Source organism: Mycolicibacterium aubagnense, assembly GCF_010730955.1.
GTDB lineage: Bacteria > Actinomycetota > Actinomycetes > Mycobacteriales > Mycobacteriaceae > Mycobacterium > Mycobacterium aubagnense.
The window spans coordinates 1,542,146-1,598,783 of record NZ_AP022577.1; the positions used below are offsets into that span (position 1 = coordinate 1,542,146).

Genomic DNA, 56,638 nt, shown 5'->3' on the forward strand with positions numbered 1-56,638 from the left:
GTTGACATGCTCCGCTGAGGCGGTTGATCACCAGATCCTGGCTGCCGCTCAGACCCAGGCCACCGCCAAAGACATCGGCGCGAAAGACTGGGTTGAGGTGCTGCATGTCCGGCACCGGATCAGCCGGGAGGAAGCCCGCCGTCGGGTCCGGGATGCCGATTATTTGGGTCCGCGGTCGGCGATCACCGGCGAGGCGTTGGGCCCGGTGTGGGCGTTGGTGGCTCAGGCGCAGGCCGAGGGTGCGATCAACGTCGAGCACGTGCAGGTGATCACGGCGTTCTTCATCAAGGTGCCGCTGTGGGTGGACCCGGCCACGCTGCTGCAGTGCGAGCGTGATCTGGTGGCCGCGGCCCGGCATCAGACTCCCGAGGAGTTGCGGCGGGCGGCGGCGGACCTGTTGTACCGGCTCGATCAAGACGGCCCCGAACCCGATGACGACGAGCCCGACCCCAAGCGCTCGTTCGTGATGGGGAAACAGCAGCCCGACGGCCGCTGCGAGGTCACCGGGCAGCTCGATCCCGAGGCCCGCGCCTACTGGCAGGCGCTGTCGGAGAAGCTGGCCGCTCCGGGGATGTGCAACCCCGCCGACGAGGTGCCCTGTATCTCGGGAACTCCCACGCAGGAGCAGATCGCGGGCGACACCCGCACCCCGGCGCAGCGTCAGCATGACGCGTTCAAGGTGGTCTGCCGACTGATGCTGTCCTCCGGGATGCTGGGTGAGCACAACGGGCTGCCGGTGTCCGTGGTGGCGACCACCACGGTGCAGGAACTCGAACGCGGCGCCGGCGTCGCCGTCACCCATACGGGCAGCCGGTTACCCATCCCGGACCTGATCCGCATGGCCGGCCAAGGCGCCCACCACTACCTGGCGGTGTTCGACCAACACACCAACGTGCCCCTGTATCTGGGCCGGACGCGTCGTACCGCCTCACCCGGTCAGCGGATCATGCTGTTCGCCCGCGATCGGGGCTGCACCCGACCGGGCTGCACTGCCCCCGCCTCGCGCTGCCAGGCCCATCACGTCGATACCGACTGGTGTGACGGTGGACCCACCGACATCACCAACCTGGGCTTGGCGTGCGGCTGTGACAACTGTCTGGCCTATACCGGCGGCTGGAGCACCACCATGAACAACGGCCGCCCCCACTGGACCCCACCGCCACTGCTCGACATCGGCCAACCAAGGACGAACCACTACCACCACCCGACGCTGTATCCGACCGAGGGTGAGGATAGCGATGACGACGGTGAAAGTGACAGTCCCGCAAGATAACCCGGCGACACGACACTCGGCGACACGACACCAAGTCGGGCCGCGGATTATGCATGCCCGGACGTCAGCCGACCGCCAGTAGATCCCGGCACGGACTCGATGCAGCACGCCATCGCCGAATTCGTCACCGCTAACAGGCAATAACGGACTTTAGGTATGTCACGATTCCAACGCGCCGAGCACAGCTAACGAGCAGACGGGGTGCCGGTGTGTCAGCATAGACACGTGAGGCCAAGCAAAAGCAGAAGCCGAATCAGAAGCCTGACGACTGCCGCAATGCTGCTGGTACCGCCAGGATTACTGGCCGCGGCCCTACTGCCGGCGGCACACGCGGCCGACTGCCCCGACGCCCAGGTCATCTTCGCCCGCGGCACCGAAGAAGCACCCGGACCGGGCGGGGTCGGAACAGCGTTCATCAATGGGCTACGCACCGCCATCGGCCCGAAAACCCTTGACGTGTATGCCGTCGACTACCCCGCGACCACCGACTTCCCCACCGCCGTCGACGGAATTCGCGACGCGCGTAGGCAGATCGTGACAACCGCGGCGGCCTGTCCCCGCACCAAGATGGTGCTCGGCGGGTTCTCACAGGGCGCTGCCGTTGCGGGCTTCGTCACCGCGGGCACCATTCCCGAGGGGATCTCCGCCGCCGAGGTGCCGGCCCCCATGCCGCCGGATATCGCGGATCATGTTGCGGCCGTTGCCTTGTTCGGCAAGCCTTCGGCACGATTCATGCGGGCCATCGGCTCCCCCTCCGTAACCGTCGGCCCGGTGTACCAGCCCAAGACCACCGATCTGTGCGTTTCAAACGACCTGGTCTGTGACGCGCACGGGTCGAGCTTCGATGCCCACAACAGTTACATCGACAGCGGCTTGGTGACCCAGGGCGTCAACTTTGCGGCGGCCCAACTGCAGGCCGGATGGGCCGCCGATGCGCTGGCCGGGCCTGCGCCGTGGTCATCAACGGCGGTGCAGGCCGCCGACCAAGCAGGACGTGGTCAGCCCGCCCCGGCCGCGACTGTGCCGACCACCGCGGCGCCGGCCCACATGCCGGCAAGCGCGCCGTGGTTGCCGGGGCCGGAGCAGCCTGCACCGACCCCGGACACTGTTCCCCAGTAACCGCTACCGGAACTGCACGCCTCGGCGCCGCACCCACCAATCCGCGAACAGCGTCCCAGCGATCCACACGACCACCGCGATAGCAAGGTGCACAGCACTTTTGGTATCGCGGCCAAGGACGGGGCCGACGACACGGGCCACGGCGGTCGGGAGCGCCCGCCACAGCTCGCGGTGTTCGACCCCACCGATCGGGTCAGCGATGAAGTACAGCGCGTACGGCAACGTCAACGACGACAGCCACAGCGCGATCCGGCGCCGATCATGGCGCTGGCTCCACCGCTGCACCAACGGAACTTCGGCCACCGGCAGCAGCACCGACACCGCATTCCCCACTCCCAGCCAGGACAGGATCGGCACCGCGACATTCGGGATCGTCACACCGAGCCGGGCGGGGGTTTCCAACCAAACGGTCAGCACCGCGGCGGCCCCGAGTGTCGGAAGTCCGATGAGGATGAGCAATGCCAGGTTCTTGTGCAGCAGGATCCGCCACGGCGCGACCGACTCCGCCAGCCCTTGTTGGACCCGATCATGGTCGGCACCAAGCACATTGGTCGTCGTGGTGTCGGCGAGCACAAACGACGAGAAATAGGTGCCAACCAGAATCACCCAGTCATGGTGGTGACGGCCCCCGGAGGTCAACGGCTCCACGGCAAGCCACAGCAGGGCGAACACGACGTTGGCCGCCACACCCAGCAGCCAGCTGCGCGGCGGGGTGAACGCCCACCGCACTTCCGACCACACTGCGGGCCACATCATCAATCTCCACCGTCAACGCCCCGTCCGCCGCGGAGTGCGTGCGACGATACCGGCACAACCTTGCGGTACCTGTGAGCGCAGTGCCGCCGATACAGACCGATACAGATCTGAAACGGGACCGAATGGCGAAACCGCACAGCCCGCGGGGCTGGTCTCACCCAAAGGCAAAGGCCGGCTATTGCCTGCGATTTCGCAATGTGCCTGCAATATCCGGCCTTTCAGGGTCTGCGGTCTAGCCCTTCCCGTAGAACGTCGCCTTGACCACCGGGCTGGCCGAGGGGGTCAGCGGCGCAGTCGGCGGGACTGTGCTGGTCGTAGTCGCGCCATCGGTGCTCACCGGCTTGTTCGGCACGGGCTGCGCATCTGCCACGGAGGCGACAGCCATGGCCACAAGGGCACTGGCGCCGATTGCGGCCGCGATGCGACGGACGGTGGCGGCGTTCTTCAGACCTGAACGGGACATCAATTTCCTCAGTGTGTTGTTGCGTGCAATGGTCTGGTGCCGGCGGTCGCTGACCGCTCACGCACCGCCGATCCCCTCGTCCCGCAATCTCTCCAACGCAGATCAGGACCTGCAATGCCAAACAACGAGCAATCGGTGCCGCGAAATCTGCCGTGATGGCCGCGTCACGTCAATAGCCAGCGGAAATGTTGAGCAGACTGCTCAGAGTGTGACGCAGGACACTGTGACCTACGCATCATTTTGCCCGGTACCGCTTCGGTTGGGCCGCGCGTCATTCGGCCTGTGAGCCGGGCGTCCATCGAAACGGCGTCTGGAGCGCAATCACCTTCTCGGCTTTGTCGTACCAACCCTGCGGAGCGTGCTGGCTGGTGTGCAGGTAACACTGCACACGGACTTCCGCGCTGCCCGGGGTGAACGTCAACAACCGACTCAGCGGCAGGGTCGTGATCGGCATATGGTGCCGACTCAACGAGGCGACATTGAGGAACCATGTCCCCCAGCGCTGTTCGATATGACTCTTGCCGCCGAAATTGTCATCGGGATGGGTATGGGTGTGCCCTGCGATCCACAGCTGCACCCGGCCCGGATGCGCGGCCAGAAATTGTTCGAATGCGCCGGAGTCCGGCTGACTGTCCACCCAGTACAGGTATGACGCGCCCTGCGGTGTGCCTGCGGCGAACGGCCGGTGATAGTGCTCCACCAACTCGCCGTCGGCGTCGCGACGCACGCCTTCCCAGTCTCCGGAGGCGACCGTGGTGTCCTTGAGGACGTAGTGGTGCACCGTCACGATGATCGCGTCCGGATTGGCCAGCACCATGTGTTTCCACCATCGGAACGTCTCGCCGCTGACCACTCCCCCGGGGTTACCGCCCAACGTGCCCCGACCGACAGTCTGGGTTGGTTCATTGCGGTCACTCAACATGAGGAACAGCAGGTTCCCCACCCGGAACGAGTAGTGCTGCCACACCCCGTCGACCGGAAAGGGCCGACGGGCGTTGTCGACGCCGGAAGATGCGGTGTGCTGTCCGAGCGGGTCGATCCACTTCTGCCACCACCAGGCCTCGGGTTCGTCCAGGCCACTGCGGTCATGGTTGCCACAAACACTGTAGATGTCTTCACGCCGGTGGCGGCGCAGGCTGCCGAACTGCCGCTGCACCTCACGACCTTCGGCGTCGTCCGGCAGGTGATGGTGGGCGCCGGACATGTCGCCGACATCTAGTGCGATGTCCCAGTCGAACGCGGCGCCACCGTCGGACCCGCCGAGTTCCGATTGTGAGATCGCCTCAGCCAGACTGTCTCTGTCGAAGCGGCGGTCGGTGCCCACATGTGCGTCACCGAACGTCCAGAGCCGGAACAGATTCGCGTAGCCGGTCATTCGTTGTCACCGTCCACCAACCCCCAGTAGCGGCGAATCTGCCTGTCCACCAATCCGAATACCGAATCGACTACGACACCGATCACCAGCACGACGATCATGACGGCAATGGCCAACGGCATGTCACTCATGTTTTGCGCGTTCTCCAGCAGGACTCCGATGGATGCGGAGCCGGCGACCATCACCACCAGTTCACCGGCCATGAGGCTGCGCCATGCGAACGCCCAGGCCTGCCGCAACCCGCTGACGAACGTGGGCAGCGATGCCGGCAGGATCACGTGGCGATACAGCGCAAACCGCCTCAATCCCATGATTCTTGCCGCCCGCAACTGCAGCGGTGGGATGTGATCGGCACCCGCGATCACGCCGAGTGCCACCGACGGTGCCGCGCCGATGACGATCACGAACAGGATGGCCGACGTGTTCAGGCCGAAGAAGATGATCGCAAACGGAAACCAGGCGATCGCCGGCATAGTCTGCAGCCCGGCAATGATTGGTCCAAAGGTATTTCGCAGCAGCCTGTTTCGGGACAGCACACTGCCCACGGCGGCGCCAAGGAGCAGTGCCAGCCCAAATCCGATGAGGGCGCGCGCCATCGTCGTCGATACCGCCGTCCACAGCAGCGCGTCCTGCAACTGCCGCCACAGCGTGGCACCGACCGTCGCCGGGCCAGGCAGGACCACCGCCGATTTCCAGCCGCTCAGGTACACCAGCTGCCAAGCTCCCAACAGCATCAGCAATGCCAGCGTTTTCACGCGCACCGACGCAAGCACCGACTGCAGCCGTCCAGGCCGGTGCGGCGCTGACAGCCGGGATGTCGCCACCTCACTGTTGATCACGACGACCGTTGCCTTCCTCGTGCAACCGAGCGGTGATGTGTGCCGCCAGCTCGGCGACGTCCGCGGTATTGATCTGGCGGGGACGCGGTACCGGCACCCGGAACTCCTCCACGACGCGGCCCGGGCGTGCACCGAGCAGAATCACCCGGTCCGCCAACCGCACCGCCTCGCGCACATTGTGCGTCACGAATACCACTGTCAGTCCGCGTGATTCGACGATCCGCTCGAGCTCCTCGTGCAGCCGGTCCCGGGTCAGGGCATCCAGCGCCCCGAACGGTTCGTCCATCAACAGCACGTCGGCGTCCTGCGCGAGCGCTCGGGCCAGCGCAACCCGCTGCCGCATGCCGCCGGACAACTGATGTGGACGCTTGTCGGCGAAATCGCTCAGTCCGACCGTGGCCAACAATCGCGCCACCCGCTCGCGACGCACGTCCCGTGGCACCGCACGTGCCCTCAGCGCCAGGTCGACGTTGGCCGCCGCGGTCAGCCACGGGAACAACGCCGGCTCCTGGAACATCAGGGCAATCCGCCGGTCATAGGTGTCAACACTGCCGGTCGACGGGGCATCCAATCCGGCGATGATCGACAGCAGCGTGCTCTTGCCGCAGCCCGAACTGCCTACCAGACACACGAATTCGCCCTCGGAGACCGTCAAATCGATGGTGTCCAAGGCCGCTACCGCGGTGCGGCCTCTTCCGTAGAGCTTGGTGACCTCCACCAACTCCAACACCGGCTGCGGCACCGACGGCGGCATGGTCATGGCCACGACGCTCTCACCGGCTTGCGCGCAGCGGCTCACGCCGCGACCGCCGGTTTACCCGACGCCGCAAGCACCGCATTGAGCGGAGCCGGATCAAATAGGCCGTCGATGTTCAGCGGCTGCAACAAGCCGATGGCCACGGCCTTGCCCACCTGGTCGCGCAGCGAAGCGATCCCCGGATCGTTGGTGAACCTGGTCTCTTTGAACGACTCGGCCAGAACTTCCGGATCCAGACCCTTGCCAAGGGTTTTCGCGAGTGCGGCGTTGGCGGACTGCACCGCCGCCGTGGGATCGGCACCGATCTTGTCGTTGGCCTGGACCTGGCCGCGCAGCAGTCCGGCCACCGCATCAGGATGTGCGGCGAGGAAGTCCTGACGGACAACCAGCACGGTGATGGTGTTCGGGTCCGACCACAACCGCACGCCGCCGGCCTTGATCATCTGCACGTCGAAGGGCGCGGAATCCAGCGCACCGGCGATCTGCTTGCTCACGAACTGCTGGACAATCGCCGACTCAGGGTTTGTCGGCTTGACCGAAACATCCCCTCCGCCTTGGGTATCGGTCTTCAATCCGTTCTTCGAAAGCCAATCGCGGAGGCTGACGTCCTGGGTACCGCCGAGGGCAGGATCGGCCACCGTCTTGCCCCTGAGGTCCTGGGCGGACGTGATGCCGGGTTGGACGACCATCGAGGTACCGCCACTGGCGGCGCCCGAAATGATCTTGATGGCTTTGCCATTCGATTTCTGCCAGGCGTTGAAAGCCGGGTTGGGTCCCACGTATGCCGCGTCGAGATGGCCCGACAACAGCGCGGTGATCTCTTCGGTGCCGGTGCTGAACGGTTGCGCGGTAAAGGTGACCCCCGAGCCGAGCTGCTGGGCGAACAGTCCGTCATTGACGCCGATGAGCGCGGGTGCATGGGTGACACGGGTCAGATATCCCAGTCGCAGCGGCACAGGAGAAGACGATGCCGACTTGGTCGACGGGGAGCATCCCGCGACTGCGACGATCACGGTGACGGCGGCGCCCAGCGTAAGCAGCCTGGTGAAATGACGTTGTGAGAACACGGTTTTCCTTGATGTCGATCGAGCGGGGTGAGACGCGAGGTCAGGCCGACTCGGGACATCGCGCCTGGCCGCTCGAACGGGTGACGAACAGCGGGCTGGTCCACACCTGATGGCCATCGGACTGGGTGGCGCGCAGGTACGTGGCGCTGGTGCCATGCGGCAGGTCGAGGGCGAGGTCGCCGGTTACCGTGGTGGGCAGCGCGGAGAACTCGGCCACCCGTTCGGCACGCAACCGCAGATTGAGTCCGCCCACAGCGGTTTCGACGTGGCCATCACGAATCAACTCGGCGCCCGAGAACTCGTGGTCCACCCGCAGACCATCCTCGTGCAGCGACGCTTGGATTCGGAAGCCGGCCGCCGCAAGGTCCGCCAACCGCACCACGATGCCGATGTCGGAACCGTAGGTCGTGGTCCGCCAGTGCACCGTCTCGCCGGCGACGTCGAAGCTCTGTTCCGGATGCGCCGCGGCCCAAGGTGTTACGTCGAACATCTCGGTACCCGCCACCCGCAGCTCACCAGACCACGTAGCCCACCGGTACCGGTCGCGGTGCCGCGCTCCACCCCACCGGATGCGGACGAGCTCGTCAGACAGCCCCGTCTCGGCATGCAAGTTGCGCTGCCATACCCGTCCTGCGCTGTCGTAGATGGCAACTTCATCCCAGCCGGATGTACCGTAAAGCGCGTAGCCGACGCTCAATTCGGCATCTTCGGTGTCGATCTCGTCGCCCATCCAGGCTTCGCCGCTGCGTAACAGGGCGACGGCCCGCGCTCCGGTCGTCGCCCAGGTCCGGCGCGCGCGCAGCCCCCGGCCCACATCAGCTTTGGTGAGCTCCGGCGCGAGAACTCCGGTCAGGCCGCCGAATCCACCGAAGATGTTCGCTCCGGGTGCCCCACCGCCCGGGCGGCCACGGTGCTCGTCGCTGGCGGCGCTGGCACCCAGACGAAGGCCGCGGGCCAGCGCATCTTCCAGGAACCACGGGCTGCTTCCCCAGGACGAGTGCACTTCGATCAGCCGTTCCAGCTCGGGATGGTGCCAGTCCAGGATCGCGCGCCGGCCACCCACGTGTGGGATCAGCAAGTAGGAATCCGGGTCCTTTTCGTAAGCGGCGTAAAGCTCGGTGATGGGCCACGTTTGGGGTGTCGGTACGGTGCTGGCCATCCCCTGGCGCCACTCCAGCGAGCGTGCCAGCGTGGTGTCCTCCCCGAGAAAGACGACGTTGTGATCACCGCCGACACCTGCCGTGCCACACCATTCGACGCCGGGGTAGCAGACCAGGCTGCCGTCGCTCGAGATGGCCCGGCAGGCGGCGACCACGTCGACCCAGGCTTCGTCGGTGATCTGGAAGTCGTTGGCGGTGTAGCCGACAACGTCGAGCGCGCCGATATCGCGGGCATAGCGCAGGTTCCACCCGGTGTCCTGAGTGCCGACCGTGTCGTTGGAATGTACGTGCAGGTCGGTGAAGAACGCACGTGGGGCGGGCAAGTCGTCGATCACATCCAAGATAGCCTCGGCGGGCTGCACGTCCACATCGGGTTCCGCGAGGACCTGGATGTGCCCGGCGAGTGCCGGCACCACCAGCGCCACACTCGCCCAGCCGGTGGACGGGGTCTGCGCCTCGGCCACCGTGGTGCCATCGACGAGCGCGCGCAACGTGGCGGCAGTATCAGTGCAGGCGTTGCCCCACCGATCCTGCAGGTGAGCGCGGAGCGTGACAGCGGTGGTGTCGCTGCGGACGAGGCGCGGGCCGCGTACCACCACCCGCTCCGGCGGGCCGGGCACGATGGCCAGTCGATTGACGCCCGCCCGGGCCATCCGGGAGGTGCCCAACGGGTCGACGAACAGATGCACTTCGAACTCGTCCTCGACAAAGGTCTGGACGCGGGTCCCCGGGCCGCCGAATCGCTTGTCCCCGAGGCGGATTTCGATCACGTCGCCGGGGCGCAGGTAGCCGTCGACGGCGTGGATGAGCAGCGATTTCTGGAACGGCCGCTCCCCGCCTTTGACGTCATAACGGACGGCCAACCGCTGCACAGTGGCCGCGCCGGCTTCGGATGCACGCCCCACCAGCGATCGGCTGACCAACTGTGCGGTCGCGTAGTCGCGCCCGGCCGGATCAGCGGTCTGCAGGTCCCAATCCGAGTAGTAGCGGAAGCACAACTTCAGCCAGCCGCTGTCGGCGATACCCGACCGGCCGACGGTGTAGGTAAAGACGATCTCGTCCACCGTGCCGGCGACCACCGACGTGTGTGAGCAGCGCAGCTGGCCGAGGAACGGCACTGCGTCGAATTCCGCCGTGATGGCGTCCCGCACAGCAGTCACCGAGCAGTCATTGCTGTTCAACGGGCTCTGCGGACGGAGTGGAACGCGGGGCATCAATCCATCCTTTCCGCAATACACCTAGGAGTCCAGTTAATAGATATGATGCGATTCATCATTGAAAGTGAATAAAGATGAATCTGCAGCAACTGCGTTACACGGTCGCCCTGGCTGAGGCCAAGAGCTTCACCAAGGCAGCCGAAAGTTCCTTCGTCGTGCAATCCGCACTCAGCCAGCAGGTCCGGAGATTCGAGGAAGAGCTCGGCGTGGCCCTCTTCGAGCGCACGACTCGTTCGGTCTCGCTGACTCCGGCAGGCGAGGCGCTCATGCCGCTGCTGTACCAGGTGGTCGCCGGCATCGACCAGATCAAGGTCGATGCCCAGGCCCTCAGCGGCACCGTCACCGGACGCCTGACCGTCGGGATGATGGAGGTGCCCTCCGAAAGCCTCGACGCGGCAACGCTGATGGCGACGTTCCACTCCCGCTACCCCCAAGTGAGCGTGACCCTGCGCAGCGGCGGTAGCGACGTACTGCTGACCGCGACCCGCGACCGCAAACTGGACGCGGCCATCGTCGGCTCCAACGTCTCCCCGGCCAGCGACCAGTTGGATTTCACCCACTTGTTCACCGAGTCGTTGATCGCGGTGATGCCGTGCGATCACCCGCTGACCAGAGCGCGGGCAGTGTCGCTGACCGACCTGGCGGCGTTGCCGTTCATCGACTTTCCACCCGGGTACGGTCTTCGACACGAAACCGACCGCGGCTTCGCCGGTGTGCCACGGCGGGTCGCCTTCGAGGTCACACGTGTCGACGAGGTCGTGCATTTCGTCCGCCAGAATCTCGGCGTGGCACTGCTGCCGGAATCGGTGGCGCGGACCCGCGCCGACACCGACAGCACCTTGGCGCTGCGCCCGGTAACCGGCGTCGAGATGCAGCGTCAGGTGCACCTCGTGGCACCACGACCGCAGCTGCGTTCGGCCGCATGCCAGGCGTTCATCGCCTGCGTCCACGACCACCTGGCATCGCACTAAGTGAAGCCGGCGGGCGAAAAATACCCGCGCACAGCGGCTTCGAGCACGCGCACCGCGGTGGCCATGGTGTCGATACCATCCATCTTCCCTTGCAGACCTGCGTGACGGCCCGCAACGTAACACCGGCATCGACGGGATTCGGGGCGTCGACGGCGCCGCAGCGTCGTCACCGCTGCGGAAGGAACTCGCCCGAATCCGTTCCGACCTGCAGCAAGTCGGCAGCGCTTCCGCCGACGCGGAGCGTTTCAATCCTCCTGATCCGATGGTGTGAGCCCTGACCTTCTGGGCAGCGCCGTGAAGGGTCTAGTCAGTGAAGTCGATGCGCACAGATACGGGCGCGGTTCCGTAGGACGCGATTTTCGGTCCCGCCGCACCGGACAGCCGCACGCGCGCACGCACGTCGTCGTCCGGCACAAAGGACGCGATGCCAGCGCGCCATCGATTCCCTTGCTGGATGCGCACATTCGGATTGGCCTCGATGTTGGCACCCCAGCCGGACAACGTACCGTGACCGCAGATCACCCACGCGCCCGATTCATCAAAAATCGGCGACACCGGCACCCGTCGCAGCTGCCCGGTTTTGCGGCCAAGGGTTTCCAATTCGCTTACCTGCGTTGGGCGCACCGCCCCCAGCCGGGCAAGACCCCGCACCGTCGGGTTGAGCAGGTAACGCCCAACCGCGCGGAATACCCGGAACTGTCGGCGCGCCGCCCGAGTGTGACCTGTGTCCACGAATTTCCTCCTTGCCAGCCGTGGCCGAGCGATGGACCCGATATCGTGAATATACCGATCGGTCTACCCATCGGCAAGGTGTCATAGGGTCGGCATGAACTCAGCCACGGCAAGGATGGTGAGCACGACCAAGGCGAGTCCGATCAGCCCACCCGCAGGAATCATCGTGCTGCACACCACGATCCAAACGGCCAGCCTCGACCACTCGAACGATTGGTTGCCGACCACGCTCCCGAAGTGAGCCCGGAGCCCGTGGTAGGACGCCCACACCGCCGTGGCCGCCGCCGCCACAATGACGATCCGCAGCCCGACCGGCGTCGCCACCATCGCAATACCCGCCGCGACCACAGCGGCCGCTACCCGCCCCCACACCACTGCCCGAACTGCAGTTGCCGCGGTCCACGGTTGACTGCGATCGGGCTCACCGCGGTACCGGGGTAGCCGCCCATCAATACCCAAGAGCCGCCACATCCACCGCGTCCAGACCGTGCGCAGACCGAGGTCTTCGGCAACACGTCGGACGTCGGCGGCCGATTCTGCCAACATCTGCCGGGATCGAGCGCTGCGCCAGTAGGCGGCCTTGAAGGTGCGCCTCGGGATTCCGAACTGCCGGGCGAATGCACGCGGTGGTGCGATCATCTCGCCGATCAGCCACCGCAGATAGATCGGAAATGCCAAGGCGTACAACAGCCGCCGCAACCGTCCCACTGCCGCGATTCGGTGCGTCAGATAGTGGTCGGCGAATGAGATGTGGCGGGCTTCCTCCGCGAGATGAATGGAAGTGATCTTGTTCAGCAACGGCGGCACCGCCGCCGCGCCCCGATGCTGCAGCGTCTGTTGGAAGTGCAGCGGCTGTTCCCCGCACAGCACCCCGATGAACAGGAAGATATTGGCGTAGCCGCCGATGAATCCCAGAATCGGCCCGAAAAACCGTGACCCTCTGCGCATACCGGGAACGTCGGCGCCAGTGCGGTTCACGAACTCCTGGAACATCTGAATGTGGTGGCATTCATCGGTCAGCTCATGAAGCAAGTACTGAAACACCACCGAACCGTTGGGCAGGGTGCCGGCGTGGTGAATCACCCCGCGGATCAGCATCATCTCGAACTGCAACGTCACCTTGAGGATGTTCGCGGTGAGCCAGCGCCCCATCGCGATGCGCTGTTCAACGGGTTGCCGCGCATACCATTCAGTCGCCGCGAGCGGAGCGATGTCGGGGTCGAGCTGCCAACGCGGGTCATCCTGGTCCAGCGTGTTTTCGGCTGCATCCCAGTCGATGTCGATAAACGGATCGAAACGCCGACGGGTACTCGCCCGGCAGAGCGTTGCGGCGATGCCGGCATCGAGTTCGGCCGGCGTGCCGGCGCGCAGGTGTGATCTGGCCGATTCGGCGGGGGCGTGTGCGGTGAAGCCCACAGTCATGGCATGACCTCCGTTGGTATCGAAGGGGTCGGGATGCCGACGAGCGTGCTGCCAGGCATTTGCGTGACGGTGTCAGCCGCGTTGCGGCGACGGCTCTTCGCGTGGGAAGCGTTGTCCCAGTGTGGGATATGCGGATGACACTGAGGCGAAACGTCGCAGAAACAGCGCGGTTCCTATACTCGGCGATGGTCATCTCGGACAACCACCCGCCGCTGCACGGCCTGGGCCCGCGCACGCGTCTGGGCGGCTTGGATCGCGGTGCGTTGGGCGCCGCCGATGTTGCGGCACAGTCTGTTTCGGCCATGGCACCGTGCGGTGCCGCGGCCGCGATTCCCGTATTGGTTGCGGGGCAGGGTGGTCCGGTAGTGCTGAGCATGGCCGTCGCGTTCGTGCTCGCACTGATCGTGTCCTGGCTGGTCCGGGGATTCGCGCGGCGGGTACCTGCCGCCGGCTCGCTCTACACGTGCGCAGCCGTTGGGGTTGGGCCGATGTCGGGCTTCATCACAGCTGGTGCACTGTTGCTCGGCTACCTCGGCATCGGGATGTTCGCCGTCACTGAGACTTCGGCGTTCTGGCTCAGGTTGGCGTCCTCGGTCGGAATGACGGCGCACGGCTGGCTGGTCGCTGCCGCCGCACTCGGGTTCGCGGCACTCAGTGGGGTGGTACTGGTTCGCGGTATTCGGCTGTCGGCCCGGGTCTCGCTGGTGACCGAGACCGTCGCGGTACTGCTCGTGGTGGCAGTTTCGGTGTGGTTGCTCTGTCACGGCGACGAACGTCGATTGCACGACGCCGTGCTGGCACCCATCCCCGACCTCGGCCGTTTGGCCTCCAGTGTGGCCGTCGCGATGACAGCGTTCGTCGGCTTCGAGAGCGCCACGGTGCTGGCGGTCGAGACCCGAAACCCGCTGCGGACGGTGCCGGCGGCGGTCCGCGGCTCACTGCTGGTGGGCGGCGCGGTCGTGCTGCTCGCGACCCTGGCCCAAGCCGAGACCCTCAGCGGCACAACGACCACTTCGTGGTTCCAGGCACTGACCGCCGATCCGGGCGGGCGGGCGTTGGTTCCTGCCGTGTATCTGGCGGCGGCGCTGTCATTCTTTGCCTGCGCGCTGGCATCTACGACGGCAGCGGCCCGCGTCTTGCTGTCGCTGTCGCGCGAAGGCGTCCTGCCTGCGGCCCTTGGGCACACCGATCTGCGCAGTAAAGCACCCACCGTGGGGATCTGGTTGTGCACCGCGATCGTGTTCGGCGTGCCGTTCGCCGTGAGTGCATGCGGCGCCGACGCGGAAGCGGTATGTGGCTCGCTCGTGGCCGCCGCCGTGTGCGGTTTCCTGCTGGCGTACGCCGCGCTGGCCGGCGCGATGCCCGCGCTGCTGCGGCGGCTGGGCGAACCCAGCCGGGTGGCATGGGTGATAGGGCCGGCCTGCGCGCTGGCACTCACCGCGGTCCTGGCCGGGTTCTGGGGCCTGACCCTGGCCGGCCCGTTGTGGACCGGTGCGCTGACGTCCGCAGCCTGGATGCTGGCATGGACCCTCGTTGGTTTTCGGCTGCGCGGGCGCCGCCCTGACGCGTTCGCGTCGATGGGCGCACACGCCGGAACCGTCAGGTCGTCGGTGTGGCGCGGCTATCTGCGGAGCACGTCATGACCCGAGCGTTGCGCCCGGACGCCGGGTCGCGTTCGGCGCTCGCGGCCCTCGCCATCATCGAAGAGGTCGCCGCCGCCGGACCCGGCATCACGGCTCTGGACATCACCTATCGACTACGAATGTCGCGGTCCGCCGCGTACCGGTTGCTCGCCGTCTTGGTCGACAGCGAATACCTCGTCCGCACGCCCGATTTGGGCGGGTTCGCGCTCGGGCGCCGCATCGACCGATTGGTCGGTATCCCCTCCACTCCGGCGGACCGGTTACGCGAAGCCGTTGACGCTGTTCGGGCCGAAGCCCGGTTCGGGATACACCTGGTGCTGCACCGGCCCACCCGGTTGCCGGCGTTGGAACTGTTCGACATCGATCCAGATTTCCCGCTATCTGATCCGGCCCGGGTGATGGCCGAGCCGGACTGCTCGGCCATCGGACGCATGATTGCCGCGAACGCCCGCGGTGAACGTCCGGCCTTCTCCACGCAGCACGGGATCTTGTTGCCCGGCCACGGATGTCTCGCGCTCCCGATCCGCGGCGCCGATGACAGTCTGATTGCCGTACTCGCGGCCTCCGCGCCCGCACATCGAGTGACAGACCCGGATGCGTTGATGGCGTTTCTGACTCCCCACGCTCGGGCCGTGACAATCGCGTGCACAACCGACGGTTGACTCACGCGTTCGCGGCACTACGGTGCCGGCGTTGCGGCGATCGGCAGCAGGTTCTTCCGGGCGAATTGCGCAACCTGTTCGTAGGTCTCCAACGGCGCCAGCACCGCAGGCGTGAGGAGGATCGAATGGGTGATGCGGACAAGGATTTCGGCCCGGGCGAGTAGGTCGGGTTCAGGGACCGCCGCTACGTCCGGACCGCGGAGCACCTCGGCGGTCGCCGCGACGGCGCCGGCCAACAGCGGGCTGGCTTCGAGGGTCAGCCGCGGCAGCACTGTGTCGGGTTCGATTTCGAGAAGCCTGTTCCAGACGGCATTCGTGCGCACTGTCTCGATCGTCGTGGCAAAACTGTGGACCACTCGATCCGCGAAATTGTCGGTGCGCGCCGCGGCGGCGCGCACGGCTTCGAACAGCTTTTGGGATTCCCGGATGAGTACCGCGCTGACAATCTCGTTCTTCCCGCCGACGCGGCGATAGATCGTGACCCGGCCCAGCCCTGCACGCTGGGCAATTTCGTCGACGGTAGCCCGCCGTATGCCGATCTTGGCGAAGACATCGAGCGCGGCATCGAGGATCTCTTCGACACCCTCATCACGCGCGGTGTCAGGAGCGAAGAGATCGGTGTGCACGTACCTGACCATAGTCGACGCTGCAACATTGAAACAATTGTATGTATTATGTTTCACTGTAGCACGAAGGACTCAGAGCCGAGGAAGGCGTGTGATGGCGAGCAAACAACCGGGGCGCGTGGTGCGTGAATACAACGACGAGGCGTTGGCGATCAACGCTCGTCATGTCCACTTCGATTGGTCCGGCGTCCCGTTGGAGTACATCCCGGGCGAGGCCTACGCCACTCACTTCTGGAACGTGATGCACCTGGTCTTGCCGGAAGGCGAGCGGGCCATGGCCGACGTCTTCAGTCAGGCGCTGCCATACATCGATGACGAGCGTCTCAGAGAGGAAATCGTCGGATTCGTCGGACAGGAGGCAACGCACGCGGCTTCACACGAGGGCTTCCGCGACTACCTGCGGGCAAACGGCGTCGAGGTCGGCGTCGTGCTGCGTCGTATCGAGTTCGCGGTAGAGAAGATCTTCGGCGACCACGGCATTACCGGCCCTGCCCGCAAAGCGTGGTTGAGCGAGCGTCTGGGGGTCTACGCAGCGGCAGAGCATTTCACCGCTGTGATCGGTGAATGGCTGTTGGACAACGACGCTTTCGATCGCGCGGGTATCGACCCGACGATGCTCGACTTGCTGCGATGGCACGGCGCCGAGGAACTCGAACATCGCAATGTCGCGTTCGATGCCTACCAATACGTCGACGGGGGGTACGCCCGCCGCGCCCGAACGGCCGTCATCGCGTGTTCAGGTCTTGCGCTGCTTTGGTTTTCGACAGCGTCGTATCTCTACGATAACGACTCGACGGTGCAGCGGCGTCGTCCGTGGCCCTTCGAGTACCTCCGTGCGGCCCGTAACGGGTTGGTACCAGGCGTGTCGTTCTTGTTCTCACAGATGTACACCTACCTGCGCCCGGGCTTTCATCCGTCGACGATGGGCGATATCAGCAAGGCAGTGCGTTACCTGGCGCAATCGCCCGCGGCGCAGGCGGCGCACGCATGAGCCGGCTGCTCGGCCGGCCGGCAGCCGTCGACGACCCGACTCCTGCGCTCAAGGCGATGGGGCAGGTGGCCCGCGGCTATTCGCGGCTGTTCACCGAGAGCAGGATTGCGGACCGCTTGTCTCCGGCCCGCCCGGTACGCCGCGCGGGATACGACGCACGGCTCGAAGTTGTTGCGGTGGATCGCCTGGCGGCCGATGTGGTCGGCCTGACCCTGAGCCGGCCCGACCGTTCACCGCTCCCCCGGTGGACGCCGGGTGCGCACATCGATGTGTTCACCCCATCGGGGCGGCAACGGCATTACTCGCTGACCGGTGACCGATTCGATCCACTCCACTACCGGATCGCCGTGCGGCAGATACCCGACGGAGCGGGTTCGACCGAACTGCATCGCGTCCGTGTCGGCGACACGCTTCGCATCCGGGGTCCCCGCAACGCGTTCAGCCTTGCCCCGGCCGACGACTACGTATTCATCGCAGGCGGGATCGGCATCACGCCGATCTTGCCGATGGTGCGCGAGGTGGCATCCGGCACGTCTCCCTGGCGCCTGGTGTACACCGGACGGTCACGCGAGTCGATGCCCTTCATCGACGAGCTCACCGAGCTCGGGCACGGCCAGGTCCTGATCCGGCCCGACGACCAGTACGGCACACCGAATTTGGCCGAGTTGTGTGTGGCCGATTCACCCCGCGCGGCGTTCTATGTGTGTGGCCCTCCGGCCATGATCGAACGGGCTCGTAATGTCGCCACCGTCGCGGCCGGGGCAGGCACAACTGCGGAATTCCACAGTGAACGGTTCAGTGCCGCACCCATCGTCGATGGCAGGGCCTTCACCGTGACGCTCACCGAATCGAGGCTCACTGTCGACGTCGGCGCGGACGAGTCTGCTCTCGCCGCGATCCGCCGGGTCAAACCGGACGTGCAGTACTCGTGCCAGCAGGGTTTCTGCGGAGCCTGCCGCGTGCAGCTGGTGGACGGCGTTGTCGAGCACCGGGATCGGGTGCTGACTCCCGATCAGCACAGCGACTCGATGATGATCTGCGTTTCCCGTGCCCAGGGTGACTCGATCTCCGTTGCTCTCTAGTCATCCACCGGCACACAGCAAGGACACACCATGACCAAATCCGCCCCCACACACGTTCATACCGCGATCATCGGTGCCGGATTCGGCGGGATCGGCGCGGCAATGCGACTCAAGGATTCCGGCGACAGCGACTTTCTCGTGTTCGAGCGGGCCACCGACATCGGGGGCACATGGCAGGCGAACACGTACCCGGGAGCGCAGTGCGATATCCCGTCGGTGCTGTATTCCTACTCTTTTGCACCGAATCCGGAGTGGACCCGCCTCTATCCGCTGCAGCGAGAACTGAAGTCGTACATCGAAAAATGTGTCGATGGCAGCGGCATCCGGCCGCACATTCGACTCGGGCATGATGTCACCGACGCCTCATGGGACGACCTGGCGCAGGTGTGGCAGATCGTCGCAGGCGGTCAACGTTTCACCGCTACCGTTCTCGTGGTCGCCACCGGACCATTCAGCGAACCGTCGATCCCGGATCTCCCAGGGCTCGAAGACTTCTCGGGCCCGGCATTTCACTCAGCGCAATGGCGCCACGATGTCGACCTGCGGGGAAAGGCAGTCGGTGTCATCGGCACCGGCGCTTCGGCCGTGCAATTCATCCCGCAGATTCAGCCCGACGTCGCCAAACTGGTTGTGTTTCAACGGACACCAACGTGGATACTGCCCCACCCGGACCGCCCGGTCGGGCCCGCGGTGCGTTCGGCGTTCCGCACGGCCCCACTCGTCCAGCGCGTGGCACGCTCGGCGGTCAGCCTGGTTCAGGAGGCGATGGTGCCCGGTCTGGTCCATCTCCCGACGCTGCTGCAGCCGATGGCGGCCGTCGGGATGTGGCATCTCCGTCGACAGGTTCGCGACGAGGACCTCCGCGCAAAGCTGACACCGCAATACGCGTTCGGCTGCAAACGCCCGACGTTCTCCAACACGTACTACCCCGCGCTCGCAGCGGACAACACCGTCGTGGAAACCTCGGCGATCCGGCGCGTCACCGCGGACGGGATCGAGACTGCCGACGGCACCCACCATCGCCTCGACGCCATCGTGTTCGGAACCGGGTTCAAGCTGGCCCACAACGAGGGCTTCACCCGCATCCACGGTCGAGACGGCCGTAGCCTCGCGGAGGTATGGGCCGGCGGCGAGATGAAAGCGCACCTCGGCACCGTCATTCCAGGTTTTCCGAATCTGTTCATGATTCTCGGCCCGAACTCGGTGGTGTACACGTCGCAAATCGTGACGATCGAAGCGCAGCTCGACTTCGTTCTCGACGCCCTCGCGCAGATGCGCCACCGCCAGATCCGCAGTATCGAGGTGTCGGACGAGACCCTCGACAACTTTGTCGAGTACGTCGACCGCCGCCTCGCCGACTCCGTGTGGAACTCTGGCGGTTGTCAGAGCTACTACCTGAGCCCATCTGGCCGCAATTTCACCTTCTGGCCCGGCTTCGTCTTCACCTTCCGGCATCAGATGCGCCGAATTCGTCTCGGAGAGTTCGACATCCGCTATGCGACCGCACCACCCGCGGCTACCGATACCGAGTTGGTGGTCGGGCGATGACCGCACATCCAGCGATGAACCTCTCCGGCGCAGTGGTTTTCATCACCGGCGCGGCACAGGGAATCGGCTTCGAGGCGGCGACCCGGTTCGTCGCGGCCGGATCCCGAGTCGTCCTTGTCGACGTCGACGACGAGCAACTCGGGAAGGCCCAGGCGCTGCTGGGGAGCAACACCATCGGCGTCGTGGCTGATGTGCGTGATGCCGAGGCGTTGACCGCCGCGGTCGACCAAGCGGTCGGCACCTGGGGACGTATCGACGTGGTGGTCGCCAACGCCGGCGTCACACCACCGCCGGCGACCCTGCGCACGATTGAACCCGATGCGTTCCAACGGGTTATCGACATCAACTTGCTCGGTGCGGTGCACACCGTCCGCGCGGCGACCGAGCACATCATCTCCAGCCGCGGACACATTCAGCTCATCGGTTCGTGCGCAGCGTTCGCACCGGGGATGGGCGGTGCGGCGTACATGATCAGCAAGGCCGGGGTCGAGCAGCTCGGGCGTGCGTTGCGAATCGAGCTGGCAGCGCATCACGTAACGGTCGGAATCTCCTACTTCGGCATCGTCGACACCGCGCTGGCCCGCACGACACTCGATGACGATCCGGTGGGCCGGCGAATCGGCGAACTGCTGCCCTGGCCGTTGAACCAACGCATCGACGCGGACTACGCCGCCGCACGCATTGTCGATGCGGTCAGGCAACGCAAAGCAAGCAGCATCGCTCCGCGAGCATGGATTCCCTATGCCTGGCTTCGCGGTGTCATCAACGTGATCCTGGATCAGCAGCTCGCGGCCAACCCGACGGTCGCCAACATCATCCGGCAACTGGAGCGGTGACATGCTGGCTCTCGCCCGGAACCCCGAACACCAACCAGCCGAAAGAACCGCCTTCGAGAAATGAGATGAAACGATGGTCACCACCTCCGATGTGCACGGCCTGATCGGGACCGTCACCACATTCGCCCGGCGAGGCCTACGCATCGCGGGAAACGCCGGCCTCCCCATGCGGGGGGTGCCGTCGCAGGGGCACGCCGCCGCGCATTCGAACTCGCAATCGCGGCCCGCCGATGGTGCCGTTACGACACCGAATGACGTGCCCCAACTGAACGATGCGCTTCACACCAAGATGGCCGGGCTGTTGGATCGTTCGGTCGAACAGAGCACCTGCGAGACCCGGCTGGAGCTGTACACCCGTATCGTCGACCAGCTTGTCGCCGACGAGGCACGGATTCTCCGTGCGCTGTCAGACGGCACCGCCTCGCCGCTTGTCAACGTCTATTCGCAGTCTCGATGGTGGTCGTCGCCTCGGGCCGTCCTGACCAACACGTCTCTCATCGGCCGCACCGCAGGCGTCACATTGCCGACCATGGTGCCGACGTACGTCGCCAACCTGCTGCAACTCGGTTTGGTTGAAATCGGACCGCAGGCAGACCAATCGGAAGCCGGGTACGAGGTACTCATGGCAGAACCCAGCGTCACGCGTGCCATCGCCGACGCCGAGGCGGCGCGGCATTCAGCTCGGGTCGAGCAGCTCAGTCTGCGTCTGTCCGAACTCGGGCACGAGCTGTGGACGATATCAATGGGCAACGATTCCCCGTAGGGATCACGATTTCCCGAACTACCTGGGCCACAATGCATTCAGCCACAGGGCCGGCACCACGTCAGTAGCGGGATCGGGTTGGCCAGACGGTGCTCCGAAACGCGCGGGAGCACAACCGGTGACCGTCGCGGTGGTCAGAACACGGACCAGCGCCGGCAGGTCGGCCGAGATCGGTTGGGCGCCTTGGCATACTTCGGTGACCACAATCGCCACGATCCGGCGGGTGATGGCGTCCTCCACGTCAGCGACGATTTCGGCGATCTCAGGTTCATAGCCTGCCGATGCGCGACACGACGCCCACACCGGATCGTCGGCCGCCAGCGCGGCACGTATGCCGGTGATGACCCGCGCGATCAACGCTCGCGTCGATTCCCCGGGCATCCGCACCGCAAACGACCGATCGAGCATGGCGGCAGTGGTGCGGCCGTGCAACAGTTCGGCCAGCGCGGAGTACTTGGAATCGAAATAGAAGTAGAACGCGGTTCGAGTGACCCCCGCCTGCCGAGTGATCGCCTGCACCGAAGTCTCAGAGATCGGGTTCAGCTCCAGCAATGCGCGCAGCGCCGTCAAGATTGCCGCACGGGCGTGATCACCCCGGTTTGTGGTCATGGCGCGGTCCCCGGTGGTCCGCCTGGGGCTATCGGTAGCGGCCGCACTCACCGGACACGAAGCGCCGCCCGGTCGACGCTGAGTTGTCAACACGGCGCTCTTTCTGTCGGGCAAGGTATTTCACGCAGATCCGGGCAAATTGGATGGCGTGCGCGGTGCGGCCACTGCACAGCCTTGAAACAATCATACTCGATATGTTCTACTGTTTCAGAGCCAACGGTGGCGACCCTGCCGCCGTCGATACGCGGCGCACCGCAGCTGCGCCGCAAGCGGTCTGGATTACGCAGGAAAATCCCGAGGAAGGCAGTGATGAGCGAAAGCCTGTGCGCGCATTTCCAACGGCGCGTTGCCGAGCTCGGTGACACCGCAGCAATCTGCCACGCTGACGGCACAGTGGCATTGACGTGGTCGCAGTACGGCGCCGAGGTTCGACGCGTCGCCGCGGGATTGGCCGGGCTGGGTGTGCGCCGGGGTGACGTGGTTGCGATGATGCTGACCAATCGCAGCGAATTCCACGTTGTTGATGCCGCGGTCATGCACCTGGGCGCGGTCGGCTTCTCGGTGTACAACACCAGCGCCACGGCACAGATCAGCTACCTGTTCGAAAACGCCGAGCCGGTGGTCGTGGTCAGCGAGGCGCAGTATCTGGAGAAGGTGCTCGCCGCCGCATCGGGCACCGGTGTGCGCCATGTCGTCTCCGTCGATGAATCAAGCCACGGTGTACTCACCCTCGACGAGGTGACCGCTTGCGGTGCTGACGATTTCGACTTCGACGCGGCCTGGAAGGCCGTTCAGCGCGACGATATCTTGACCCTCATCTACACCAGCGGGACCACCGGGCACCCCAAGGGCGTAGAGCTGACACACGCCAACCTGCTGTACCAACTCGAGGTGATCCCCAGTGTGGTCGGCAACCTCGCCAGCGGCCGCGTGCTGTCCTACCTGCCGGATGCGCACCTGATCAATCGATGGATCGGCCAGTACGCGCCGATGTACTTCGGCATCACGGTCACCGACGTCGGCGACCCGAAGACCTTGGTCGACGTGCTGGGCCGGGTACACCCGACGTTCTTCGTCGCCGTACCGATGCTGTGGTACAAGATTCGGGCCCGAATCGAGGCGCTCATAGCGGAGCAAGCTGGACCGGCCGGGGCTTTGGCGCGCTGGGCGTTGACCGCCGGCAAGAAGAAGGCTGCAGCCACCCTGGCTGGAGGCCGGCTGGGACTGCTCGACGAAGCGGCCGCCGCCGCGGCAGATGTGTTGGTGTTGTCGAAGATTCGCTCGCGCCTGGGGCTGGACCAGCTGAGTGCTGCGGTGTCGGGCGCTGCACCCATCGATGTTTCCGTTCTCGAGTTCATGCTCGCGATCGGCGTACCGGTGCTGGAGGCCTGGGGCATGTCAGAGACCTCGGCGGTCACGACCGTGAACCCGAGAGACCGGATCAAACTGGGCACGGTCGGTAAACCGATCCCGGGCACTCAGATCAAACTCGATTCCGACGGCGAGATTCTGGTGCGCGGGTGCGGCGTGATGCGCGGATACCATCGCGATCCCGACCGCACCGCGGACATTCTGGATACCAACGGCTGGATCCACACCGGCGACATCGGCTCGCTCGATGCCGAGGGGTATCTGCGCATCGTCGACCGGAAGAAGGAGTTGATCATCAACTCCGGCGGAAAGAACATGTCGCCCAGCAACATCGAGGGCGCATTGAAGGCCGCGAGCTCCCTGATCGGCGCTGTCGCAGCCATCGGCGACAACCGGCCACACATCGCCGCGCTCATCACGCTCGACCCCGACGCGGCCGCGGAGTTCGCAGACCGGCACGGACTCCGCGACACCGCAATAGCTGAGCTCGTCGACAGCGAAGCCATCCAGCGCGCTGTTTCCGAGGCAGTGACGCTGGCGAACGCTCGCCTATCCCGGGTTGAACAGATACGCAGCTGGAAAGTCCTGCCGCAGTATTGGATTCCCGGCAGTGATGAGCTGACGCCCACGCTCAAGCTGCGCCGTGCGCCGATCGCCGAGAAGTACGCAGCGCAGATCGACGCGCTGTACGCGCGCCTGAGTTGAAAGGAACACGACAGTGACCCACGCATTGACGACCGAACTGGCGGACCTGTCCGGCTTGGCCCGGGACTTCTTCACCAAAGAAGTCGCCCCGCGCCACGAGGAGTTCGCCGCCGCCGGAGAGCCCGACCGGGCGTTGTATCGCCGTGCCGGCGACTTGGGCTTGCTGCTGATGTCCATACCTGAGGAATTCGGCGGCGGCGGAGCAACTTTCGCGCACGAGGCGGTACTGTTCCGGGAGCAGGCCTATGCGGGTGACCTCTCGATGCAGTTGGGGGTACACGCGGGCATCGTCCCGCATTACCTGAACACCTACTCCAGCCCCGAGCAGAAGCGGCGCTGGCTCCCCAAGCTCGCTTCCGGCGAATGGATCGGGGCGATCGCCATGACCGAGCCGGGCACCGGCTCCGATTTGCAGGCCATTTCGACCAGGGCGGTACGCGTCGGAGACGAGTACGTGATCTCCGGTGCGAAGACGTTCATCTCGAATGGTGCGACATGCGACCTGATCATCATTGCGGCCAAGACTGATCCAGGACAGGGTGCGGCCGGATTGTCGCTGCTTGCTGCCGAGGTCGGCGACGACACTCCCGGATTCCAGCGCGGGCGCAAATTGAAGAAGATCGGCCAGAAAGGACAGGACACCACCGAATTGTTCTTCGATGAACTCCGGGTACCGGCGGAAAACCTGCTCGGCGGCATCGAGGGGCGCGGCTTCGTCCAGCTGATGCAGCAGTTGCCGCAGGAACGACTCATCGTGGGCGTCGCCGCGTTGGGTGCGGTCGAAGCCGCATACGATCACACCGTGGCATACGTCAAGGAACGCCACGTGTTCGGGAAACCCCTTTTCGCCCTGCAGAATACGCGTTTCGAACTGGCCGACATCGCTACCGTCATCGATGTGATGCGCACGTTCGTCGACGACGCGATTCAGCGTCACGTCCGCGGCGAGCTCGACGTCAAGCGCGCCGCTCAGGTCAAACTCTGGTGCTCCGAACAACAGACAGAGATCGTTGACCGCTGCCTGCAACTACACGGCGGCTACGGGTACATGGAGGAGTACCCGATTTCCCGCTTGTTCGTCGACAGTCGAATCTCTCGGATCTACGCCGGCGCCAACGAAGTCATGAAGGACCTCATCGCCCGCCACCTCTGAGAGATTCACCGATCCATACCGGGTAGACCTAACCAGAGCTTCGCCCCAGCCCGAAGGTCCGCGGCCCGGGTTGGCAGCCCGTAACAGCCGTCAAACCATCGCCGTCAGCGAACCGGCCAGGCCTCGCGCGATACCGGCCAGGTAGTTCATCCCTGCATTCGGGCTGTAGTCCTGGTGTGACTGTTGCCGGTCGCCGCAGTAGAACGCGATGGCCATATTGATGGCGTTGATGACTGCCAAAACTTCGAATACACCATTGGCTATCAGCCCCTGCCCGAAAGCCCACAGGTCTTGTATTGCACCGTTCCACTGCGTCAGCACGAAGTCGAAGATGACCCTCATCACGTCGCCCGTCTTGTCGGTCGGGCAGCACGTGTAGATGTCCACGCCGGGCTTGCCGTCGTAGCTGGGTTGGTTGGGGCCGTGAGCGTAGTTGTGCCACCAGTCGGGTGAATTCGTCCAATTGTTGTTCGGACCGCCGATGCCTGCCCCGCCGGGGTCTCCGACCGAGCCGGGAGCACTGCCAGAGGGGTTCCAGTGGCCCGCCGCGCGGTACGGGTTGCCGAACGCGACGGCACCTTTGCAGTCGGTGATCCCTGCCGCCAGTTCGGCTTTGACAGCCAGCGTGCCGATGATCGCCCCTTCACTCCAACAGGACAGCAGGTAGGGCCCCGGGCACTGCAGCCGCAGCCGCTGGAATTCCGCCAGCCCCGACTGCACACCGACCGACAGCGGGAACGCGCCACAGTTGTAGCCGACAGGCTGCCAGTAGCCGAGGTTCAGGCCTTGATTTGACAGGTACCGCGCCACGTCCGCCTGCGGACCGGTCCACATGTCGCCTTGGTACCCGTTGATGCTGAAAACGGTCAAAGTCATTGTCGCCCTCCTAGATTGATCTCATTCCGATCGTCGGGGTGCTGCTTCATGGCGACGCCCTTCAAATCTGCTTCGCTTCAGCTCCATGTCTCCCCTACAGATAGCTACCGATTCCCGATCTACGACGGGCAGCGCTACCGGATGCGTGCAGCGAATATGGTCCCGACGCAGCGGGAAACCTAGGGGCAAAAGTCACATGATGCGTAGGTGTTCGGCAAACAAGCCGATGCCAGCACCGTCGCCCGGGGGCCGGCAGGAGTGGCGGTCAAAGGTGACCACGGCTACGTCAGCAACAGCGCCGAATCGGTGTCCGAACCGGAGCAGGCGAGGGACATCGCTGGCCATAGTGCTACTCGGGCAGAGGCGCTGACCACCGCAGGCGGGTGCCGCCGCCCGGCGGCTCCTCGATGGTGAGCGTTCCCCCAAGGGATTCGGCGCGCTGGCGTAGGTTCGTCAGGCCGCTGGTCGTGATGTTTTCAGGCATGCCTTGGCCGTCGTCGGTGATATCGACACACAGCAGATCTGCGACGTCGATGGTGACCGTGAGTGTGGTGGCATGCGCATGGCGTACCGCGTTGCTGGTCGCTTCTTTGACGACCGCTTCGGCGTGATCGGCGAGGGTCGCGTCGATGACCGAGAGGGGTCCGCTGTACCGCACGGTGGTGTTCAGTTCACCCGACATCTGTGCGATTGCCTCATCGAGTCGCTGGCGCAGCCGGGTGATGTCAGAGGATCCGCCGTGCAGCTGGAAAATCACCGTACGGATGTCTTGGATAACCCCCTGCAGATCATCGACCGCAGTAGCGAGACGCTGCTGCACATCGACGCCGCGTGTGCGAGGGATGGTGCCCTGCAATGTGATTCCGACGGCGAAGACTCGCTGGATAACGTGGTCGTGCAGGTCGCGGGCGATGCGGTCACGTTCGGCCAGCACGTCGGACTCGGCCCGCGCGGCAACCAACTCGGCCTGTGTACGCAGCCGCTCGGTAATGTCATGGGCCACCGCCGAGTAACCGATGAGTTCGTCGGTACTGTCACGAAGCGCCGACACAGTAACGACCACATCGACCACCGTGCCGTTGGCGCGGTGCCATTGAGTGTCATAGGCCTGGGCATGGTCGCCCCGGCGGACTCGCTGCAATGACTCAGTGAAGTCGTCCTCAGAGGCCCGGGGTAGCAGCGTCCGCATGGATTGGCCGACGATCTCAGTTTCGGCATAGCCCAACAACTGTTGTGCGCCGGGATTCCAGGTTTGGATCACGCATTGCGGTGTCATGGAGATCATGGCGTCATCAGAGGACAGCACGATGGCGGCCAACCGGGATTCCGCGTGTCGGGCGGCTTCGAGTTCGGTGTGTAGCGCGATGATGCCGCGGTTGGTGTCCTCGAGTTCTTGGTGTGCCTCGGATAGCTGCCGGTGTGCCTGACGCAGCGCGGTGTCGCGCTCGCGAAGCGCGTTCAGCGCATCGGCCAATGTCGCAGGCTCAGGAGCGTTGTTCATGGCAGTCATCTCGTATCGCGCTCAACGCGGGACATCTCGTCATCATGGCGCACCACCAGCACGCACGCATCGTCGGTGGATCGGGTGAAATCCCGGTGCAGGGTCGCGGCGATGACGGAAGGGTCATGGCGTAGCAGCCCGGAGTAGGTATCCAGACGCCAGCCGGAGCGCAGTCCGTCAGAGGCCATGACGAGGGTCGCCCCGTGCGGCCAGCGGCAGTGTTCCACGCGGATGCGTGGAGTGGGCAGGTGCGTACCCAGCGTTCCGGGATAGCTCATCAGGTGTTGTTTATCGCTGCCGCGAATCACTTGCCCTGCAATGTTGCCTATCCCGGCAAACGTGAGCTGTTCGTTGTGTGGATCGATCACGCACACCGCGGCCACGCCGCCTCGGGTGACCCGCATGGCTTCGTGTGCCCGTTGCAGAAAGTCCCGCGGATCGGTCACCGGTCGCTGATCGAAGACAGTGACCGCGGCCTGTGCTGCGGTGGCGGCCGAGTCACCGTGCCCGAGGCCGTCGACGAGAAGTGCGGCCAACTGCGGCCCGGCGGTTACCGCCCATGCATCGCCGCTGGTTTCGTCATCCTTGCGCGGCACGTTGACCGCGCCGAAGCGCCACCCCCCATCAGTCGATGGGCCGGCACCATGCAACCGGGCCAGCACAATGGTCCCGCTTGGGGTGGAATAGCAGCCGAAGTCGGTCGCTATCCGCCGGATGCTGGCCAGCCCTACAGATAGCCCGCCGCTGCCGCCATCCCGACGGCTGGAACTTCGGCGAATCGGCACCGTCTCGGCTGCGCTGGGAATGTCGTGCGGGGTCATGCCGGGACCCGTATCGACCGATAGCAGCTCGATGCCGTCGCCGAATTGTCGATACAGCACGTAGCCGCCCGGATCGGCATGCCGCAGCAGGTTCGTGCCCAGCTCGGTGGCCACGAGCTCGGCCTCACCGAGGCGTACGGCGGATTGCGTTGCGGCCAGCCGGGCCACCGCCCTGCGCAGGGCGCCCACGTCTTCGGGCATGTTGATGGGGTGCCGGTGATGCTGCGGCTGTCTCACCGCCGCTGCCACTTCACGATCGTTACCGTGGTGCCCGAGCCCGGCGAGGAGCTGATCGTCAGCTCATCGACCAATCGGCGCGAACCGGGCAAACCCAGTCCGAGGCTGCCCGCGGTGCTGAACCCGTCCGTGAGTGCTGCGTCCAAATCTTCGATACCGGGACCTTCGTCGGTGAAGGTGGCTCGCACCCCTCGACGACGGTCGCGCATGACCTGTTGAACGTCGAGTCGACCGCCTGCGCCCGCGGCATGGACCAGGATGTTGCGGGCCAGTTCGCTGCCCGCGGTGATCAACTTCGTTTCATCGACCAATGACAGTCCCGCGGCGCGCGCATGTGCCCGCAGCGTGTGGCGGACTCCGATCAGATCCGTTTCGTCGGTGATGGTGACGGCAGCCTGATCGATGGTGCTATCCGGGAGGGTCTGATCCATGTCAGTTGGTTGGGTGAGCGTCGTTTCGGCGCAGCCGATGCAGCAGAGCCAAGCCTTGTTGGGCGTTCAGCGCGGTTTTCAGGTGCCCCATCGGAACACCGAGCTCAACGAGTGTGATGGCCACCGCGGGTTGAATGCCCACAACGGCGGCTTGCGCTCCGAGCAGTTGGATCATGCCCACGATCCGAGCCAATACCCGCGCAACGAACGAGTCGACGGCAGTGAGTCCACTGACATCGATCAGCATCCCGGCCGCGCCGGTGCGAGCGACCTCATGAGTGAGTTGATTCTCGATGCGGATCACGGTGGCGTCGTCGAGATCGCCCTGCAGCGTGACAAGCAGCGTGTCAGCGATGCGCATCACCGGGATGACGTCGTCGTTCACCCTGCTCCCGCCGGCCCCATCAGCGTGGCGACTCCCGCCGCGGCTTCTGCACGCTCGGCCAGCAGTGTCAGAGCCAGCTGCAGCGCGTGGCGCAACGTCGTGCGAGACCGGAGTTGGCCGATGTCGATACCCAGATGCACCATCGATTGCGCGGTCTCGGGCCGCACCCCGCACATGATGCTGGTCGTTCCCATCAGCGCCGCCGCCTGCACCGTGCCCAACAGATGCTGTGCAACCTGGGTGTCGATGGTGGGCACTCCCGAGATATCGAAGATGACGACCTCGGCCTGTGTCTCAGCGATCTTGAACAACAGCCCTTCGGTCAACCTCGCGGCACGTGCTGAATCCAATGTGCCGATCACCGGCAAGGTCAGGACCTTGTCCCACACCTGAATCACCGGAGTCGACAGCTCCATGATTTCTTCGTGCTGGCGGCGTAGTCGCTGCTCCTGCTCGCGGCGCTCAGTGACGTCGCGGATCGCGGCCGACACCAGCAATCCCTCATCGGTACGCAACGGGCTCAGACTGACATCGATCGGGAATTCGGTGCCGTCCCGGCGCAGGCCCCACAGCTCCAGACCGACACCCATCTGCCGAGGACGAGGGTCCGCGAAAAAGCTACTGCGATATCGCTCATGACCGCCCCGAAACCGGGGTGGTATCAGCGTCTCGACCTCACGGCCGATCAGGTCCTCGCGGCGATACCCGAACAACCGATCGGCCTGTGCGTTGGCCAGCGCGATCCGCCCATCGGATGCCACGATGACCATGGCGTCCGGCGCCGACTCCAAAAGGCCATGGAACATCGAATCGGCGCGCTGCTGCTCGGCAGTCAGATCGCGGAGCACCTTCGTCAGGCCCGTCACCACGCCAGCCGCGTCTCGGATCGCCGTCACAACGACCGCGGCCCGGAACCGCCGCCCATCCTTGCGTACCCGCCAACCCTCGAACTCGAATCGACCGGCCTCGCGGACAGCCGCCAACTCGCGATCAACCAATCCAGCGGCGCGGTCTTCGTCGGTGTAGAGCACCGACACCGATTTACCGACCATCTCGGCTGCTGAATAGCCGGTCATCAGCTCCGCCCCGGGGCCCCACCGGACGACGGTACCGGCCAGATCAAGCTGGATGATCGCGTGTTCAATGATCGCGTCGAGCATTGCTTCGGCGTCGCGAAGACGCGCGTGCACATCGTTCTCACCTGCTGGCGGCACCACTGCTCACGCTCCCTCGAATGTCCCCTTCAACCCGCCCGCGCCGATGCTACCGCCCCGGCCCCAACCAGGAACCGGAATGGGTGGCCGGCAGGAGCCCTCAATACTGGAATACCCGATCGGTCCCGGGAGTACCGCTCACAGTGTGCGCCCTGACGACCCGAGTCGCCAGCGGGTACTTCAGCCGCCGTACTGCGGTTTCAGCTGACCCGCCAACGCGGCCAGCGGTACGTTTGCCACCACTGTGCCGCCGTCCATGGACCAGCTGAATCGGTCTCGCGGGCTTGGGCTTTCGCGGGACAGCGGTTGGTCGGGCATGTAGAGGCGCAGTGAATCGCCGGTCACGGCGAAGGCTCGGTAGTTACCCGAGTACCCGGGGCCGTCGCCATCGGGCTGGAACTCCGCCACGGTGAACGGGTAGGTGCCGGGCGCATGCGGCGGCAACGCCGCGTCGAGCACCGGCGGCAGGATCGGAGCGGCGGCGGCCGAAACCGCTTGATTCGCATTGACTCCCGGCCGGAACAGATCGGGAAGGAACAGCCGCCGCCCGGTATTCATGTCGAAGAGGAACGATCGGTAGGCGTTGTTGGCCTGAATACCGAACGGCTCGAACGTTTCGTGGACCACCACCGACTGCAGCCCGCCGGGCCCGGGAATAATCTCGTAGTCGGCCCGGGCGCTGCTGTCGCGCGGCGTCGTGTTGCCGGTGGCGCGCCAGCCGTTGAACAGCCGGGTGTAGTAGTCACGCAGCACGGGCCCGGCGGTCGGGTTGTCGATCAGTTCGACCGGAACCCGCAGGGACAGCAGCATTTCGGCTTCACGCTGGGATTTGACCACGGCGGTGCAAGCACCGCCGTCCCAGACCGCGCCGAGTTGCGAGCAGAAGCTGTCGATGGCCGCGTGGGCGGCGGGTGCACCGGTGACCCATGTCGTAGCGACGACCGCCCCGCCCAAGGCGGCCAGTGCGGCCCGGACTCTACCTGCCACGTTTACCGTCCGCTCCGGCGAGCAGCACCTCGGCGGCCAGCCATCGATCGCCCACCTTGCGCATCGTCATCGACACGCTGACGTAGTCGGTCCGCTTGTCTTTCGCGGCGGCGCTGGTGACGTCCTGCTTCACCGACAACAGCACGTCCACGTCATCGCCGCGCACGGCCTTGACCGCCGCATCCTCGACGACGCCGGTCGTGCTGACCTTGTTGTCGATCAACATCTTTCGCATGGTCGCCGCGGCCTTGCTGTAGGCATCCTTGAACTCGCCGGTCGCCCCGCCCAGGACGTCGGCGAAGTTCTTGTCGATCGTGTTCTGGTCGGTCGTGGTCAGCATCACCGCATAGCCACGCGCCGCCGCGAGGGCACCGGCCGCCTCCGCATCGTGCTGATGCTGGGCGTACACCAGTGCCCATGCCGTCCCCGCTGCGGCGGACAGCGCGACGATCAAGGCCGCGGCGGCCCAGCAGAGGCTGCGCCGGATCGCATAGGTCTTCGCGACCTCGGGCGCCTCGGGGTCTGCCGCCGTGGGCGGCTCGACCTCCGCGACCTCAGTGACCTCCTCAGCCTCCGCGACGTCGGTCTTCCTGTCGGTCACAGGATTTCGACCTTACTGGCCAGCCAGCGGTCGCCGACCTTCTCCATGGTCATGTCGATGCGGTTGCGGTCGATGCGCGGGCTCGGGTTGTTCGCGTTGGTGATCGACTGGTCGACGAACAACAGCACCTCGACCTTGTCGGGCGTCGCGGACTTCACGGCCGCCGTGACGACGATGCCCGTTCCCGACGCCTTGTTGTCGATCAGTACCTGCCGCAACTGGGTGGCGCCCTGGCTGTACGCGTCCTTGAACTCCCCGGTGGACCCGTCGAGCGACTTGCGGTAGTTCTCGTCGATGTTCTTGGCGTCCAACGTGGTCAGCACCACGGCGTAGTCCTTGGCGGCCTGCAGCCCGGCCTCGCTCGCGGCGTTGACCTGGTACTGCTGGTACTGGCGCCAGCCCAAGTATCCCAGCGCTGTCACCAGTATCGCGAACAGCAGGGCGCACACCAGCGTGGCGAGGCGGACTCGGCGCTTCGCCACTGCAGCGGCCGACTCCGCGGCCTCGGCGGACGCATCCGCCTCGGTCACGTCGGTGGCCTCCGCTTCGACCGTCGATCGGCTCTCGTCGGCCTCGGTGTCTTGCACCTGCTCGAATACATCGGCACTGGCAGTTTGTTTACTCATCACTTCTCGTGGCCCGTCAGTTCGGCATCGGGATCGGGTACGACGGACCCCCGTATGGGGTGTCGATCGTGTAACCCGGGTAGTGCGGCGTCTTGTCGGTCACCGCGTGGGGGTCATACCCCGGCGGCGGACCGGCAGTGTCGTCACCCGGCGGCCGCGGCGCATTGCGGGCGCCGCGAACCAACAACGATGGATCCTTGTCCTCACAGTAGGTGTACTTGTACGGCTCGGGGAAACTCGCGTCGGACGGAGCATGCCGGGGCAGGTTGTAGTCGCACCGGTACTTGGGGTAGATGTCACCGATCGCCCAGACGCCGCCATCATGAACGACGGTCGCGAAGCGGTCGATGAACGGATCCCGGTCCGGCCGCCAGATGTACTGCAGCGCCGGAATGCGCTGATAGATGATCTGCGACACCGTGGTGAGGTTGCCGAGGATCTGCACGACGTTCTGCCGGTTGTCGGCGATCAGGTTGTCCAACGTGGCCAGCTGCGGCTCACCGCGATCGACGAGGGTACGGAAGCCGCCGTCCATCTTGTTCACGCCGCCGAGCACGGCGGTCAGGTCGTTCGTGGTGGCGGCCAGACCCGGACGGACATCGGCCACCGTGCTGAACACGACGCGGGTGGTACGAATCATGCTGACCGTCTCGGGTAGCACCGAATCGACGGTATTGGCCAGCAGGCTGGCGCCGTCGAGGATGGCCGCCAGCTTGCGCGGGCCGTCCTTGGTGACGTGCAGTTCGTTGAACATCTTGCCGAGTTTGTCGGCATCGAGCTGTGCCAGCGCGCCGCGGCTGTGGTCGATGATGTGCGGCAGCGTCACCGGGATGCCGGCCTGCTTGCCCGAAATGACCGCGCCATCAGTGAGATACGGACCGCCACCGTGCTCGGGTCGGAAGTCCAGGTACTGCTCCCCCGCCGCCGACAGGCCGGACACCCGCACCGGGCTGTCCATCGGGATGTGGGCCGACGAGTCGACGGAGGCGACCGCCTCGACACCGTTCTTGGTGAGGTTGACGGCACTGACATGGCCGATCGGGATGCCGCGCAACGTGACGTCCTGATTGGCCAGCAGCCCACCGGACTCGGGCAGCATGATGCGGATCGCCATGGTGCGGTGGAACGGGTTGAACCGCAACCCGTCGATCGCGATGTAGCCGAACGCGATCACCGCGGTGAGCAGCAGGCCGAAGAGCGCGAGGACGACCTTGCGGCCGGCCACCGCCTTGATGACCCGAATCACGAACGCCACCAGGCTGTTCAGCGCGTTCATCGGGTGCGGTCCGATCCGTAGATGCGACCGAGCAGCATGTTCCACTCGTAGCGCAGGCTGCCGATCATCAGGTGCCAGTCGGTGCCGTCGGGTCCGTGCATGCCCGGGTCGCCCGCGTAGTTCTTGTCGGGCAGCGCACCGATGGCGATCTTCGCGATCTCCGCCCGCAGGTGCACCGCGGTGGAATCGGTGGACTTGACCAGGATTCCGATCAGTCGGTTGAACGCGGTCAGCGAGATGTTCGGGTCCATCGCGATCTCGTTGAACGCCTGCGACAACTTGTTGACATCGGCAGCGACACTGCGGGTGTCGGTGCCCTGCATCGACGGGAACTTGGACAGTTGTCGCGTGATCCGGCCGACGTTGTCGATGACATCCATGATCCGCGTGGTGTTGTCGGAGACGACGGCCAAAGCCGGGGCACCGGCGGCCAGCGCCGTATCGATGGTCTGTTGGTGGCGAGCCACCTCAGCCGCCATGTTCGACGTGCTGCGCAAGGTCGCGTCCAACTGAGCGGAGCGCGCCGTCATCTTCGACAGGAACTGGTTGGTCTCGGCGATCAGCCCGGCCAGCTTCTCGCCGCGCCCACCGACCACCCGGCCGGCGCCATTGACATCGGTGGTCAACGCCCGGATGGCGCCGCCGTTGACCAACATCGCCAGGGAGTTGAGCAGCTCCTCCACCGTCGGCGCCGCAGCCGTCGACGCCAATCCGATGGTGTCACCATTGTGCAGCAGCGCGCCGCCGTCGGCATTGTCGCTCGGCGGGCGAATCTGCAGGAACACGTCGCCCAGCGGTGTGGCCGAACGCAATTCGGCGGTACTGCCCACCGGCAGCGGCACGTCCTGGCGGATGCGCATGGACACCTTCGCGGTGAAGTCCACGGCCTCGATCGAGGTGACCTCTCCGATGTCCGCACCATATAGGCGCACTTTCGCCTTCGACGGCAGGTTCAGCGCGTCCGAGAACACCGCGTTGAGGTTGTAGGTCGCACCGCTTGACCCTGGTGACGGCAACGGCACGCTGTCGAGGCCCGCGGCGCAGCCGGTCATCAACAGCACACTGCCGAGGGCTCCGGCCCACCGCGCCCCGCGCACAACGGATTTCACGCTCATCGGGTCGGGCCTCCCGGTGCGGGCGCCGCCGACGGCGTCGGCGCGGCAGCACCCGGCTTGGGCGGTTCGCCCTGGCCGGACGGACCGATGCCGTTGGCCATCAGGTCCATCATCGAGGTCAGGCCGAAGTCCGGGCCGTAATCCTGCAATGTGCCTGTCGCGCAACCCAACTGCTTGAGGCCCATCAGGTTGCACAGTTCCTTGTTCAGCTGGTTGTACGCCAACAGCTTGTCGGTCACAAGGTGGCCACGGATGCTGCCACCCACCGGGTCGAGCACGTTGTAGACGTTGTCGAGGGTCAGCGGCAGCACATCCAGCGTTTCCATCAGCTCACGCTTGTTGTCCGACAAGGACCCGACGACGGTGTTCAAGTCGCCGAACGCGCCCTTGAGCTGATCGCGGTGACGCTCCAGCAGCCCGCTGACCTCGTCAAGGATTTCGTTGGCCTTGGCTCCGGTCCGCCCCGAACCCAGGTTCTGGTCGGCGAGGATATCGCTCAGCTGATGCACATTGCCGCCGAATTTGCGGATGGCGTCATCGTTTTCGGCGGCGGACTGGGTGAGATCGGAGACGCTGCGGATGATCTCCTGCAGGTTCTTCTGGGTCTGCGCCCCACCGTCGGGGCCGACCTTGAGCGCCTCGGACAACTTGGTGAGCGTCGACTTGATCTGGCTGCTGTTCTCGGAGCTGATCCGCGAGCCCAGGTTCACCAGATCTCCCAGCGGACCACCGCCCTCGGGGTTGCCGCGCAGCGCGGTGCCCAGCTTGTCGATCATCGACAGGGTCTTGTCGAACTCGACGGGAGTCCTCGTGTGGCCCAACGCGATCAGATCGCCATCGCGCAGCTTGTTTCCGCCGCGATACGGCGGGTTCAGCTCGACGTGCCGGTCGGTGAGGATCGAGGCGGAGACAGTGGCGGCCGTGACATCGCTGGGAATCGGGACCTTCTTGTCGATGTCCATCGTGACCTCGACGTAATTGCCCTTGTTCACCACGGTGTCGACCTTGCCGACCTGCATGCCCAGTACCGAGACCGCGTTGCCCGGATACAACCCCACCGCGTCCTGGAAGTGCGCGGTCACCGTGATGTTCCGCTGCCAGACCCGCGGCACAACGGCGGCCGCCGTCGTCACCGCCGCGACGACCACGATCACCAGCACCGCCCCGATCATCAAGGCACGCTTACTCATTTGCAGTCCTTGAAGTACTCGACGATGTTGAACTGGCGGGCCCGGCCGCTGATGGCACACATCCAGGAATCGATCATGACGCCCGCAGGCAGTGTGATGTCGGCGCCGTTGCCGCTGCCGGTCAGGTTGGCGATGTTGCGCGTCGTCACCGGGGCGACCTGAAGAATGCTGCGGACCAGTGCGTCGTGCTCGGCAAGCAGCCTCGAAAACTCATGCAGATTGGTGATCAAGGCGTCGAGCTGCGGTTCATTGGCCAGGAGCGTGTGGGCCCGGTCGGCCAGTAGTGTCACCCCGTCGAACAGCCGCTGCATCGCGGCTCGCCGCGTGGCGATCTCACCGAGAATCTGGTTGCCCTGCAACACCAATGCGCCCAGATCAGCCTTCTGCCGATGCAGCAGCGTCGCAATGGTGTCCGCGTTGGTGATCAAGGTGCCGAGCTGGTCACGGCGGGACTGGATGACGCCAGAAAGCGAGTTCAGATTGGTCAGCGCCTCCGGCAGGGCGTCGGGCACACCCTGCAGGCTGCCACTCATCACCCGCACCGACTCGGCGATCTTGTCCGCATCGAGCGGAGACAGGGTGCTGGTCGCGCCCTCCAGGGTCTTCTGCAAGTCATACGGCACCTCCGTATGACTCAATGTGATTGTGTTGCCGGCGATATGGCCGGGACCGGCGGGAGTGATCTCGAGGTACCGCGACCCCAGGATGGTCGTGAGTTTGATGGACGCACGAGTTTCGGTGCCCAGCCGCACGTTCTTGTCGGCTTTGAAGGTCACCACCACGTGGTCACCGGCCAGCTCGACATTCTGCACCTCGCCGACATTGATACCCGCGATGGTCACCGCGTTGCCGGACTTGATGGCAGCAGCCTGGGCGAACTCAGCGGTGTACTGCTTCTTCCCGAGGTCCAGAACACTGACCAGGACGACCGCAGCGACCATCACGATGATCACCGTCAGGCCGATCGCGCCGAGCCAGAACTTGTTGTAGTCCTCCAGAACTCGCTTACGCCCACCCGGGATGTTCGCCGGGCGGAGCGGGCCACCGAACAGGCTGCTCATCGGCACACCGCCGTGTGCCACACTTCGCCGCCGTTGCCGGGTGTCGCCCTGGTGACGAACATCCGGAACCAATTGAGCAAGCCTCGCCACAGACCGAAATCGAGATCGCAGGCATACACGTCGATGTAGGTGCCCTCTTGCCCGGCACGGGCAAGTCCCTTGAGCAGCAACGGCACATTGGCGACCGCATAGCCCAACCGGGCCTTGCCGTCGGTCACGCTGTACTTCAAGAATCCAGGGTCGCGATCGATGAACTGCTGCATGTTCGGGGTGATCGCGTTGACGATCGCCGATAACCGCGACACGTTGGCGGTGATCGAACCCACCGAGGATACGAGTTCGTCACGCCGGCCGTTCAGCGCGGCGATCGATAGCGAGGTTTCGTGGAGCATCGTCTGCAGATTGGTGCTCTGCTTGGCCAGCGTCGTCATCAGCTTGTCCAGGTTGGCGATCAAATCGCCCAGCGCCGCATCGGGACCGGCGAGGGTCTGCGTCAGCACAGAGGCCTGGGTGGTCAACGTCAAAAGCGATCCCTCGTTGCCCTGGAACGCCTGGATGATGGCGCTGGTCAGGTTGTCCACCTGCTGCGGGTCCAGCTCGGTGAACAGCGGCTCGAAACCGTTGAGCATGTAGGAGATGTCGAACGACGGGTTGGTCCGGTTCTCCGGAATCTGGGCTCCGACAGGAAGTTTCCGCTTGTCGCCCTCCCCCTGACTCAAGCCCAGGTACCGCTGTCCGATGATGTTCTGGTAGGTCACCGAGGCCAGCGTGGTGGTGTACAGCGTCTGGTTGCTGCGCACCTGGAACGAGACCTTGGCCTGGTTGTCCCCGGTCAGCTCGATCTTGTCGACGCGGCCGACCCGAACGCCGGCCACCCGGACATCGTCACCTTCGGCCAGTCCGGACACGTCACTGAAGATCGCCGAATAGCTCGAGGTCGGTCCGGCGACGTTGCGCTGCAACGTGGCGAAGACCATCCAGGTGACCGCGACCGAGAAGACGAGGAACAGCGTCAGGAACACGACGGTGCTGCGCTTCAATTTCATGGCTGCCCCTCCGGCGCCGGGGTGACCTGAACGTCACTGCCGCGGACAACGGGCGCCAACAGCAGTTGTTGGGCGGATGTGGCTGGGCCACCGACGATCTGACTCAACTGGTCCTTCTCGCTCTGGCTGCCGACCGGTCCGACGGTGCCGCCGAACACGGGTGCCGATTGTTGCTGAACCTGGCCGACGGGCGCGGGCGCGCCGGCTTCTGCAGGCAGCGGCGGGCCCGCGGGTGCCGGCGCGGCTTGCTGGCCGGGCGCGAGCGCGGCCTGGGGCGCGGGCGGTGCATCAGGATCCGGTGGGCCGGGGAACTCCGGCACGATCGGGACCGAAAAGCGTGGCGGCGCAATGTTGGGACGGTTCTCGGTCACCCACGGCGGGGTGGCCATGCCCATCGATTCCAGACCGGGCTTCAGGTCGGGCGCGGTCGGCGTTTCCGGCGCGGTCTGGCAGCTCGGGCCTGCCGTCGCGCCGTACCGCGGGCAGTCCGCCCGGGTGTACTGACGCGACGGGTTCATCGAGATGGCCGCTTTCCAGATGAGCAGACCGGCGTCCTTGTCGAAGCCCTCGTCGTAGATCTTGTTGGCCAGCGCCTGCAATCGGGTTGACACGCCATGGAATTCGCCGGCGTGGTCGGCCAGCACACCAAGTCCCGGCGTCAGACCGGTGCTCACCTGGATCATGCGATCGGTCTGGTGGTCGAACGCGTCGCCCAGCGTCCCGGTGGTCCGCAAACCACCGGAAAGGAAGTCGGTGAGCTGCGAGCGCTTCTCGGCGATGGTCTGCATCGGCCGCACCGAACTGTCCAGCGCGGTGAACAGATCCGGCGACACGGTGCGCAGGCTCTCGGCCGCTGCCTTCAATGCCGACAACGTGGTCGGGCCGGCGTCGTCGGACTTGACCACCGTATTCAGTTGCTGCATCACCGCATTGAGACTGTGGCCGGCGTCGGTGATCTTCTGCCCGCGACCGTGGGTGGCCTCCGCCAGCGCCGCGAAGACACCGACGTTGTTGGCATCAGGTGACTGCCCCACCGCTTTGAGCAGCTGGCGCAACTTCGCCAGCACGTTCTGGAACAGCACCGTCGGCAGGGTCTGATCTTCGAGGACGACGTCGCCGGAACGGATGGGCCGCGCCCCGCTGCCGTTTTGCACGAGCTGGACCGCCGACACCGCGAAGATGTTGGCCGGCACCACGCGAGCGGTCACGTTGTCGGGGATCTCCGCGGCGAACTGCGGCTGGATGTTGACATGCACCACGTTAGGCTGACCGTGTTGCGACGGCGTCACACCCGACACCATGCCGACGATGACGCCGCGGAACTTCACATCGGACCGTTCCGGCAGGCCGTCACCGATGTTGATCAGCTTCAAGTCCACGCGGATGAAATCGTCCAGCTTGCCTTGGGATTTGACCACCATCAGCACCGCGGCGATCGCGGCGATCACGCCGAAGCACAGGCCGATGATGCCCAGCTTGCGGTCGGTGGAGCCGCGCGGGTCGTGGTCGAACGAGTTGGCCATCAGCCACCGAACCTTGCGCCGCTGATGACGCCCCACAGCGCCATGGTGAGCAGCATGTTGACGATCATCACCACGGTGACACTGCCGCGCATGGCCCGGCCGGCCGCCACGCCGACACCTGCCGGACCGCCGGAGGCGAAGTAGCCGTAGTAGCACTGGATGGTTGACGAGATGAACACGAAGATGACCGCTTTGACGGTCGCGAACAGCACGTCGCGGCCCTCGAGGAACAGTCCGAAATAGTGCAGATACGTGCCCGTGGACTGGCCCGCTACGACGCTGACCAACTGGCAGGACAGGTAGGCCAGGGCCAGCGCCGCCAGAAACAGCGGGACCACGGCGATCACCGAGGCCACCACCCGCGTTGCCACGAGGTAGGCCACCGAGTTGATGCCGAGGGTGTCCAGGGCGTCGATCTCGTCGTTGATCCGCATAGCGCCGAGTTGGGCGGTGAACCGGCAGCCGGCCTGGGCGATGAAGGCCATCGCGATCATGGCCGGTGCCAATTCTCGGGTTGTCGCGAACGACGAGACCAGACCGGTGGCCGGCCCGAGGCCCAACAGGTTCAGCGCGTTGTAGCCCTCGACCGCGACCAGCGCCCCGGCCGTGATACCCAGCACCCCAGCGACATTCAGCGTGCCGCCGCCCACCACGATCGAGCCGTTACCCCACGTGATGTCCGACAGCAGCCGCAGCAGTTCCTTGCGGTAGCGCAACCACATCGTCGGCACGGCCAGCACGACCCGGCCGAAGAACTCGACCATGTGACCGGTGCGCCCGGCCACCTTCAGCAGCCCGTTGCCGACCGCGGCGACCGGCCGCAAGAGTTGCGGGGTGAATGTTGACGGAGCGGCCATGTCAGATCGACGTCTTCGGGAACACGATGACGTACAACTGGCTCATCACCACGTTGACGATCATCATCAGCAGTACGGATTCCACCACCGCGGCATTCACCGAGTTGGCCACACCGGCCGGACCGCCGCGGGTGTCGAGGCCTTTGTGGCAACTGATCACCGCCACGATCACGCCGAAGACGATGGCCTTCACCATGGCCAGCGCCAGGTCGCCGACGGTCGAGAACGACGAGAACGTGGCGATGAACGAACCCGGAGTGCCGTTCTGCAGGTAGACGTTGAACATGTAGCTCGCCAGGTAGCCCACGAAGCTTGTGACGCCGGTCAGCAGCACACCGATGAGGACCAGCGCGACCAGCCGCGGCACGACGAGGCGCTGGATCGGCGACACCCCCATGACCTCCATGGCGGAGATCTCCTCACGCATGGTCCGCGACCCGAGATCGGCGCAGACGGCCGAACCGACCGCTGTTGCCAGCAGCAACGAGGCGACCAGCGGCGCGCCCTGCCGGATGACCACCAGGCCGGTGGCCGCACCCGAGAGCGATGAGGCCCCGACCTGGCCCGCCAGCAGGGCGAACTGGATCGACAGCGTCACGCTGATCGGGATGGTCACCAGAACCGTTGGGGTCAAGGCGGTTCCGGCCATGAACGCGGCCTGATCCAGGAACTCGCGTACCTGGAACCGCCGCTTGACGATGTCGAAGAACAAGTACTCCAGCGTCCGCAGCCCGAGCACGATCTGACCGCCGGCGGTGCTCAGCGACGCGATGGGATGGTTCTGCAGATAACGCTTCACCCAGTCGATGGCCTCAGCGATGGCGCCCCACTTCGCCACTCCCCGGGGTTGTGCCTGGTCGGTCATCCAGCCGCCGCTTCCCGGCCGGACTGCGGCCACACGGTGGCGACGCCGCGGCACACCAGTTCATTGCTTGCGAGGGTCTGCGCGAGCAACTCTTCGCGGCTCGGCTTCTGTCCGTAGCGAAGAGCGATACCGAACGGGATGGCGCAGATCGTCTGGGCGGTGGCACGCACGTCGACATCGGCACGGATGTAGCCCTGCTTGATGCCGTCGCGCAGCATCGTCGCGAGCACGCTGACTCCGTCATCGAAGAGGCGCTGAAATTGCTCGGTCATCTGCTGATCGACGCCGGCCGCCTGCACCACGATCAACTGCATCAGGCGCGGTTCATCGGCCAGTAGTTCGCTGTAGGCCATGCCGATACCCAGCAGGTGATCGCGGAACTCGGTGATGGACGTCAGCTGTCCCGGCGTCGAGTCGCCGATCGCGGCGAGCACCCGGGCGTTCACCTGGCGCACAGCGTGGTCGACGATGTCGCGTTTGTTCTCGAAGTACCGGTAGAACATCGAATGGCCGGACCCGAGACGCTTGGCGATGTGACTGATCGAGGTCTGGTGATATCCCCGCTCAGCGAACTCGGCCAACGCTGCTTCGATGACTTCCTCGCGGACCAGTTCAGCCCGTTTCGCCCGCTGACGTTCCGCCATGGTCGCGTGCGCCTCGCCTGTCACGCGGATCACAGTAGCGCATCGATTCCGGTTTGGGACACAGTCTTCGCAAAGCGGAATGAATTGTCTCGCGCGCAGGTGGGCCATGCGATGCGGATTTGCTGGAAATTGCACAACGGCACTGCCGCAGCACAGTAGGGCGGCCCTGGCTGCCGCGTGGTTGTTTCTGCATTTTTGCCGAATACCCGCAGCTTCGGCCGCCGCCGTGGTAGGCCGCCGAGCCGCACTATCCTGCCCCCATGGCAACGGACCGGATCACCGTCGACATTCGCGATGGCATCGCCTACGCAACGCTCAACCGGGCGGACAAGATGAACAGCCTCGATCTGCCGATGCTGCAGGCGCTCGCCACGGTCCCCGGCCAGCTGACCCGGGACCGTTCGGTGCGGGTCGTGATCCTGCACGGCGACGGACGCGCGTTCAGCACCGGACTGGACTTCGCCGGCGCCAAACTGCAGGGGCCCAGCGCCGTGCGCAACTTCGGCAAGCTCCCCGGGCAGAAGACCAACCTGTTCCAGAAAGCTTGCTGGTCGTGGCGCGAGTTGCCGGTACCTGTGATCGCGGCAGTGCACGGCCACTGCTACGGCGGCGGCCTGCAGGTGGCGCTGGCCGCGGACTTCCGCATCGCGACGCCGGATTGCAAGCTGTCGGTCATGGAAGCCCGGTGGGGCCTGATCCCGGATATGACCGGGTCCGTGACACTCCGCGAGCTGCTGCCCATCGACGTGGCCAAGCGGCTGACCATGACCGCAGAGGTGTTCTCGGGGACCGAGGCCTTGGGCTATGGATTGGTCACGTCCGTGGCCGACGACCCCCTGCAGGCGGCAGAGGAGTTGGCCGCACAGCTCATCGAGCGGTCCCCCGATGCGTTGGCCGCCACCAAGAAGCTGTTTGACTCGACGTGGACGTCGGCGCCGCGGTCAGCGTTCTGGACCGAGTCGCTGTTACAGCTCCGACTGCTGCGGGGCCGCAATCACCGATTGGCGCGCAAGGCCGGTCGCGATGGCACGCCGGTTTGGGCGCCTCGATCATTGGACTGAAGTCCGGACTTGCCGCCGGGCTCAGCCTTTGGGCCGGTCTTGGGCGTCAGGGCTTTCGTCAGACCTTTCGCCAGGCCGGACAGTGGGTTGGGAAGCTGCCCGGAATTCTGCGACGGCGAGGTGAGCTCAGGTTTCGGCTTCTTCGGCGGCGCCGGCGACGTGGTGATCGCGGACGTGGTGACCGCCGCTGTGGTGACGGGCTTCGACGCCGCCAGCGGGGCAAAGGCACCCGGCTGCATGGCAGCGGCGCGCACCTTGTTGACCTCGGTGACGATCGTGTTCGCGATGACCGTTCCGGCCGCGGTGACGACCCCGACGGCGGTTTGGACACCCGCCATGACCGCGCGGACCGGATTGCCACTTTTCGCCAGTTCCTGTGCGACCGCGTCGGGCACATGGAACGCGCCGGCGAGGACGTCGTTGAAGGCCGGGAAGATCACGGCCGCAACCACATTGATGACACCGATGACCGCGACCTGGAGTACGCCGTGCGGCATGACAGTCGGCGCGGGGTTCGGTACCACGGGCGCGTTGAGCGCATCGAACGTCTGCTGACGGAATTGCTGGAAAGCGTCGAGGACTGCCGCCGGGCCACCCAGGACCGCCGGGGGGATGTTGAGCAGGCCGACGACGCCGACCTCGAAGGCATTCAACGCACGCTGCGCGGGAATCGCGGCGTCCGCGGTGATCGCTTGATCCATGGCCGCCGCGGTGGGACCCGTCATTGATGCGCCGGCGATGCCGATGGCCTTGAGCAGGCCGTTCGCCGGCAGTGCCGCGAGGAACACCCCCGGCTCCTGCAGCGTGGTCGTGACGCCCGTTGTGACGGTCTGCGCCAACAGCGGACAGATGATCGAGCAGTAGATTCCTTGGTTCGTCACAAAACTGGTGATCAGCCCGCCCGGTGGAACGGTTGCGGCCAAACGGATTTCGCGCGCGACAGGCGGCGGCGATGAATGCCCGATGGTCGGGGCGAGAGGCGCTAATGGTGCGACGACAGCCCAAGCGACGGCAGCGGCCGCGAGGTCCGTTGGCAGGCGTGCGGAAAGTTGCATCGTGATCCCCTAACGAAGCGTTGTGGGTACCACGAACTACCGAGCCGTTCGGTTCAATCTGCGCGGGAATCGATCTGCGCGGCCGGCGCACCAAGGCTGATGAGGAGTTCCCGGGTCGGTGGCTGCGCGAGATCGGCGACCGTGCTGGTGTTCAGCGACGCGTAGAACGCCGCCTTGGCCTCTGCCAACGCCGCACGGAGCCGGCACGCCGATTGCAGTGGGCAGTCCAGCCCACTGCAATCGACCAACTCGGTGTCCCCATCGTCTTCCAGCGACCGCACGACGTCGCCGAGGCGAGCGGTGCGGCCGGCCTCGGTGAGGGCCAATCCGCCGCCCCGCCCCCGGTCTGCATCGAGCCAGCCCGATGCCGCCAGGTGCGCGCACGCTTTGGTCGCGTGGGTGTACGAGATCTGCATGTCCTCGGCGATCTGCCGCGTCGAAATCCGCTGCCGGCCGTCTTCGGCGGCGAGCCGGATCAAGATCCGCAGCCCGACGTCACTGAAACCGGTCAACCGCACATGACCACGCTATTTAATCGCCATATCCGATGCAAATAAACGAGCCGGATGTGTGTCGCGTCAGTTCACCAGATGCTTCTTCAGCTCCGTACGAGCGAGGGCGTTCTTGTGCACCTCGTCCGGTCCGTCGGCAAAGCGCAGGGTGCGGATGCCCGCGTACATCGCGGCGAGCGGGAAGTCCTGAGACACCCCGCCGGCGCCGTGTACCTGGATGGCCTTGTCCAGAATCCACTGCACCGTGAGCGGCGTGGCGATTTTGATGGACTGAATCTCGGTGTGCGCGCCCCGGTTTCCGACGGTGTCCATCAGCCACGCGGTCTTGAGCACCAACAGTCGCAACTGCTCGACCCGCACGCGGGATTCGGCGATCCAGTCTCGGATCACGCCCTGCTCGGCCAGCGACTTGCCGAACGCGACCCGACTGGCGGCCCGCCGGCACATCATCTCGATGGCGCGCTCGGCAATACCGATTGCCCGCATGCAGTGGTGGATGCGGCCCGGCCCGAGGCGGGCCTGGGCGATCGCGAATCCGCCGCCCTCTTCACCAATCAGGTTCGACACCGGAACCCGGACATCGGTGAACCGCAACTCGGCGTGCCCGCCATGGTCGTGATCGTCGTAGCCGAACACCTCCATACCGCGCAGCACCTCGAGGCCAGGGGTGTCCCGGGGCACCAGAATCTGCGATTGCTGGCGATGACGTTCCGAACTCGGGTCGGTCTTGCCCATGACGATGAAGACGGCACAGTTCGGATTCATCGCGCCGGTGATCCACCACTTACGACCGTTGATCACGTACTCGTCGCCGTCACGGACGATGGACAGCTCGACATTGGTGGCATCGGAGCTGGCCACGTCAGGCTCGGTCATGGCGAAGGCGGACCGAATCTCGCCGTCCAACAAAGGTTCGAGCCACTTGCGCTGCTGCTCCTCGGTGCCGAATTCGTTGAGCACCTCCATGTTTCCGGTATCCGGGGCCGCGCAGTTGAACACCGCGGGCGCCAACTGGATACTGCGGCCGGTGATTTCGGCCAGCGGCGCGTACTGCAGATTCGTCAGGCCGGCACCCTTCTGCCCTGGCAGGAACAGATTCCACAACCCGCGACGACGCGCCTCGGCGCGCAACTCGGTGAGCACCGGGACGCTGTCCCAGGCCCATCGGTTGTCCAGGGCGGCAAGCTGCTCGTGGAACGTCTTCTCCGCGGGATAGATGTGACTGTCCATGAACGCCGTGAGTTCGGCGACCATTTCGTTGGTCTTGGCGTCGTAGGCGAATTCCATATCAGTGCTCCTTGAGTGCGTTGAGGCCGGCGTCCAGCAGGAAGTGCACGGCGTCACCGGCGAACGAAAACCCGTCGCCGACGGTCTGTCCGTTGGCATAGCGGTAGTGGATACCTTCGAAGATGCCCGCCATCTTGAAGAAGGCCAGGCCCAGGTAGAAGCCGAAATCGCCCAGGGGGCGGTCGATTCCCGCACTGTACCGATCGATGATCGCCTGTTCGGACAGGAATCCGGGCGCTTCGCTGACATCGGACACGCCGGTGTTGCCCGATGCGGCGAGCCGCCCGTACGCGACCATCAGCGCCAGATCGGTGAATGAGTCGCCGATAGTCGCCAGCTCCCAGTCGATGACGGCAGCAGGCCGGTCATCGGAGTCGAAAAGCACGTTGTCCAAACGGTAGTCACCGTGCACGATGCCAGGTGTCGCGTCGGCCGGGACCCGCCCTGCCAGAGCCTGATAGAGCTCTTCCATGGCCGGCAGATCCCGGGTGTGGGCGGCAGAGAACTGTTTGTGCCACCGGCCGACCTGGCGACCGAGGAAGCCTTCGGGCCGGCCGAAGTCAGCGAGCCCGACCGATGCCGGATCGACGGAATGCACCGCGACCAGGGTGTCGACGAGCCGCTCCGAAACGAGCCGGGTGCGCTCGGCGCCGAGCGCCGCCAACTCGGTGGCTTGCCGGTACGGCATGCCGTCGATCTCGGCCATCACGTAGAAAGGGGCGCCGAGGACGGATACGTCATCGCAGAACGCGTACATGGCCGGCACCGGCACCGCGGTGGGCGCGAGCGCCGACATCATGCGATGTTCACGGCCCATGTCGTGTGCGGTGGCGAGCAGTTCACCCACCGGTGGCCGACGGACGATCCATGACGAATCACCATCTGTGACACGGTAAGTCAGGTTGGACTTACCCCCAGCAATCAACGTCGCCGACAAGGCGGCACCAGCGCCGGGCACGGTAGACGACAGCCACGTGCCCAGCCGGTCCAGGTCCAGCCCGGGCAGATCGACGTGGGTGTCGGTGGCCATCAGACGCCACCGCCCAGCAGCACGCCACCGTCGATGGTCAAGGTCTGGCCGGTCATCCAGCCGGCATCGTCCGACAACAGGAACGCGACCACCGAACCGATATCTTGCGGCACCCCAAGACGTTTCAGCGGGTAGTTCGCACTGACCTCGTCTTCGCGGCCTTCGTACAGCGCGGTCGCGAAACGGGTCTTGACCACCGCGGGAGCGACGGCATTGACGCGGATGTCCGGGCCCAGCTCGACGGCCAGTTCCTCGGTGAGGTGGATCACCGCAGCCTTGGAGACGCCATACAGGGCGATACCCGGGGCCGGTCGCAGCCCGGCGATGGACGCGACGTTGACGATCGCCCCGCCGTGTTCGGCCTGCCAGGCGCGGTTCACCTTCTGCACCCACGACAGCGCCGACAGCACGTTGACTTCGAGAATCTTGCGCGCAGCGTCCATGTCGATGTCCATCAGCGGCCCATACACCGGGTTGATGCCGGTGTTGTTCACGAACAGGTCGACGCCACCGAAGGTGTCGATCGCCTTGGCGATCGCGGCATCCTGGTGTCCGGTGTCGTCGGCGCGGCCGGCGACCGCGAGTGCGACGTCGGGACCACCCAGCTCCTCGACGGCAGCGTCGAGCGCGTCCTGCTTGCGGGCGGTGATCACTACTTTGGCGCCGTCGGCGACCAGTCGCTGTGCGATGGCGAATCCGATGCCACGACTGGCACCCGTGACGATTGCGGTCTTTCCTTCGAATCGCGCGCTCATGTCGACTTCCTCGTGGGGTTGGCGGTATACGGTCCCAGGACGTGGGACACATAGCCGCAGTGTGCCACACTGGCACACAGGCGCGCAATGTCCCATAATGGGTGGATGTCCGCAGCAGACTCGACGTCGCCCGCCCCGCCCGCGCGACTGGGAACGGCCCTGAGCCGCCAGGCCGCGGTCGACGCGGCGACGCGGCTATATCTCGCGGGCGAGCCGGTCGACATGTCGGCCCTGGCTGCCGAATTGGGCATCGGCCGCTCGACGCTCTATCGATTGGTCGGCAACCGGGAAGATCTGCTGGCGACCGTGCTGGCCGAGGCCACCGAACGCACCTTCCGGCGCACCGTCGCGGATATGGCCGCAGCGGCCGGACCCGACGCCCAACCGCCCGGCGGCACCGAATACATCCTGAAGGTCATGGACCGCTTTCTGAACGCGGTCGTCGACGCGAAGCCACTGCAGGCGGTGTCGCACCGCGAGCCTCTATTGATCGTGCGGCTCATGCTGCTGCCCGGACTCGTGGAGCAGACCGCGGGACGGCTGGTCGGCGAACTCCTCGACGCCGAGGTGACGGCAGGCAGGATGGAATTACCGCTGCCCACAGCCACTTTCGGTCTGGCACTCATTCGGATGTGCGACGCGCATCTCTACGCACCACTCCTCGGCGGCGGAGCACCTGAGATCGGTACCGCGCTCGATTTGGTCGCCGCGCTCCTCGGCCACAGTCGATCCGACGAAGGCTGATCGGCCGCCAGAACAATCCTCATCGTGTTTGGTGCTCAAGCAGTGCGGGTATCGGTGCGGTGAGGAGGCCGACGACCATCGCCACGATGTTGTCCCTCGCCTCGGCCTCACTCAGGGCGCCGCGTACCGCGTCTCGATGCTCATCGACATGACGTTCGTGGTCGGCGAGCAGCGTGTACATGACCGAAGCCATGGCGGTCATACGTTGGCGCCGAAGCGCTTCCGGCAGGTGATCGAGCGCACGCAGCAGCCGGGTGGTGAGGATCCGAGTGGCGGGCCATTGCTCGGCCGTGAGGGTGAGTTCGGCCATGACCGCATGATTGCGGACGCGCTCAAGGAATCGCGCGTAGTGGCTGGAGCCGTCGGAATACGGAGTGTCGAACAGCGGCTCGACCAGGATGGTCACCAGCGCGGTGATGCTGTCGTCGGGCTTCGCGGCGCTTTCGTGCTCGGCCAACAGCGCCAGCCGCGCCTGTTCCAGCGGCGCTTGCCGGTGACCGATGATGGCCTTGATCAAGCCATCTCGCGATCCGAAGTGATAGTGGACAGCCGAATTGTTCCGCTGGCCCGCGGCCACCGCGACATCGCGCAGGGAGACTTCGGGACCGGACTCGGCAATCAGGCGTTCACCGGCGAGAAGTAGCTGCGTGCGCGCATCGGGCCGACTCACAGGCGTCAGTCTATCCCGTGCGCTTGAGATTGCAATCCCGGACGCTTGACGAGTTAAGCGTCAGCGCTTATTTTTGGTGTGCGCCGGCATCCTGCGCGGTTCGCCTCCCGGAAGGAACTTCATGACCGTCTCGTACGGACCGATCTGTCAAATCGCCTGGGTCACAGATGATGTCGAGGCAACCGAACAGCTGCTGAGCAAGCAGTTCGGGGTCGGCGCATGGGTACGGATGCCCAATATCGAGTTCGGGCCGCAGACCTGCCGCTTGCACGGCGAGCCCGCGGATTTCACGGCCCATATCTCGATGACCTACTCCGGCGACATGCAATTGGAGCTGATCCAGCCGGTCCGGGGCACCAGCATCTACACCGAATTCCTGGATCGCAGCGGGCCGGGCCTGCACCATGTGTGCTTCGAGCCCAGTGATTTCGACACGGCGGTGAGGTCGGCCCAGGAGCAGGGCCTCGCTATCGTCCAGCAGGGCGAGATGTCCGGCGGGATGATGCGTTTCGCCTACCTCGACGGAGCGTCGGCCGGGGTGCCGTACATCGAACTCGGCGAGTTCAGTCCCGAGATTCGCGCGATGTTCGAGCACATCAAGAAGGTTGCGGCGGCCGCCTGATGATTCCGGAAACAGTATCGGCGCAGAGTGTTTCGTCGTTCTCCGATGAGGTCGACGTCCTGGTGGTCGGGCTCGGGATGGCCGGCGGATGCGCGGCCGCGGAAGCTGCCGCGTCGGGTGCGCGAGTGTTGGTGCTGGAACGCGCCGCGGTAGCCGGCGGTACGACTGCCATGGCCGGCGGGCACTTCTACCTGGGTGGCGGCACCGAGGTGCAGCAGGCCACCGGCCACCCCGACTCCGCCGCCGAGATGGCGGCGTACCTGACAGCGGTGTCGAAAGAGCCTGTGCCGGACCTGATCAACGCCTACTGCCAGGGCAGCGCCGAACATTTTCGATGGCTGGAAGCGCTGGGCTTCGAGTTCGAGCGCAGCTACTACCCGCACAAGGCCGTCATCCAACCGGAAACGCAGGGCCTGATGTACACCGGCAATGAGCAGGTGTGGCCGTTCCGGGAGCAGGCGGTGCCGGCGCCCCGGGGACACAAGGTTCCAGTGCCGGGCGATACCGGTGGCGCGGGTATGGTCGTCAACCTTCTCGTCGAGCGACTCCGCGAACTGGGCGTGGAGATCCGTTATGAGACAGGCGTGTGCGCGCTCCTCGTCGAGGACGACCGGGTCGTCGGAGCCACCTGGAAGCACTTCGGTGAGACCGGGGCGGTGCGGGCGAAGTCCGTCGTCCTGACCACCGGCGGTTTCGTGATGAACCGGGAGATGCTGGCGCAGTATCTCCCCCGACTGGCCGATGAGCGCGTTTTCGCCTTGGGCAGCAGCTACGATGATGGCATCGGTATCCGCTTGGGCCAATCTGTCGGGGCGGCAACCAAATACCTGGACCAGGCGTTCATGACAGCTCCGGTGTATCCGCCTGCCACACTCCTCACCGGCATCATCGTGAACCGTAACGGGGACCGGTTCGTCTCCGAAGACTCCTATCACGCACGGACATCCGCATTCGCCCTCGAACAACCCGATAGCATCGCTTACCTTGTCGTTGATTCACGACACGTCGAGATGCCCACCATGCCGTTGGTTCAGTTGATCGATGGTTGGGAGGATATCGCCGAGATGGAAACGGCCCTCGGCATCCCGGCGGGCCGGCTACAGTCTTCGCTCGACAGATACAACGCGCACGCGGCACGCGGCGAAGACCCCGACTTCCACAAGGCTGCAACGTATCTGGAGCCACAGGACCTCGGGCCCTGGGCGGCATTCGATCTGAGCCTGGGCAAAGCGTTCTACAGCGGATTCACCCTTGGTGGCCTGGCGATTTCGGCCGAAGGTGCAGTTCTTCGCGGCGACGGTAGTGCCATCGCCGGGCTGTACGCCGCCGGTGCCTGTGCCTCCACCATTGCGCAGGACGCCAAGGGCTACTCCAGTGGCACTCAGCTGGGTGCCGGTTCATTCTTCGGCAGGCGGGCAGGGCGCGCTGCCGCTGCGGCGGCGACCGGGAGGTAATCCCGGTAGCGTTGACGGCACGATGACCGGATCAACCGACCTTCCCACCGTCATGCCTACCGCGTTCATCGGACACGGCAGTCCGATGAACGCCGTGGAACGCAACCGGTTCACAGCCGCCTGGACGGAGTTCGGTCAGTCGGTGCCGCGGCCCCGGGCCATCCTGGTGATCAGTGCGCACTGGTACATCAACGCCACCGCGGTCACCGCCATGGCGCAGCCGCGCACCATCCACGACTTCTACGGTTTCCCACAGGAGTTGTTCGATGTGCAGTATCCGGCGCCCGGGCTTCCCGAGCTGGCCGATGAAATCGCCGAGACCGTCAAACCGACCTGGGTAGGGGCTGATCGGGACAGCTGGGGCATTGACCACGGCACGTGGTCGGTGTTGGTACATGCCTTCCCCGACGCCACGATCCCGGTGGTGCAACTGTCGATCAATGCCGAGAAGCCACTGGAGGAACACGTCGCTCTCGGCGCGCAATTGGCCGAGCTGCGCAGCCGGGGCGTGCTGATCGTCGGCAGCGGCAACATCGTGCACAATCTGCGGGCCATGAATCCGCGGCTACCCGACGGCGGATTCGATTGGGCCACAAGGTTTGACGATGCGGCGGCCGATCTGCTGACCGGTGATCCCGACCGCATCATGCGGCTGCGGGACCATCCCGACTTCGCGGCCGCCGCGCCGACGCCGGATCATTTCATCCCGATGCTCTACCTCGCCGGGCTGTGTTCGGCAGCCGACACCACGGCGAGCGTGCTCGTCGACGGCTACACCTACGGGTCGCTGTCGATGACGTCCTATGTGGTGACGTAACTCCCGTTCGGGCTCCGGTCAGACCCCATATTCCACAGCAACTCTGGGGCCACTGCGCTTGCGCACAGCAGGGGCGTATTCGTAGCTGTCGAGATCGAATGTCTTGCTGGCCAACCACAACGACACTCCGGACACCGGCCGGACGAATGGCGCATCACCATGCCGGTCGAAGTAGTAGCTGTTCGCCTGCGCGCAGCTGGGTTGCACGAAGACCGTGTGGCCGGCCTTCTTTCGCATGCTGCGCATGTACTCGTCGTGGGGCCCCTGTTTGACCGCCATGCGAGTGGCGCCGCGGCGGCGAGCCTCGTGCAGGCAACGCACGATATGGCGGCACCCCGCTTCGATGATCGAGAACCACGAGGCACCCGTCACCGACCACGGCCCGTTCATCAACCAGAAGTTCGGGGCGATCGGTGTCGAGACGCCCTCGAAGTTCTGGTAGCGATTCTCGTCCCAGTACGTGCCCAACTCCACGCCCCCGAGGCCGACGACCGGGAACGCCGGCATGGCACCGAGCTGCAGGATGTTGAAACCCGTTGCCAGCACCAGGGTATCGACGGCGTGCTCGGCCTCACGCGGTTCGCCGGTCTGCTCATCCTGAGTTGCCGTGACGATCCCATGCTCGGTGATCCTGGCGATCGGGTCGGTGACGAGGTCCACGTCGTCCCGGTTGAACGTGCTCAGATAGGCGTTCGAGAACGACGGCCGCTTGCACCCGAATGCGTATGCCGGAGTGAGCTTTTCGCGGAGCTGAGGGTCCTTGACCTGGTTTGCGAGGTGTCGGCGGCAGACTTGTTCGATGCCACGCACCAGGAATGGCAGCCGCGTGTGGTAGACCACGCCGGCGGTGAAGATGAAGTCGGAGAGCACCGTCGTGACCATGCTGACCGCATCCTGCGTGAACGGCACCGCAGCGAACAGTCCCTGCACCCACTCCGGGATGGCGCCGTCGAACTTCGGCACCACCCAGATGGGTGTGCGCTGGTAGACCTCCAGGTGCGCGGCACGCTCCGCCAGCTGCGGAACGAGCTGTAGTGCGGTGGCGCCGGTGCCGATGACGGCCACCCGCTTGCCGTCGATCCCGGCGGTGTCGTCCCATCGCGCGGTATGCACCACTTCTCCGCAGAAATCGTTGATGCCCTTGATGTCCGGATTCTTCGGCTGATCGAGCGGACCGACGGCACCGATCAGGAACCGCGCGATGACCAGCCCGCGGTCGGTGTGGACATGCCATACGCTCTCCCGCTCGTCGAACACCGCCCGGTCGACTTTGGTGCGCAGCTGGATATGCGGCCGCAGTCCGTACTTGTCGACGCAGTGCTCGGCGTACTGCCGGAGTTCCTCGCCGGGCGCGAAAAGCCGCGACCACGAGGGGTTGCTCTCGAATGAGTAGGAGTACGTCGTGGACGGAATATCAACGGCGACACCGGGATACCGGTTGTGGTACCAGACTCCCCCGATCCCATCGGCGGCGTCCAGAATCCGGAAATCCTCGAAGCCCGCATTCTTGAGCTGAATTCCCAGCCCGATGCCGGAGAATCCGGCGCCGACGACGACTATCTCGTGATCCACCATGACGGTCCTTCCCCCCTTGCGGCGACGGCAAAGTGGTACGTTTCTGTACCAGGTGGTGCGGTACAGAAACGTACCACGGGCAAGGGGAAAGATGTCAAGGGTGCACGAACGTCCGACGCCGACTGCCGAACCCGCCGCCGCGGGACATCGTCAGCGCTTGCTCGACGCGATGGCCGACTGCATCGTCGAGACCGGCTTCGCCCGCGTCACCGTCGCCGACGTGGTGCGGGTGGCAGCCACCTCACGCCGCACGTTCTACCAGCACTTCACCGACATCGAGGACTGCCTGAAAGCGCTGTATTCGGACAGCGTGCGGATCATCATCGACACCATCCGGCAGGCCGTCGACCCGGCAGCCGCGAGCGAGGACCGGGTGCGTGCGGCCGTGCACGCGTGGATCAGCGTCTGCGAGCAGCGACCGGCGCTGACCAGTGCGCTGACCCGCGAGTTCGCCGCGCTCGGACCCAAGAGCTGGGTACTGCATTTTCAGTACGCAGAGGACTACCGCGCACTCATCCAGAAGCTGACCGAGACCCATCAACTCCCCGACACCGGCCCAGCCCCGGTTACGCTACTCCGGGTCGTCATGCTGCTGGGCGCGCTGAACGAGCTACTGACCTTTGCCGTGCATCGGGGAATTCCATTGCACGAGATCAGCGATGAAGCCGTCAACGTTGCGCTGATGATGTTGGGGCCACCCCTGTAGGAGACGCGCTAGGCCAATCCAGGTACGGGCGACGACGACGTCGGCGCAGACACCGGCGGCACCGAGCTCGGCGGCTGCAGCCCGTAGCCCGTCTGCGGGCCAGGTGGCGTGCCGTACGTCTGCGGCGGGCCGGGCAGCGCGCCGTACCCCGCCTGCGGGCCGGGCAGCGCGCCGTACCCCGGGGCTTGTGGGCCGTAGCCGGGCAGCGTCCGAGTCGAGCCGGCAAGCAGCTTGGACGTCACGAAAGCCGCTGCTTCGTCGGTGTACTCGGGGACGTAACCCTGCGTATGCCCGCTCCAGGAGTTGCCCGAACCCGCGTGGCAGATCGGGTCAGCGGGGTTACACAGGTCGATCGCCTTGGCGCTGAGTGGCGAATTCTGGGTGGGTGGCGCTCCGTCGGTACGGTCGGCCTGGTTTCCGAAAGTAGCAACCGCCGCAATGTTTTTCATGTACTCGGGTGGCAGCGGACTGCCCCAGTTGATACCGGAGAAGCCGGCGACGATGTTGACCACACTCGCGCCTTGCGAATAGCCGCCCAAAACGATCTTGGTGCCGGGACAGGCGGATGCGGTGGACTTGATGTGGTCAATCGCATCCTTGGCACCCTCGCCACTGTGCCGCTGCGTGATGGTGGCTTTGTAGTCCACTGCGTAGGACCTGATGACCAGGCCGCCGGCCTGCTTACGCAACGCGTCAACGAGAGCGTCACCGACCCGGCCCATGCCCGCCGGCTCATCGGTGCCGCGCGCGAAGATCACTTCGGCGTCGGGGCAGTCGTCGGCGGCAGCGACCGGAGCCGCGCTTGTGATGACGAGCGGGGCCGTGACGGTCAGCAGCGCCACCGCGCCAGCAACGCCCGAGCTACGTAGGTGACGAAACAGCATCCCTGCATCTTACCCGCACGCAGGAAAGTACGACAAGCCGCTGACCTGCAACTATAAGTGCGGCAGCAATCAGACGTCCGTCAGGACGTCCCGTTTCCGCGCGTTTCCGGCAAAGCCTGTGGGCCCGTTTCCGACGTCAGGCGACGAGGCCACTGGCGCAGCCGACCGGTCGCCCGCGTGGGTGCTCGCTGCGACCAGCTTCCCGCACCCATGGTGCGGGCGTACTCGTCGTGCACCCCGTCGTTTCTGTCCTCGATCTGGAACCGCGCCCGCCTGGCGCCGTTGAACAAATTCGCGCGCTGATTTCCGCTGCCCGAACGTTCACCTTTCCTGTGATGAGAAATGAAGCCATCTCTGTACGCCGTTGCGGCCTCGCTGTACCTCGCTGAGTACACCCTCTATTCGAATTCCTCGGCGACCGTTCTGCTGAACGCGTCGATCTCGGACTACTTCCATCTGTCGTACGGCCTCGCCGCCAACGTCGGCGTCGCCTTCCTGGCCGGGTTCTGCCTGGCCCTGTCGCCGGCCGGCCTGGTGGTGCACCGCTACCGGCCCGTCACGATGTTCCATGTCAGTTCCGGGGCGCTTGCCGTGCTGGGGATTGCCGCGAGCGTCAGCCCGGCATTCTCGGTACTCATCGTCATCCGGTTTCTGCAGGGCGTGACATCGGCACTGTTGGCGCCGCAGCTGTTTCGCATCGTGCGCCAGCAGTTCTACCCGGATCACCACACCGCGTTCCTCGGGACGTGGGGACTGGTGGTCTCGGCGTCGGCGCTGTGTTCGCCGCCCGTCACCGCGGTGCTCAACGACACATGGGGGTGGCGGGCATTTCCGTACGAGACGGTGCTGACCACCGTCGCGTCGATCCCCCTGATGGCGTGGGGCGCACGCGAGCACTCACCGGAACCCTGCGCGGTGGCCGAGAGTTCGCGCCGGCGTGCGACTTTCATCGTCGGCTTCGGCCTGGCGCAGGTTGTCCTCTTCCTCGCCGCCGCGACGGCGACCGAACTGACGACCAAGATGGTGATGTGTGCGTTGGCGGCCGTGCTGGGCGTTGCGGTGATCGGCGT

56 protein-coding genes (1 of these 56 only partly in view) are annotated in these 56,638 nt (G+C 65.3%); 19 read left to right on the forward strand and 37 right to left on the reverse strand.

Annotated features, from left to right (window positions below; translation table 11 throughout):
• The first annotated feature begins 1 nt into the window (after nt 1).
• Entirely contained in the window at nt 2-1,273 is a 1,272-nt protein-coding gene (locus tag G6N59_RS07650) for an HNH endonuclease signature motif containing protein (protein ID WP_138231573.1), read from the forward strand.
• Between the two features lie 276 nt (nt 1,274-1,549).
• On the forward strand, nt 1,550-2,392 hold the full coding sequence (locus tag G6N59_RS07655) for a cutinase family protein (RefSeq protein ID WP_234884318.1): 843 nt from the start codon (nt 1,550-1,552) through the stop codon (nt 2,390-2,392).
• A gap of 3 nt (nt 2,393-2,395) precedes the next feature.
• Here the strand turns inward: G6N59_RS07655 and G6N59_RS07660 are convergent, their stop codons facing one another.
• From G6N59_RS07660 to G6N59_RS07690, 7 genes are all read right to left on the reverse strand, one after another.
• Nucleotides 2,396-3,145 carry a hypothetical protein gene (locus G6N59_RS07660; RefSeq protein ID WP_138231650.1) on the reverse strand — a complete coding sequence of 250 codons (750 nt, stop codon included), beginning with the start codon at nt 3,143-3,145 and terminating at the stop codon, nt 2,396-2,398.
• Nucleotides 3,146-3,380: 235 nt separating this feature from the next.
• The gene (locus G6N59_RS07665; RefSeq protein ID WP_138231574.1) at nt 3,381-3,611 is read right to left on the reverse strand and encodes a hypothetical protein; all 231 of its coding nucleotides are present in this window, start codon (nt 3,609-3,611) and stop codon (nt 3,381-3,383) included.
• A 271-nt stretch (nt 3,612-3,882) separates the two neighbouring features.
• Entirely contained in the window at nt 3,883-4,986 is a 1,104-nt protein-coding gene (locus tag G6N59_RS07670; protein WP_138231575.1) for a hypothetical protein, read from the reverse strand.
• A complete protein-coding gene (locus G6N59_RS07675; RefSeq protein ID WP_234884319.1) occupies nt 4,983-5,825 on the reverse strand; it encodes an ABC transporter permease in 843 nt (280 codons plus the stop codon). Before G6N59_RS07675 ends, G6N59_RS07670 begins: the two co-directional genes overlap by 4 nt.
• On the reverse strand, nt 5,812-6,552 hold the full coding sequence (locus G6N59_RS07680) for an ABC transporter ATP-binding protein (protein WP_138231652.1): 741 nt from the start codon (nt 6,550-6,552) through the stop codon (nt 5,812-5,814). Before G6N59_RS07680 ends, G6N59_RS07675 begins: the two co-directional genes overlap by 14 nt.
• A 68-nt stretch (nt 6,553-6,620) precedes the next feature.
• Complete coding sequence (locus G6N59_RS07685) at nt 6,621-7,649, reverse strand: ABC transporter substrate-binding protein (protein ID WP_138231576.1); 1,029 nt, start codon at nt 7,647-7,649, stop codon at nt 6,621-6,623.
• Between the two features lie 40 nt (nt 7,650-7,689).
• Nucleotides 7,690-10,023, reverse strand: a complete 2,334-nt coding sequence (locus tag G6N59_RS07690) for a CehA/McbA family metallohydrolase domain-containing protein (protein ID WP_138231577.1) — start codon at nt 10,021-10,023, stop codon at nt 7,690-7,692.
• A gap of 77 nt (nt 10,024-10,100) precedes the next feature.
• On the opposite strand from G6N59_RS07690, the gene G6N59_RS07695 reads away from it, so the two are divergent.
• Complete coding sequence (locus tag G6N59_RS07695; protein WP_138231578.1) at nt 10,101-10,997, forward strand: LysR family transcriptional regulator; 897 nt, start codon at nt 10,101-10,103, stop codon at nt 10,995-10,997.
• 303 nt (nt 10,998-11,300) lie between these two features.
• Here G6N59_RS07695 and G6N59_RS07700 read toward each other — a convergent pair whose 3' ends face one another.
• Complete coding sequence (locus G6N59_RS07700; RefSeq protein ID WP_138231579.1) at nt 11,301-11,729, reverse strand: nitroreductase family deazaflavin-dependent oxidoreductase; 429 nt, start codon at nt 11,727-11,729, stop codon at nt 11,301-11,303.
• Between the two features lie 81 nt (nt 11,730-11,810).
• Nucleotides 11,811-13,151, reverse strand: coding sequence for an AurF N-oxygenase family protein (locus tag G6N59_RS07705; RefSeq protein WP_138231580.1), 1,341 nt, complete (start codon nt 13,149-13,151; stop codon nt 11,811-11,813).
• A 185-nt stretch (nt 13,152-13,336) separates the two neighbouring features.
• Between G6N59_RS07705 and G6N59_RS07710 the strand changes: the two genes are divergently transcribed.
• A complete protein-coding gene (locus G6N59_RS07710) occupies nt 13,337-14,794 on the forward strand; it encodes an APC family permease (RefSeq protein ID WP_163911060.1) in 1,458 nt (485 codons plus the stop codon).
• Nucleotides 14,791-15,456: a helix-turn-helix domain-containing protein gene (locus G6N59_RS07715; protein ID WP_138231582.1), complete on the forward strand. Its 666-nt coding sequence runs from the start codon at nt 14,791-14,793 to the stop codon at nt 15,454-15,456. Before G6N59_RS07710 ends, G6N59_RS07715 begins: the two co-directional genes overlap by 4 nt.
• A gap of 17 nt (nt 15,457-15,473) precedes the next feature.
• Here G6N59_RS07715 and G6N59_RS07720 read toward each other — a convergent pair whose 3' ends face one another.
• Nucleotides 15,474-16,082, reverse strand: coding sequence for a TetR/AcrR family transcriptional regulator (locus G6N59_RS07720; RefSeq protein ID WP_138231583.1), 609 nt, complete (start codon nt 16,080-16,082; stop codon nt 15,474-15,476).
• A 94-nt stretch (nt 16,083-16,176) separates the two neighbouring features.
• Between G6N59_RS07720 and G6N59_RS07725 the strand changes: the two genes are divergently transcribed.
• The 5 genes from G6N59_RS07725 to G6N59_RS07745 all read left to right on the forward strand — a co-directional run bounded on the left by G6N59_RS07725 (nt 16,177) and on the right by G6N59_RS07745 (nt 21,302).
• Nucleotides 16,177-17,073 carry a metal-dependent hydrolase gene (locus G6N59_RS07725; RefSeq protein ID WP_138231653.1) on the forward strand — a complete coding sequence of 299 codons (897 nt, stop codon included), beginning with the start codon at nt 16,177-16,179 and terminating at the stop codon, nt 17,071-17,073.
• Nucleotides 17,070-18,155, forward strand: a complete 1,086-nt coding sequence (locus G6N59_RS07730; protein ID WP_234884321.1) for a PDR/VanB family oxidoreductase — start codon at nt 17,070-17,072, stop codon at nt 18,153-18,155. The genes G6N59_RS07725 and G6N59_RS07730 overlap by 4 nt, the downstream gene beginning before the upstream one ends.
• 30 nt (nt 18,156-18,185) lie before the next feature.
• Nucleotides 18,186-19,703, forward strand: a complete 1,518-nt coding sequence (locus tag G6N59_RS07735) for a flavin-containing monooxygenase (protein ID WP_138231584.1) — start codon at nt 18,186-18,188, stop codon at nt 19,701-19,703.
• Nucleotides 19,700-20,539 carry a short-chain dehydrogenase/reductase gene (locus G6N59_RS07740; protein WP_234884322.1) on the forward strand — a complete coding sequence of 280 codons (840 nt, stop codon included), beginning with the start codon at nt 19,700-19,702 and terminating at the stop codon, nt 20,537-20,539. The genes G6N59_RS07735 and G6N59_RS07740 overlap by 4 nt, the downstream gene beginning before the upstream one ends.
• 73 nt (nt 20,540-20,612) lie before the next feature.
• A complete protein-coding gene (locus G6N59_RS07745) occupies nt 20,613-21,302 on the forward strand; it encodes an Abi-alpha family protein (RefSeq protein ID WP_138231585.1) in 690 nt (229 codons plus the stop codon).
• An 18-nt stretch (nt 21,303-21,320) separates the two neighbouring features.
• On the opposite strand, the gene G6N59_RS07750 is transcribed toward G6N59_RS07745, so the two are convergent.
• On the reverse strand, nt 21,321-21,911 hold the full coding sequence (locus G6N59_RS07750) for a TetR/AcrR family transcriptional regulator (RefSeq protein ID WP_138231586.1): 591 nt from the start codon (nt 21,909-21,911) through the stop codon (nt 21,321-21,323).
• Nucleotides 21,912-22,220: 309 nt separating this feature from the next.
• Between G6N59_RS07750 and G6N59_RS07755 the strand changes: the two genes are divergently transcribed.
• Together G6N59_RS07755 and G6N59_RS07760 are read left to right on the forward strand one after the other, a co-directional pair.
• Nucleotides 22,221-23,987 carry an AMP-dependent synthetase/ligase gene (locus tag G6N59_RS07755; protein ID WP_138231587.1) on the forward strand — a complete coding sequence of 589 codons (1,767 nt, stop codon included), beginning with the start codon at nt 22,221-22,223 and terminating at the stop codon, nt 23,985-23,987.
• A 13-nt stretch (nt 23,988-24,000) separates the two neighbouring features.
• Nucleotides 24,001-25,140 (forward strand): acyl-CoA dehydrogenase family protein, encoded by a 1,140-nt coding sequence (locus tag G6N59_RS07760; RefSeq protein ID WP_138231588.1) that lies wholly within the window; start codon nt 24,001-24,003, stop codon nt 25,138-25,140.
• 90 nt (nt 25,141-25,230) lie between these two features.
• Here the strand turns inward: G6N59_RS07760 and G6N59_RS07765 are convergent, their stop codons facing one another.
• The 18 genes from G6N59_RS07765 to G6N59_RS07850 all read right to left on the reverse strand — a co-directional run bounded on the left by G6N59_RS07765 (nt 25,231) and on the right by G6N59_RS07850 (nt 42,396).
• Nucleotides 25,231-26,016 (reverse strand): hypothetical protein, encoded by a 786-nt coding sequence (locus tag G6N59_RS07765; protein WP_138231589.1) that lies wholly within the window; start codon nt 26,014-26,016, stop codon nt 25,231-25,233.
• Nucleotides 26,017-26,365: 349 nt separating this feature from the next.
• On the reverse strand, nt 26,366-27,334 hold the full coding sequence (locus G6N59_RS31810) for a PAS domain-containing sensor histidine kinase (protein ID WP_407665833.1): 969 nt from the start codon (nt 27,332-27,334) through the stop codon (nt 26,366-26,368).
• A gap of 188 nt (nt 27,335-27,522) precedes the next feature.
• Nucleotides 27,523-28,527, reverse strand: coding sequence for a SpoIIE family protein phosphatase (locus tag G6N59_RS07775; RefSeq protein ID WP_197907911.1), 1,005 nt, complete (start codon nt 28,525-28,527; stop codon nt 27,523-27,525).
• A 44-nt stretch (nt 28,528-28,571) separates the two neighbouring features.
• Entirely contained in the window at nt 28,572-29,006 is a 435-nt protein-coding gene (locus G6N59_RS07780; RefSeq protein ID WP_138231590.1) for an anti-sigma regulatory factor, read from the reverse strand.
• 1 nt (nt 29,007) lies between these two features.
• Nucleotides 29,008-29,391, reverse strand: a complete 384-nt coding sequence (locus G6N59_RS07785; protein ID WP_197907912.1) for an STAS domain-containing protein — start codon at nt 29,389-29,391, stop codon at nt 29,008-29,010.
• A complete protein-coding gene (locus G6N59_RS07790) occupies nt 29,388-30,608 on the reverse strand; it encodes a PAS domain S-box protein (protein WP_234884323.1) in 1,221 nt (406 codons plus the stop codon). The genes G6N59_RS07785 and G6N59_RS07790 overlap by 4 nt, the downstream gene beginning before the upstream one ends.
• Nucleotides 30,609-30,785: 177 nt before the next feature.
• Entirely contained in the window at nt 30,786-31,592 is an 807-nt protein-coding gene (locus tag G6N59_RS07795; protein ID WP_234884324.1) for a hypothetical protein, read from the reverse strand.
• Nucleotides 31,582-32,193: an Rv1363c family protein gene (locus tag G6N59_RS07800; protein ID WP_138231591.1), complete on the reverse strand. Its 612-nt coding sequence runs from the start codon at nt 32,191-32,193 to the stop codon at nt 31,582-31,584. Before G6N59_RS07800 ends, G6N59_RS07795 begins: the two co-directional genes overlap by 11 nt.
• Entirely contained in the window at nt 32,190-32,819 is a 630-nt protein-coding gene (locus G6N59_RS07805) for an Rv1363c family protein (RefSeq protein ID WP_138231592.1), read from the reverse strand. Before G6N59_RS07805 ends, G6N59_RS07800 begins: the two co-directional genes overlap by 4 nt.
• A 16-nt stretch (nt 32,820-32,835) precedes the next feature.
• Nucleotides 32,836-34,095: an MlaD family protein gene (locus G6N59_RS07810; RefSeq protein ID WP_138231593.1), complete on the reverse strand. Its 1,260-nt coding sequence runs from the start codon at nt 34,093-34,095 to the stop codon at nt 32,836-32,838.
• Complete coding sequence (locus G6N59_RS07815) at nt 34,092-35,210, reverse strand: MlaD family protein (protein ID WP_234884325.1); 1,119 nt, start codon at nt 35,208-35,210, stop codon at nt 34,092-34,094. Before G6N59_RS07815 ends, G6N59_RS07810 begins: the two co-directional genes overlap by 4 nt.
• On the reverse strand, nt 35,207-36,400 hold the full coding sequence (locus tag G6N59_RS07820; protein ID WP_138231594.1) for an MCE family protein: 1,194 nt from the start codon (nt 36,398-36,400) through the stop codon (nt 35,207-35,209). The genes G6N59_RS07815 and G6N59_RS07820 overlap by 4 nt, the downstream gene beginning before the upstream one ends.
• Nucleotides 36,397-37,461 carry an MCE family protein gene (locus G6N59_RS07825; RefSeq protein WP_138231595.1) on the reverse strand — a complete coding sequence of 355 codons (1,065 nt, stop codon included), beginning with the start codon at nt 37,459-37,461 and terminating at the stop codon, nt 36,397-36,399. Before G6N59_RS07825 ends, G6N59_RS07820 begins: the two co-directional genes overlap by 4 nt.
• The gene (locus G6N59_RS07830) at nt 37,458-38,507 is read right to left on the reverse strand and encodes an MlaD family protein (protein WP_138231596.1); all 1,050 of its coding nucleotides are present in this window, start codon (nt 38,505-38,507) and stop codon (nt 37,458-37,460) included. Before G6N59_RS07830 ends, G6N59_RS07825 begins: the two co-directional genes overlap by 4 nt.
• Nucleotides 38,504-40,030, reverse strand: a complete 1,527-nt coding sequence (locus tag G6N59_RS07835; RefSeq protein WP_138231597.1) for an MlaD family protein — start codon at nt 40,028-40,030, stop codon at nt 38,504-38,506. Before G6N59_RS07835 ends, G6N59_RS07830 begins: the two co-directional genes overlap by 4 nt.
• Nucleotides 40,030-40,887, reverse strand: coding sequence for an MlaE family ABC transporter permease (locus G6N59_RS07840; protein ID WP_138231598.1), 858 nt, complete (start codon nt 40,885-40,887; stop codon nt 40,030-40,032). Before G6N59_RS07840 ends, G6N59_RS07835 begins: the two co-directional genes overlap by 1 nt.
• 1 nt (nt 40,888) lies before the next feature.
• Complete coding sequence (locus G6N59_RS07845; protein ID WP_138231599.1) at nt 40,889-41,752, reverse strand: MlaE family ABC transporter permease; 864 nt, start codon at nt 41,750-41,752, stop codon at nt 40,889-40,891.
• Nucleotides 41,749-42,396, reverse strand: a complete 648-nt coding sequence (locus G6N59_RS07850; RefSeq protein ID WP_163911946.1) for a TetR/AcrR family transcriptional regulator — start codon at nt 42,394-42,396, stop codon at nt 41,749-41,751. Before G6N59_RS07850 ends, G6N59_RS07845 begins: the two co-directional genes overlap by 4 nt.
• Nucleotides 42,397-42,656: 260 nt before the next feature.
• On the opposite strand from G6N59_RS07850, the gene G6N59_RS07855 reads away from it, so the two are divergent.
• Nucleotides 42,657-43,457: a crotonase/enoyl-CoA hydratase family protein gene (locus G6N59_RS07855; protein WP_138231601.1), complete on the forward strand. Its 801-nt coding sequence runs from the start codon at nt 42,657-42,659 to the stop codon at nt 43,455-43,457.
• Here G6N59_RS07855 and G6N59_RS07860 read toward each other — a convergent pair.
• From G6N59_RS07860 to G6N59_RS07880, 5 genes are all read right to left on the reverse strand, one after another.
• Nucleotides 43,391-44,338, reverse strand: coding sequence for a hypothetical protein (locus G6N59_RS07860; RefSeq protein WP_138231602.1), 948 nt, complete (start codon nt 44,336-44,338; stop codon nt 43,391-43,393). The two genes, G6N59_RS07855 and G6N59_RS07860, sit on opposite strands and share 67 nt — an antisense overlap.
• 227 nt (nt 44,339-44,565) lie before the next feature.
• Nucleotides 44,566-45,030 (reverse strand): RrF2 family transcriptional regulator, encoded by a 465-nt coding sequence (locus G6N59_RS07865; RefSeq protein ID WP_138231603.1) that lies wholly within the window; start codon nt 45,028-45,030, stop codon nt 44,566-44,568.
• Between the two features lie 60 nt (nt 45,031-45,090).
• The gene (locus G6N59_RS07870; RefSeq protein ID WP_138231604.1) at nt 45,091-46,311 is read right to left on the reverse strand and encodes an acyl-CoA dehydrogenase family protein; all 1,221 of its coding nucleotides are present in this window, start codon (nt 46,309-46,311) and stop codon (nt 45,091-45,093) included.
• 1 nt (nt 46,312) lies between these two features.
• Entirely contained in the window at nt 46,313-47,341 is a 1,029-nt protein-coding gene (locus G6N59_RS07875; protein ID WP_138231605.1) for a phosphotransferase family protein, read from the reverse strand.
• The gene (locus G6N59_RS07880) at nt 47,341-48,096 is read right to left on the reverse strand and encodes an SDR family oxidoreductase (RefSeq protein ID WP_138231606.1); all 756 of its coding nucleotides are present in this window, start codon (nt 48,094-48,096) and stop codon (nt 47,341-47,343) included. The genes G6N59_RS07875 and G6N59_RS07880 overlap by 1 nt, the downstream gene beginning before the upstream one ends.
• A 105-nt stretch (nt 48,097-48,201) precedes the next feature.
• Between G6N59_RS07880 and G6N59_RS07885 the strand changes: the two genes are divergently transcribed.
• Nucleotides 48,202-48,840, forward strand: a complete 639-nt coding sequence (locus G6N59_RS07885; RefSeq protein ID WP_234884327.1) for a TetR/AcrR family transcriptional regulator — start codon at nt 48,202-48,204, stop codon at nt 48,838-48,840.
• Nucleotides 48,841-48,859: 19 nt separating this feature from the next.
• Here the strand turns inward: G6N59_RS07885 and G6N59_RS07890 are convergent, their stop codons facing one another.
• On the reverse strand, nt 48,860-49,510 hold the full coding sequence (locus G6N59_RS07890; protein WP_163911063.1) for a TetR family transcriptional regulator: 651 nt from the start codon (nt 49,508-49,510) through the stop codon (nt 48,860-48,862).
• Nucleotides 49,511-49,631: 121 nt separating this feature from the next.
• Between G6N59_RS07890 and G6N59_RS07895 the strand changes: the two genes are divergently transcribed.
• From G6N59_RS07895 to ygiD, 3 genes are read left to right on the forward strand one after another with little or no spacing between them, the layout of a single operon-like run.
• Nucleotides 49,632-50,132 carry a VOC family protein gene (locus G6N59_RS07895; protein WP_138231608.1) on the forward strand — a complete coding sequence of 167 codons (501 nt, stop codon included), beginning with the start codon at nt 49,632-49,634 and terminating at the stop codon, nt 50,130-50,132.
• The gene (locus G6N59_RS07900) at nt 50,132-51,586 is read left to right on the forward strand and encodes an FAD-binding protein (protein ID WP_138231609.1); all 1,455 of its coding nucleotides are present in this window, start codon (nt 50,132-50,134) and stop codon (nt 51,584-51,586) included. The genes G6N59_RS07895 and G6N59_RS07900 overlap by 1 nt, the downstream gene beginning before the upstream one ends.
• 52 nt (nt 51,587-51,638) lie before the next feature.
• Nucleotides 51,639-52,403 carry a 4,5-DOPA-extradiol-dioxygenase gene (ygiD, locus tag G6N59_RS07905; RefSeq protein ID WP_197907925.1) on the forward strand — a complete coding sequence of 255 codons (765 nt, stop codon included), beginning with the start codon at nt 51,639-51,641 and terminating at the stop codon, nt 52,401-52,403.
• Nucleotides 52,404-52,421: 18 nt separating this feature from the next.
• Here the strand turns inward: ygiD and G6N59_RS07910 are convergent, their stop codons facing one another.
• Nucleotides 52,422-53,978 (reverse strand): flavin-containing monooxygenase, encoded by a 1,557-nt coding sequence (locus G6N59_RS07910; RefSeq protein WP_138231611.1) that lies wholly within the window; start codon nt 53,976-53,978, stop codon nt 52,422-52,424.
• A gap of 100 nt (nt 53,979-54,078) precedes the next feature.
• On the opposite strand from G6N59_RS07910, the gene G6N59_RS07915 reads away from it, so the two are divergent.
• Nucleotides 54,079-54,684, forward strand: coding sequence for a TetR/AcrR family transcriptional regulator (locus tag G6N59_RS07915; RefSeq protein WP_163911066.1), 606 nt, complete (start codon nt 54,079-54,081; stop codon nt 54,682-54,684).
• 8 nt (nt 54,685-54,692) lie between these two features.
• On the opposite strand, the gene G6N59_RS07920 is transcribed toward G6N59_RS07915, so the two are convergent.
• Nucleotides 54,693-55,568 carry a cutinase family protein gene (locus tag G6N59_RS07920; RefSeq protein ID WP_138231613.1) on the reverse strand — a complete coding sequence of 292 codons (876 nt, stop codon included), beginning with the start codon at nt 55,566-55,568 and terminating at the stop codon, nt 54,693-54,695.
• Between the two features lie 342 nt (nt 55,569-55,910).
• On the opposite strand from G6N59_RS07920, the gene G6N59_RS07925 reads away from it, so the two are divergent.
• A protein-coding gene (locus tag G6N59_RS07925; RefSeq protein WP_138231614.1) for an MFS transporter crosses the window boundary here: on the forward strand, nt 55,911-56,638 show its 5' portion. It continues 601 nt past the right edge of the window; 728 of the gene's 1,329 nt are visible here — the first part of the coding sequence; its start codon is at nt 55,911-55,913; the stop codon falls past the right edge of the window.

Excerpts from the sequence above, each read along its gene's own strand:
- G6N59_RS07695 (WP_138231578.1), top strand. The coding sequence starts at position 10,101 with ATGAATCTGCAGCAACTGCGTTACACGGTCGCCCTGGCTGAGGCCAAG.
- G6N59_RS07850 (WP_163911946.1), bottom strand. The coding sequence starts at position 42,396 with ATGGCGGAACGTCAGCGGGCGAAACGGGCTGAACTGGTCCGCGAGGAA.
- G6N59_RS07755 (WP_138231587.1), top strand. The coding sequence starts at position 22,221 with ATGAGCGAAAGCCTGTGCGCGCATTTCCAACGGCGCGTTGCCGAGCTC.
- G6N59_RS07830 (WP_138231596.1), bottom strand. The coding sequence starts at position 38,507 with ATGAAATTGAAGCGCAGCACCGTCGTGTTCCTGACGCTGTTCCTCGTC.
- G6N59_RS07815 (WP_234884325.1), bottom strand. The coding sequence starts at position 35,210 with ATGAGCGTGAAATCCGTTGTGCGCGGGGCGCGGTGGGCCGGAGCCCTC.
- G6N59_RS07870 (WP_138231604.1), bottom strand. The coding sequence starts at position 46,311 with ATGGAATTCGCCTACGACGCCAAGACCAACGAAATGGTCGCCGAACTC.
- G6N59_RS07660 (WP_138231650.1), bottom strand. The coding sequence starts at position 3,145 with ATGTGGCCCGCAGTGTGGTCGGAAGTGCGGTGGGCGTTCACCCCGCCG.
- G6N59_RS07810 (WP_138231593.1), bottom strand. The coding sequence starts at position 34,095 with ATGAACGCGCTGAACAGCCTGGTGGCGTTCGTGATTCGGGTCATCAAG.
- G6N59_RS07765 (WP_138231589.1), bottom strand. The coding sequence starts at position 26,016 with ATGACTTTGACCGTTTTCAGCATCAACGGGTACCAAGGCGACATGTGG.
- G6N59_RS07920 (WP_138231613.1), bottom strand. The coding sequence starts at position 55,568 with ATGCTGTTTCGTCACCTACGTAGCTCGGGCGTTGCTGGCGCGGTGGCG.
- G6N59_RS07690 (WP_138231577.1), bottom strand. The coding sequence starts at position 10,023 with ATGCCCCGCGTTCCACTCCGTCCGCAGAGCCCGTTGAACAGCAATGAC.
- G6N59_RS07655 (WP_234884318.1), top strand. The coding sequence starts at position 1,550 with ATGCTGCTGGTACCGCCAGGATTACTGGCCGCGGCCCTACTGCCGGCG.
- G6N59_RS07840 (WP_138231598.1), bottom strand. The coding sequence starts at position 40,887 with ATGGCCGCTCCGTCAACATTCACCCCGCAACTCTTGCGGCCGGTCGCC.
- G6N59_RS07780 (WP_138231590.1), bottom strand. The coding sequence starts at position 29,006 with ATGGATCAGACCCTCCCGGATAGCACCATCGATCAGGCTGCCGTCACC.
- ygiD (WP_197907925.1), top strand. The coding sequence starts at position 51,639 with ATGCCTACCGCGTTCATCGGACACGGCAGTCCGATGAACGCCGTGGAA.
- G6N59_RS07750 (WP_138231586.1), bottom strand. The coding sequence starts at position 21,911 with ATGACCACAAACCGGGGTGATCACGCCCGTGCGGCAATCTTGACGGCG.
- G6N59_RS07735 (WP_138231584.1), top strand. The coding sequence starts at position 18,186 with ATGACCAAATCCGCCCCCACACACGTTCATACCGCGATCATCGGTGCC.
- G6N59_RS07705 (WP_138231580.1), bottom strand. The coding sequence starts at position 13,151 with ATGACTGTGGGCTTCACCGCACACGCCCCCGCCGAATCGGCCAGATCA.
- G6N59_RS07835 (WP_138231597.1), bottom strand. The coding sequence starts at position 40,030 with ATGGCCAACTCGTTCGACCACGACCCGCGCGGCTCCACCGACCGCAAG.
- G6N59_RS07880 (WP_138231606.1), bottom strand. The coding sequence starts at position 48,096 with ATGAGCGCGCGATTCGAAGGAAAGACCGCAATCGTCACGGGTGCCAGT.
- G6N59_RS07725 (WP_138231653.1), top strand. The coding sequence starts at position 16,177 with ATGGCGAGCAAACAACCGGGGCGCGTGGTGCGTGAATACAACGACGAG.
- G6N59_RS07900 (WP_138231609.1), top strand. The coding sequence starts at position 50,132 with ATGATTCCGGAAACAGTATCGGCGCAGAGTGTTTCGTCGTTCTCCGAT.
- G6N59_RS07855 (WP_138231601.1), top strand. The coding sequence starts at position 42,657 with ATGGCAACGGACCGGATCACCGTCGACATTCGCGATGGCATCGCCTAC.
- G6N59_RS07740 (WP_234884322.1), top strand. The coding sequence starts at position 19,700 with ATGACCGCACATCCAGCGATGAACCTCTCCGGCGCAGTGGTTTTCATC.
- G6N59_RS07670 (WP_138231575.1), bottom strand. The coding sequence starts at position 4,986 with ATGACCGGCTACGCGAATCTGTTCCGGCTCTGGACGTTCGGTGACGCA.
- G6N59_RS07825 (WP_138231595.1), bottom strand. The coding sequence starts at position 37,461 with ATGAGCAGCCTGTTCGGTGGCCCGCTCCGCCCGGCGAACATCCCGGGT.
- G6N59_RS07845 (WP_138231599.1), bottom strand. The coding sequence starts at position 41,752 with ATGACCGACCAGGCACAACCCCGGGGAGTGGCGAAGTGGGGCGCCATC.
- G6N59_RS07895 (WP_138231608.1), top strand. The coding sequence starts at position 49,632 with ATGACCGTCTCGTACGGACCGATCTGTCAAATCGCCTGGGTCACAGAT.
- G6N59_RS07745 (WP_138231585.1), top strand. The coding sequence starts at position 20,613 with ATGGTCACCACCTCCGATGTGCACGGCCTGATCGGGACCGTCACCACA.
- G6N59_RS07805 (WP_138231592.1), bottom strand. The coding sequence starts at position 32,819 with ATGAGTAAACAAACTGCCAGTGCCGATGTATTCGAGCAGGTGCAAGAC.
- G6N59_RS07885 (WP_234884327.1), top strand. The coding sequence starts at position 48,202 with ATGTCCGCAGCAGACTCGACGTCGCCCGCCCCGCCCGCGCGACTGGGA.
- G6N59_RS07820 (WP_138231594.1), bottom strand. The coding sequence starts at position 36,400 with ATGAGTAAGCGTGCCTTGATGATCGGGGCGGTGCTGGTGATCGTGGTC.
- G6N59_RS07730 (WP_234884321.1), top strand. The coding sequence starts at position 17,070 with ATGAGCCGGCTGCTCGGCCGGCCGGCAGCCGTCGACGACCCGACTCCT.
- G6N59_RS07715 (WP_138231582.1), top strand. The coding sequence starts at position 14,791 with ATGACCCGAGCGTTGCGCCCGGACGCCGGGTCGCGTTCGGCGCTCGCG.
- G6N59_RS07910 (WP_138231611.1), bottom strand. The coding sequence starts at position 53,978 with ATGGTGGATCACGAGATAGTCGTCGTCGGCGCCGGATTCTCCGGCATC.
- G6N59_RS07710 (WP_163911060.1), top strand. The coding sequence starts at position 13,337 with ATGGTCATCTCGGACAACCACCCGCCGCTGCACGGCCTGGGCCCGCGC.
- G6N59_RS07665 (WP_138231574.1), bottom strand. The coding sequence starts at position 3,611 with ATGTCCCGTTCAGGTCTGAAGAACGCCGCCACCGTCCGTCGCATCGCG.
- G6N59_RS07875 (WP_138231605.1), bottom strand. The coding sequence starts at position 47,341 with ATGGCCACCGACACCCACGTCGATCTGCCCGGGCTGGACCTGGACCGG.